Origin of the sequence: Curtobacterium sp. MCSS17_016, from assembly GCF_003234255.2 — a bacterium.
Lineage (GTDB): Bacteria > Actinomycetota > Actinomycetes > Actinomycetales > Microbacteriaceae > Curtobacterium > Curtobacterium flaccumfaciens.
Genome location: NZ_CP126254.1, coordinates 114,369 through 169,760 on the forward strand (window position 1 = coordinate 114,369; position 55,392 = coordinate 169,760).

The 55,392-nt window shown below is 71.2% G+C and carries 58 protein-coding genes (1 of these 58 cut by a window edge); 31 read left to right on the top strand and 27 right to left on the bottom strand.

The window, feature by feature from the left end; genetic code table 11:
* Nucleotides 1-338: 338 nt before the first annotated feature.
* Genes DEJ19_RS00545 through DEJ19_RS21980 form a run of 3 tightly spaced genes read left to right on the top strand, consistent with a single transcriptional unit; the run spans nt 339 to nt 3,364 of the window.
* On the top strand, nt 339-1,952 hold the full coding sequence (locus DEJ19_RS00545; RefSeq protein ID WP_111232491.1) for an ATP-dependent nuclease: 1,614 nt from the start codon (nt 339-341) through the stop codon (nt 1,950-1,952).
* A complete protein-coding gene (locus tag DEJ19_RS00550; protein ID WP_111232490.1) occupies nt 1,942-3,081 on the top strand; it encodes a DEAD/DEAH box helicase family protein in 1,140 nt (379 codons plus the stop codon). The genes DEJ19_RS00545 and DEJ19_RS00550 overlap by 11 nt, the downstream gene beginning before the upstream one ends.
* A complete protein-coding gene (locus DEJ19_RS21980; RefSeq protein WP_502869781.1) occupies nt 3,020-3,364 on the top strand; it encodes an abortive infection family protein in 345 nt (114 codons plus the stop codon). Before DEJ19_RS00550 ends, DEJ19_RS21980 begins: the two co-directional genes overlap by 62 nt.
* A gap of 8 nt (nt 3,365-3,372) precedes the next feature.
* Here the strand turns inward: DEJ19_RS21980 and DEJ19_RS00555 are convergent, their stop codons facing one another.
* The 5 genes from DEJ19_RS00555 to DEJ19_RS00575 all read right to left on the bottom strand — a co-directional run bounded on the left by DEJ19_RS00555 (nt 3,373) and on the right by DEJ19_RS00575 (nt 9,617).
* Nucleotides 3,373-4,299: a Shedu anti-phage system protein SduA domain-containing protein gene (locus DEJ19_RS00555; RefSeq protein ID WP_111232488.1), complete on the bottom strand. Its 927-nt coding sequence runs from the start codon at nt 4,297-4,299 to the stop codon at nt 3,373-3,375.
* A 307-nt stretch (nt 4,300-4,606) separates the two neighbouring features.
* Entirely contained in the window at nt 4,607-5,794 is a 1,188-nt protein-coding gene (locus tag DEJ19_RS00560) for a lipopolysaccharide biosynthesis protein (RefSeq protein WP_111232487.1), read from the bottom strand.
* 68 nt (nt 5,795-5,862) lie between these two features.
* Nucleotides 5,863-7,173 (bottom strand): MATE family efflux transporter, encoded by a 1,311-nt coding sequence (locus DEJ19_RS00565; protein ID WP_111232486.1) that lies wholly within the window; start codon nt 7,171-7,173, stop codon nt 5,863-5,865.
* A 153-nt stretch (nt 7,174-7,326) separates the two neighbouring features.
* A complete protein-coding gene (locus tag DEJ19_RS00570; RefSeq protein WP_111232485.1) occupies nt 7,327-8,139 on the bottom strand; it encodes an isocitrate lyase/PEP mutase family protein in 813 nt (270 codons plus the stop codon).
* A 140-nt stretch (nt 8,140-8,279) separates the two neighbouring features.
* A complete protein-coding gene (locus tag DEJ19_RS00575) occupies nt 8,280-9,617 on the bottom strand; it encodes a uracil-xanthine permease family protein (RefSeq protein WP_111232484.1) in 1,338 nt (445 codons plus the stop codon).
* 81 nt (nt 9,618-9,698) lie between these two features.
* On the opposite strand from DEJ19_RS00575, the gene DEJ19_RS00580 reads away from it, so the two are divergent.
* Nucleotides 9,699-11,663 (top strand): M13 family metallopeptidase, encoded by a 1,965-nt coding sequence (locus tag DEJ19_RS00580; protein WP_111232684.1) that lies wholly within the window; start codon nt 9,699-9,701, stop codon nt 11,661-11,663.
* A complete protein-coding gene (locus DEJ19_RS00585; RefSeq protein ID WP_071404465.1) occupies nt 11,663-12,601 on the top strand; it encodes a serine hydrolase in 939 nt (312 codons plus the stop codon). The genes DEJ19_RS00580 and DEJ19_RS00585 overlap by 1 nt, the downstream gene beginning before the upstream one ends.
* A gap of 41 nt (nt 12,602-12,642) precedes the next feature.
* On the opposite strand, the gene DEJ19_RS00590 is transcribed toward DEJ19_RS00585, so the two are convergent.
* Genes DEJ19_RS00590 through DEJ19_RS00600 form a run of 3 tightly spaced genes read right to left on the bottom strand, consistent with a single transcriptional unit; the run spans nt 12,643 to nt 15,162 of the window.
* Entirely contained in the window at nt 12,643-13,980 is a 1,338-nt protein-coding gene (locus DEJ19_RS00590) for a hypothetical protein (protein WP_146250603.1), read from the bottom strand.
* 60 nt (nt 13,981-14,040) lie between these two features.
* The gene (locus DEJ19_RS00595) at nt 14,041-14,469 is read right to left on the bottom strand and encodes a GNAT family N-acetyltransferase (protein WP_181441464.1); all 429 of its coding nucleotides are present in this window, start codon (nt 14,467-14,469) and stop codon (nt 14,041-14,043) included.
* 12 nt (nt 14,470-14,481) lie between these two features.
* Entirely contained in the window at nt 14,482-15,162 is a 681-nt protein-coding gene (locus tag DEJ19_RS00600; RefSeq protein WP_111232482.1) for a DUF4232 domain-containing protein, read from the bottom strand.
* 99 nt (nt 15,163-15,261) lie between these two features.
* Here DEJ19_RS00600 and DEJ19_RS00605 point away from each other — a divergent pair, with 99 nt between their 5' ends.
* On the top strand, nt 15,262-15,537 hold the full coding sequence (locus DEJ19_RS00605) for a hypothetical protein (protein ID WP_111232481.1): 276 nt from the start codon (nt 15,262-15,264) through the stop codon (nt 15,535-15,537).
* Nucleotides 15,538-15,606: 69 nt separating this feature from the next.
* The gene (locus DEJ19_RS00610) at nt 15,607-16,875 is read left to right on the top strand and encodes a Fic family protein (RefSeq protein ID WP_220035280.1); all 1,269 of its coding nucleotides are present in this window, start codon (nt 15,607-15,609) and stop codon (nt 16,873-16,875) included.
* A gap of 3 nt (nt 16,876-16,878) precedes the next feature.
* Here the strand turns inward: DEJ19_RS00610 and DEJ19_RS00615 are convergent, their stop codons facing one another.
* Both DEJ19_RS00615 and DEJ19_RS00620 read right to left on the bottom strand, forming a co-directional pair.
* Nucleotides 16,879-17,277 carry an NUDIX hydrolase gene (locus tag DEJ19_RS00615; RefSeq protein WP_083404464.1) on the bottom strand — a complete coding sequence of 133 codons (399 nt, stop codon included), beginning with the start codon at nt 17,275-17,277 and terminating at the stop codon, nt 16,879-16,881.
* Between the two features lie 35 nt (nt 17,278-17,312).
* Nucleotides 17,313-18,635 (bottom strand): glutamyl-tRNA reductase, encoded by a 1,323-nt coding sequence (locus tag DEJ19_RS00620; protein WP_111105126.1) that lies wholly within the window; start codon nt 18,633-18,635, stop codon nt 17,313-17,315.
* 38 nt (nt 18,636-18,673) lie between these two features.
* Between DEJ19_RS00620 and hemE the strand changes: the two genes are divergently transcribed.
* From hemE to hemL, 11 genes are all read left to right on the top strand, one after another.
* The gene (gene hemE, locus DEJ19_RS00625; protein WP_111099761.1) at nt 18,674-19,810 is read left to right on the top strand and encodes a uroporphyrinogen decarboxylase; all 1,137 of its coding nucleotides are present in this window, start codon (nt 18,674-18,676) and stop codon (nt 19,808-19,810) included.
* Nucleotides 19,807-21,123: a protoporphyrinogen/coproporphyrinogen oxidase gene (locus tag DEJ19_RS00630; RefSeq protein ID WP_111232480.1), complete on the top strand. Its 1,317-nt coding sequence runs from the start codon at nt 19,807-19,809 to the stop codon at nt 21,121-21,123. The genes hemE and DEJ19_RS00630 overlap by 4 nt, the downstream gene beginning before the upstream one ends.
* A 100-nt stretch (nt 21,124-21,223) precedes the next feature.
* Nucleotides 21,224-21,478, top strand: coding sequence for a hypothetical protein (locus tag DEJ19_RS00635; RefSeq protein WP_017887727.1), 255 nt, complete (start codon nt 21,224-21,226; stop codon nt 21,476-21,478).
* On the top strand, nt 21,475-21,933 hold the full coding sequence (locus DEJ19_RS00640) for a phage holin family protein (RefSeq protein WP_110863601.1): 459 nt from the start codon (nt 21,475-21,477) through the stop codon (nt 21,931-21,933). Before DEJ19_RS00635 ends, DEJ19_RS00640 begins: the two co-directional genes overlap by 4 nt.
* Before the next feature lie 41 nt (nt 21,934-21,974).
* Nucleotides 21,975-22,205: a DUF3618 domain-containing protein gene (locus tag DEJ19_RS00645; RefSeq protein WP_071404475.1), complete on the top strand. Its 231-nt coding sequence runs from the start codon at nt 21,975-21,977 to the stop codon at nt 22,203-22,205.
* A 68-nt stretch (nt 22,206-22,273) separates the two neighbouring features.
* The gene (gene hemQ, locus DEJ19_RS00650; protein WP_111232479.1) at nt 22,274-23,041 is read left to right on the top strand and encodes a hydrogen peroxide-dependent heme synthase; all 768 of its coding nucleotides are present in this window, start codon (nt 22,274-22,276) and stop codon (nt 23,039-23,041) included.
* Nucleotides 23,038-24,270, top strand: coding sequence for a ferrochelatase (locus DEJ19_RS00655; protein WP_110863600.1), 1,233 nt, complete (start codon nt 23,038-23,040; stop codon nt 24,268-24,270). Before hemQ ends, DEJ19_RS00655 begins: the two co-directional genes overlap by 4 nt.
* A complete protein-coding gene (gene hemC / locus DEJ19_RS00660; protein ID WP_258367228.1) occupies nt 24,267-25,319 on the top strand; it encodes a hydroxymethylbilane synthase in 1,053 nt (350 codons plus the stop codon). The genes DEJ19_RS00655 and hemC overlap by 4 nt, the downstream gene beginning before the upstream one ends.
* 258 nt (nt 25,320-25,577) lie before the next feature.
* Entirely contained in the window at nt 25,578-26,159 is a 582-nt protein-coding gene (locus tag DEJ19_RS00665) for a uroporphyrinogen-III synthase (protein ID WP_258370482.1), read from the top strand.
* Nucleotides 26,156-27,211: a porphobilinogen synthase gene (hemB, locus tag DEJ19_RS00670; RefSeq protein WP_258371260.1), complete on the top strand. Its 1,056-nt coding sequence runs from the start codon at nt 26,156-26,158 to the stop codon at nt 27,209-27,211. Before DEJ19_RS00665 ends, hemB begins: the two co-directional genes overlap by 4 nt.
* Entirely contained in the window at nt 27,208-28,539 is a 1,332-nt protein-coding gene (hemL, locus tag DEJ19_RS00675; protein ID WP_111089266.1) for a glutamate-1-semialdehyde 2,1-aminomutase, read from the top strand. Before hemB ends, hemL begins: the two co-directional genes overlap by 4 nt.
* 13 nt (nt 28,540-28,552) lie before the next feature.
* Here the strand turns inward: hemL and DEJ19_RS00680 are convergent, their stop codons facing one another.
* From DEJ19_RS00680 to DEJ19_RS00705, 6 genes are all read right to left on the bottom strand, one after another.
* Nucleotides 28,553-29,218 carry a hypothetical protein gene (locus tag DEJ19_RS00680; protein WP_111095576.1) on the bottom strand — a complete coding sequence of 222 codons (666 nt, stop codon included), beginning with the start codon at nt 29,216-29,218 and terminating at the stop codon, nt 28,553-28,555.
* A gap of 99 nt (nt 29,219-29,317) precedes the next feature.
* The gene (locus DEJ19_RS00685; RefSeq protein ID WP_110863595.1) at nt 29,318-30,115 is read right to left on the bottom strand and encodes an ABC transporter ATP-binding protein; all 798 of its coding nucleotides are present in this window, start codon (nt 30,113-30,115) and stop codon (nt 29,318-29,320) included.
* On the bottom strand, nt 30,112-31,434 hold the full coding sequence (locus DEJ19_RS00690) for a GntR family transcriptional regulator (RefSeq protein WP_111232477.1): 1,323 nt from the start codon (nt 31,432-31,434) through the stop codon (nt 30,112-30,114). The genes DEJ19_RS00685 and DEJ19_RS00690 overlap by 4 nt, the downstream gene beginning before the upstream one ends.
* A 3-nt stretch (nt 31,435-31,437) precedes the next feature.
* Nucleotides 31,438-32,106 carry a GntR family transcriptional regulator gene (locus tag DEJ19_RS00695; protein WP_111095578.1) on the bottom strand — a complete coding sequence of 223 codons (669 nt, stop codon included), beginning with the start codon at nt 32,104-32,106 and terminating at the stop codon, nt 31,438-31,440.
* A gap of 90 nt (nt 32,107-32,196) precedes the next feature.
* On the bottom strand, nt 32,197-33,174 hold the full coding sequence (locus DEJ19_RS00700) for an MDR family oxidoreductase (protein ID WP_111232476.1): 978 nt from the start codon (nt 33,172-33,174) through the stop codon (nt 32,197-32,199).
* Nucleotides 33,175-33,620: 446 nt separating this feature from the next.
* On the bottom strand, nt 33,621-34,649 hold the full coding sequence (locus DEJ19_RS00705) for a 6-phosphofructokinase (RefSeq protein ID WP_071404484.1): 1,029 nt from the start codon (nt 34,647-34,649) through the stop codon (nt 33,621-33,623).
* Nucleotides 34,650-34,722: 73 nt separating this feature from the next.
* Between DEJ19_RS00705 and DEJ19_RS00710 the strand changes: the two genes are divergently transcribed.
* Together DEJ19_RS00710 and DEJ19_RS00715 are read left to right on the top strand one after the other, a co-directional pair.
* A complete protein-coding gene (locus tag DEJ19_RS00710) occupies nt 34,723-35,688 on the top strand; it encodes a DNA-3-methyladenine glycosylase family protein (protein ID WP_111232475.1) in 966 nt (321 codons plus the stop codon).
* An 89-nt stretch (nt 35,689-35,777) separates the two neighbouring features.
* Nucleotides 35,778-37,265, top strand: coding sequence for a sugar porter family MFS transporter (locus DEJ19_RS00715; protein WP_111232474.1), 1,488 nt, complete (start codon nt 35,778-35,780; stop codon nt 37,263-37,265).
* Nucleotides 37,266-37,333: 68 nt separating this feature from the next.
* Here the strand turns inward: DEJ19_RS00715 and DEJ19_RS00720 are convergent, their stop codons facing one another.
* Nucleotides 37,334-38,191: an NAD-dependent epimerase/dehydratase family protein gene (locus DEJ19_RS00720; RefSeq protein ID WP_111232473.1), complete on the bottom strand. Its 858-nt coding sequence runs from the start codon at nt 38,189-38,191 to the stop codon at nt 37,334-37,336.
* A 72-nt stretch (nt 38,192-38,263) separates the two neighbouring features.
* Between DEJ19_RS00720 and DEJ19_RS00725 the strand changes: the two genes are divergently transcribed.
* The 3 genes from DEJ19_RS00725 to DEJ19_RS00735 all read left to right on the top strand — a co-directional run bounded on the left by DEJ19_RS00725 (nt 38,264) and on the right by DEJ19_RS00735 (nt 40,628).
* Nucleotides 38,264-38,596, top strand: a complete 333-nt coding sequence (locus tag DEJ19_RS00725; RefSeq protein WP_146250602.1) for a hypothetical protein — start codon at nt 38,264-38,266, stop codon at nt 38,594-38,596.
* Nucleotides 38,597-38,648: 52 nt separating this feature from the next.
* On the top strand, nt 38,649-40,013 hold the full coding sequence (locus DEJ19_RS00730; RefSeq protein WP_111232471.1) for a hypothetical protein: 1,365 nt from the start codon (nt 38,649-38,651) through the stop codon (nt 40,011-40,013).
* Nucleotides 40,014-40,100: 87 nt separating this feature from the next.
* Nucleotides 40,101-40,628, top strand: a complete 528-nt coding sequence (locus DEJ19_RS00735; RefSeq protein WP_111232470.1) for an ATP-binding protein — start codon at nt 40,101-40,103, stop codon at nt 40,626-40,628.
* Here DEJ19_RS00735 and DEJ19_RS00740 read toward each other — a convergent pair.
* Nucleotides 40,617-41,288: an HAD family hydrolase gene (locus DEJ19_RS00740; protein WP_111232469.1), complete on the bottom strand. Its 672-nt coding sequence runs from the start codon at nt 41,286-41,288 to the stop codon at nt 40,617-40,619. The genes DEJ19_RS00735 and DEJ19_RS00740 overlap by 12 nt on opposite strands.
* A 163-nt stretch (nt 41,289-41,451) precedes the next feature.
* Between DEJ19_RS00740 and DEJ19_RS00745 the strand changes: the two genes are divergently transcribed.
* From DEJ19_RS00745 to DEJ19_RS00760, 4 genes are read left to right on the top strand one after another with little or no spacing between them, the layout of a single operon-like run.
* Nucleotides 41,452-42,513: a TerC family protein gene (locus DEJ19_RS00745; protein WP_110863587.1), complete on the top strand. Its 1,062-nt coding sequence runs from the start codon at nt 41,452-41,454 to the stop codon at nt 42,511-42,513.
* 43 nt (nt 42,514-42,556) lie between these two features.
* Nucleotides 42,557-43,246, top strand: a complete 690-nt coding sequence (locus tag DEJ19_RS00750) for a YceI family protein (protein WP_071404490.1) — start codon at nt 42,557-42,559, stop codon at nt 43,244-43,246.
* The gene (locus DEJ19_RS00755; protein ID WP_071404491.1) at nt 43,243-43,758 is read left to right on the top strand and encodes a sigma-70 family RNA polymerase sigma factor; all 516 of its coding nucleotides are present in this window, start codon (nt 43,243-43,245) and stop codon (nt 43,756-43,758) included. The genes DEJ19_RS00750 and DEJ19_RS00755 overlap by 4 nt, the downstream gene beginning before the upstream one ends.
* Nucleotides 43,755-44,462, top strand: coding sequence for an anti-sigma factor family protein (locus tag DEJ19_RS00760; RefSeq protein WP_111234281.1), 708 nt, complete (start codon nt 43,755-43,757; stop codon nt 44,460-44,462). Before DEJ19_RS00755 ends, DEJ19_RS00760 begins: the two co-directional genes overlap by 4 nt.
* On the opposite strand, the gene DEJ19_RS00765 is transcribed toward DEJ19_RS00760, so the two are convergent.
* The gene (locus DEJ19_RS00765) at nt 44,459-44,938 is read right to left on the bottom strand and encodes a MarR family winged helix-turn-helix transcriptional regulator (protein ID WP_146250734.1); all 480 of its coding nucleotides are present in this window, start codon (nt 44,936-44,938) and stop codon (nt 44,459-44,461) included. The two genes, DEJ19_RS00760 and DEJ19_RS00765, sit on opposite strands and share 4 nt — an antisense overlap.
* Before the next feature lie 128 nt (nt 44,939-45,066).
* Between DEJ19_RS00765 and DEJ19_RS00770 the strand changes: the two genes are divergently transcribed.
* A complete protein-coding gene (locus DEJ19_RS00770) occupies nt 45,067-48,636 on the top strand; it encodes a bifunctional proline dehydrogenase/L-glutamate gamma-semialdehyde dehydrogenase (protein WP_111234283.1) in 3,570 nt (1,189 codons plus the stop codon).
* A 110-nt stretch (nt 48,637-48,746) separates the two neighbouring features.
* On the opposite strand, the gene DEJ19_RS00775 is transcribed toward DEJ19_RS00770, so the two are convergent.
* From DEJ19_RS00775 to DEJ19_RS00790, 4 genes are read right to left on the bottom strand one after another with little or no spacing between them, the layout of a single operon-like run.
* Nucleotides 48,747-48,944, bottom strand: coding sequence for a hypothetical protein (locus tag DEJ19_RS00775; RefSeq protein ID WP_035809337.1), 198 nt, complete (start codon nt 48,942-48,944; stop codon nt 48,747-48,749).
* Between the two features lie 10 nt (nt 48,945-48,954).
* Nucleotides 48,955-49,497, bottom strand: a complete 543-nt coding sequence (locus tag DEJ19_RS00780; protein ID WP_111234285.1) for a dihydrofolate reductase family protein — start codon at nt 49,495-49,497, stop codon at nt 48,955-48,957.
* Between the two features lie 33 nt (nt 49,498-49,530).
* Nucleotides 49,531-49,875 (bottom strand): hypothetical protein, encoded by a 345-nt coding sequence (locus DEJ19_RS00785; protein ID WP_111234286.1) that lies wholly within the window; start codon nt 49,873-49,875, stop codon nt 49,531-49,533.
* On the bottom strand, nt 49,872-50,867 hold the full coding sequence (locus DEJ19_RS00790; protein ID WP_031260052.1) for an SDR family oxidoreductase: 996 nt from the start codon (nt 50,865-50,867) through the stop codon (nt 49,872-49,874). Before DEJ19_RS00790 ends, DEJ19_RS00785 begins: the two co-directional genes overlap by 4 nt.
* A gap of 92 nt (nt 50,868-50,959) precedes the next feature.
* Here DEJ19_RS00790 and DEJ19_RS00795 point away from each other — a divergent pair, with 92 nt between their 5' ends.
* The gene (locus DEJ19_RS00795; protein ID WP_111234287.1) at nt 50,960-51,664 is read left to right on the top strand and encodes a hypothetical protein; all 705 of its coding nucleotides are present in this window, start codon (nt 50,960-50,962) and stop codon (nt 51,662-51,664) included.
* Here the strand turns inward: DEJ19_RS00795 and DEJ19_RS00800 are convergent.
* The 4 genes from DEJ19_RS00800 to DEJ19_RS00815 are packed head-to-tail and all read right to left on the bottom strand — an operon-like array spanning nt 51,636 to nt 54,059.
* A complete protein-coding gene (locus tag DEJ19_RS00800; protein ID WP_220035351.1) occupies nt 51,636-52,397 on the bottom strand; it encodes a YqjF family protein in 762 nt (253 codons plus the stop codon). The genes DEJ19_RS00795 and DEJ19_RS00800 overlap by 29 nt on opposite strands.
* Nucleotides 52,394-53,227, bottom strand: a complete 834-nt coding sequence (locus DEJ19_RS00805; RefSeq protein WP_071404500.1) for a nitroreductase family protein — start codon at nt 53,225-53,227, stop codon at nt 52,394-52,396. The genes DEJ19_RS00800 and DEJ19_RS00805 overlap by 4 nt, the downstream gene beginning before the upstream one ends.
* 3 nt (nt 53,228-53,230) lie before the next feature.
* Entirely contained in the window at nt 53,231-53,611 is a 381-nt protein-coding gene (locus DEJ19_RS00810) for a hypothetical protein (RefSeq protein ID WP_111234288.1), read from the bottom strand.
* A gap of 10 nt (nt 53,612-53,621) precedes the next feature.
* Nucleotides 53,622-54,059, bottom strand: coding sequence for an Lrp/AsnC family transcriptional regulator (locus DEJ19_RS00815; protein WP_017887694.1), 438 nt, complete (start codon nt 54,057-54,059; stop codon nt 53,622-53,624).
* A 246-nt stretch (nt 54,060-54,305) separates the two neighbouring features.
* Between DEJ19_RS00815 and ddaH the strand changes: the two genes are divergently transcribed.
* The gene (gene ddaH / locus DEJ19_RS00820; protein ID WP_071245287.1) at nt 54,306-55,214 is read left to right on the top strand and encodes a dimethylargininase; all 909 of its coding nucleotides are present in this window, start codon (nt 54,306-54,308) and stop codon (nt 55,212-55,214) included.
* Nucleotides 55,214-55,392, top strand: partial view of an ornithine--oxo-acid transaminase gene (rocD, locus tag DEJ19_RS00825; protein ID WP_111234289.1) — the beginning only. The gene runs 1,051 nt beyond the window's last position; 179 of the gene's 1,230 nt are visible here — the first part of the coding sequence; the start codon lies at nt 55,214-55,216; the stop codon falls past the right edge of the window. The genes ddaH and rocD overlap by 1 nt, the downstream gene beginning before the upstream one ends.

Sequence of the window (55,392 nt, forward strand, 5' to 3'; positions counted from 1 at the left end):
GTTCCGGAGATGAGACCCGGGTCGTAGCCGTACAGCAGCGCGCCGCGACGAGCGCGACCCGGATGACGTTCCCCTGGGTCGTCCTGGCCAGTTCGAGCGGCAGCGGATGGCGTGGGGTGTTGCAGTCATGTCACTCCAGGCGGTCTGGTCGTAGCGTTCGGCGCCGTTGTTCCGCTGGGTGCGACGGGTGGACGCTACTCGAGGGCGCATCCCGAGGGTGAGTGAAGTTGTCCCGTGGTCGCCGCCGCGCCGTTACCGAGTGGTGCCGGGTGTTCATGCAAGGCTGCTGGTGACTCGTCACACACCCGATGGGGCGACGCCGACCTGGGGGAACCAGCATGATCGAACGCGTACGAATCCGCGGCTACCGGAAGTTCCGCGACTTGGACTTCCGGCCGCACCCGGAATTCAACGTGTTGGTGGGGAACAACCAATCCGGGAAGTCGACCCTCCTGGAATCGATCAACCTGGCGGTTACCGGCAGGATGAACGGCCGCCCGGCGAGCGAGGAGCTTCACCCGTACTGGTTCAACCGTGACGATGTTGCCGCGTTCTTCGCCGCGCGGGCTGCGGGAGCGAACCCTGCGCCACCGACAATCAGCATCGAAGTGACGTTGCAGTCCCGGCCGGAGTTCGCGGAACTGGTCGGAGCGGACGACCTGCTCCAGCCCACCGGGCACGCGCCGGGTGTGCGACTCATTGTCCGACTCAACCTCGAGTATCAGGAGGAGTTCGACGCATACGTCGAGCACCCGAAGACGGCACTGCTGCCGACGGACTACTACGTGGTGGAGTGGAGTTCCTTTCAAAACGTCACACTGACGCAGCGCCCCCGTGCGCTGCGGCTGGCGATGATCGATTCCCGGACAGTTCGCTCCGGCGCAGGTATGGACTACCACCTGCGGCAGGTCATCGGCGAGCACCTCACCCCAGACGAGCGGACCACCATCTCCGCAGCTTTCCGGCAGGTTAAGGAGACGCTCGCCACGGAACACCTCACCGGCGTCAACACGAAGCTCGCCAGTGGCGATGAGCTCCTCGACGGCGGCAAGGTGTCGTTGGCGATGGACCACTCCTCGCGGACGTCCTGGGATAACAGCGTCATCCCCCACGTGGACGAGGTGCCGTTCGCGCTGGCCGGGCAGGGACAGCAGGCCGTGGCGAAGATCGTCCTCGCAATGCGTCGGCACGCGGAGGCTGCCGGCGCGGTGATGGTCGAGGAACCCGAGAATCACCTGTCGCACTCGAACCTGAACGTGCTGCTGGACCGCATCGAAGCGCTCGCCCATCCCGAGCAGCAGGTGTTCATAACCACCCACAGCTCGTTCGTTCTGAACCGGTTGGGCATCGATAGGCTCCGGCTGGTGTCGGACGGCACCGTGCAGCCATTCGACGCGTTGCCAGCGGACACGGTCGGCTACTTTCGGAAACTGCCCGGCTTCGACACGCTCCGACTCGTTCTGGCGGACCGGCTTGTCCTCGTCGAGGGCCCCTCCGACGAGCTGCTGTTTGAACGGTTCTACTGCGACAAGTACGGTCACCGGCCCCTCGACGACGGCATCGACGTGTTCTCGATGCGGGGTTTGTCGCAGAAGCGCTTCCTGCAGTTGGCCAAGCTGGCCGGGAAACGGTGCGTGATCCTCAGCGACAACGACGGCCATCAGCAGCCGGACCTGGACGCCGTAGGCGCAGAATTGGGCGACCTCATCAGCGACGACCGAAAGTTGCTGTACGGCACCGTCGGACACGGCACCACGCTGGAACCGCAGATCCTGCACGCGAACTCCGTCGACATCCTTCGGGCGGTTCTGGATCGTGCAGCACATGTCGACATCCGCACTTGGATGGGGAACAACAAGACCGAAGCGGCGTTGCGGATCGCGGACTCCACAACGACGTTGACTGCGCCGTCGTACTTCATCGAAGCGATGGAGTTCATCCATGAGCGGTGAGCTCGTCCTCGCCGTCGCCGGATCACGAAAGACGCAAAGCATCATCGACGACTGCGTCGACGCGCCTGCCAGTGCCCGCATCCTCGTCATCACCTACACAGTGAACAATCAGTTGGAGCTGCGACGGCGGCTCGCTGCGGCTCGTCCCGCTGCGACCGTGGACGTCGTTGGGTGGTTCACGTTCCTACTGCACAACATCGTCCGCCCGTACCTGCCGTTCATGTTCCCCGGGCAACGCGTCACCGGAATGGACAACGAAAGCCTCTACCAGCAGTACATCGGTGTGCAGGAGCGTCGCCGGTACTTCACGTCTACCGGTCTAGTCCGCCGTGTGCACCTGGCGAACCTGGCGACACTCCTGGTACAACGTGCCGATGGCCTGCCGCTGCGACGAGTGGAACAGCTCTACGACCACATCTACATCGACGAGGTGCAAGACCTCGGCGGGTACGACCTGGAAGTGCTCGACTTGTTCCTCGAATGCGAGGTGCCGCTGACGATGGTTGGCGACGTCCGTCAGGCGGTGGTCTCCACCAGCCCCGATGAGCGCAAGCACAAGCAGTTTAAGAACATGGGCATGTTGCGCTGGTTCCAAGAGCAGGAACGCAATTGCAGGTTGACCATCGTCCAGCGCCACGAAACATGGCGGTGCCATTCAGATATCGCAGCGTTCGCCGACAACCTCTTCCCGGACACGTGGGGCTTCCAGCCGACCGTGTCTCGGAACACTCGGCGAACCGATCACGACGGCATGTTCCTCATCCGCACCGAGCACGTCGACGCTTACATGCAGCAGTTCGCGCCGCAACCGCTGCGCTGGGACGCAAGGGCAGCGAAGTCACACGGCCACCTCGAGTTCCTCACGTTTGGAACGTCGAAGGGCTTGACCCGTCAGCGAGTGCTGATCTTCCCGACGGAGAAGATGCGACGGCTGCTGCAGAAGGGCGAACAGCTCGAGGATGTCGCAGCCGCGAAGCTCTATGTCGGGGTCACCCGCGCGGAGCAGAGTGTCGCATTCGTCCTTGACAAGCCCGGGGCGTGCGTTCACCCGTACTGGGCGCCACCGAGTGTTCCGCACGTCCAGGGCCGGCCTGGTTCGGCCGCTGCGACCGTCGACGCTGCCGGATGAACATGTCCACAACAGGCCGGTAGTCCGAGGGCAGATTCGCAGCATCTATGCCAACGCCGTACCGGACGATAGCCGCGCGTCTGAGGCGTTGAAGGGGATGCTCCGCAACCTTCGGTCGGTGGTGCTGAATATGTCGGAGTTGCGGAACGCGATGGGAACCGGTCGTGGTCGTGCGGACGCGACTCCTGCTGAACGTCGTCACGCTCGACTAGTCTTCAACGCCACGGTCGCCATCACCGAATTCCTTACCGACACGTTGGCGTCGTCCCCGCCCACGCGGTGACGGCGCGTCTACTCGCGTCCCATCTGCTGCACCCATCGCCGGCCAGACTTCGCTTCCCGGGCGGACATGTCGGTCCAATGCTGCCAACGATCCGCCAGGTACCGACGGCGTTCTTCCGACATCATGGCCGACCGGCTCAACGCATCGTCGACACCGGCGAGGTGTTGCAGCTCGCCGAGGAGGTGCGGTCCCGTGCGGTAGAGCGGTGAGAATGTGAACGCTTCGGGGCCGGTGGCCTTCATCGTTGCGGTGATGGAGGAGCTCTGCTCGAACCGTGGGAGGAGTGTGTCGAAAGTCATCAAGGTCTCGTCCGGTCCTCGCAGTTGGGCGCGCTTCCGGTTCAATGCCGCGGGGTCGCTGTGGCCACCGCCGACCTCGAATTCAGACTTCCGCCCGTAGATGAGGACGTATTGCGGTGAAAGTGTCCGGTCTCGCCAGGAATCGCCGAGGAACGCGTACTGATCCTGGAACGTCTGCGCATTAGACCCGGTTGCAAACCAGGTCCGCCAGTCACGCAACTGGTCGTGCGCGTCGACGAAGTGGCGTGTCGGACGTCCCGCGGCGGTGAACCACCGCTTCGACGGCTTCTCGATTTCGATCAGAATCGGTGTGATGAGGCTCGATGAGCGGGTGACCCACATGAAATCAGGCGCGAAGTCCCGTCCGGCGCCTTTCAACCGCGGCTGCCGGAACACCACCTGGAGGTCAGAACCGTGGTTTCCACCCGGGCCGATGTCGCCGGTACCACCAGGGATCAGCGCGGGATGCAGTTCGAGGAACTCCTGCACCCTTTCTTCTTCTGGATCCCGGTCGAGCAGCGCGAACCACTCGCTCTGTAGCGCATCCGAGTACTCCTGCCAGCCCAGCGGCATCGGTCGGGTCGGGTCTTGGTCCGGGAGAACCGGATCGCCCAGCCTGCCCGTCGTCTCGGTCATGTCATCAACTTAGACGATGCCCCTTCGCCAGTTCCACGCCGGCACCGTTATCCCCTCCCGCTGACCGCTCGTCGAACATGGCTAAAAGCTGCGCAATGCCTCCAGTCGAGACCGCTTGCGGCGGGAGTTCCCACGCGCCTGCGTCCCGAAAGCCGGTCGTCCGCCGCGACCTCTCCTCGGGTGGTTTAGTTCCCCTGTCGTCCCGTGCCTTCTGACCATGGGATTCTCGAATAGCTCGTCGGCATTGATTCTCATTGGGGGGACGCCAAACGTTGCAACGCGCGATCGCAACCCATGTGCGCAGCGGTCAGCGCCGCCGCACCCCGAGCCCCACCACCGCGACCAGGTTCACCGCACTCCCCACCAAGAACCCCGTCGTCCCACCAGCAACTCCGGCGACGGGCCCGAGCACCGCCATGAGCCCAGCCCCGACGACGAACCCGGCGACCGAGGCCAGCGCGACCTGGCGTGAACGTCCGGCGGCGAGCAGCAACGCGGCAGGCACGAGCCCGACGGTGAACACCCACACCGCGACCATCAGGTACCGCAGGTCCGCGACGGCAGCGGCGCCCTCGGCGGGGTAGACGATCGGTAGGAACCACCCGGCGAGCAGGGCGACCAGGCCGAAGACGACGGCGGACGCAGCAGCGAACCCGACGACGAGCAGCAGCGCCCCGCGTGAGCGCAGCGACCCACCATCGGACCGGTGCGCGAACGCCGGCACGAGCACCTGCCCCAACGCCTGCCCGAGCATCGACGCCGGCGTCGCCAGGGTGAACGCGGCCGCGTAGACACCGGCATCGTGCGCCGACGACGTCACCTGCGCCGAGATCATCGTCAACTGCAGCAACCCGTTCGAGGTCACCACCGCCAGCACGTTCCACGCCGCGAACCCGAGCACCCCGGCGGCGGATTCGTGTGAAGCCGGCGCGAAGCCATTGCCCCGCGGCCAGCACGCGATCGCGAACACCGTGTACCCGATGGCCAGGGGCAGCAGCACGAAGGGCTCGAGCCGCGCGACGCAGGCCACCACGAGCAACCCGAGCGCCAGCACGCTCGTCACGGAGTCCCAGAGCGCGACCCGGGGTGCCCGGTCGTAGCCGAGCTGCGCGCCGCGGGCGTAGCAGTAGAGGCCATAGCCGACGACGACCGCGGCACCACCGAGCACCATCCCGGGACCGTTGCCCCAGGCCAGCGCGATCGGCACGGTGACCGCCGCGAGCACCACGCTCGACACCAGCATCGACGCCCCGAGCAGCCGGTTCACCGCGGCGTCCGAGCGGCGACCCCGCAGCGCGATGGCCAGGAACCGCGACGCGGTGTTGCCCGCGGCGTTCGGCCAGAGCAGGGCGACGAACACCGAGAGCGACAGCAGCGCGGTGGTCTGCCCGAGGGTCTCGGTGCCGAACACCCGCCCGACGACGACGGTCACGAGCAGCTTCGCGACGCCCTGCACCCCGATGCCGACCGTGGCGAGCACGGCCGACGAAGCCACCGACGACGACGGCGCCGCAGGAGAATCAGGCCCGGCAGAAGAAGCAGGCCCAGCCGGAGACGACCCGCTCATCGCGCCAACGCCTGTTCCACCCAGCCGCGCCGGTGCGCCCGCACTCCGAGCGTCACCGCCCGGACCCCGATGTACCCGAGGGCGAAGGCCGCCCACAGCCCCGCGAGCGTCCCGCCGGCCCACCAGAGCAGCGGCAGGTACACGACGAGGTTCGCGCCTCCGGCGATGGCCAGGTACCGCGCGTCCCCGGCACCGATCAGCACGCCGTCGAGCACGAACACGTACCCGGCGACGGGCATCCCGACGGCGATGAGCACCAGCACGACGGGCAGCGCGTCCCGCACCGCCCGCGAGTCCGAGAACACCGGCCCGAGCACCCCGCTCACGGCCAGCGTCAGCACCCCGAGCAGCACGCCACCGGCGATCCCGAGCAGCACGAGTCGTCGTGTCACCAGTCGCACCCGCTCCGGGTCACGTCCGCCGAGTCCGTGCCCGACGAGCGCCTGCCCGGCGATCGCCAGGGCGTCGAGCGCGAACGCCAGCGTCGAGAACACCGTCAGCCCGACCTGCGTCGTCGCCAGCCCGGTGGTCCCCAGCCCGGCGGCGGCCCCGACGGTGGCGAGCATCGCGATCCGCAGCGACGCGGTCCGCAGGAACAGCCAGGCGCCCGACCGCAGCGCCCGTGCGACGCCCGAGGCGCCGGGTCGCAGCGGCGCCCCCGACGACCGCGCGGCCCGCACCGCGATGCGCACGTAGACGACGGCCATCGCCCACTGCACGATGACGGTGCCGGCGGCGGATCCCTCGACGCCCCAGCCGGCGCCGTAGATCAGGACGGCGTTCAGCAGCCCGTTCGCGACGAACCCGATGGTCGCGACGACGAGCGGGGTCTTCGTGTCCTGCAGCCCACGCAGCAGTCCGGTCGAGGCCGTCACCACCAGGATGCCGGGCAGCCCGATCAGCGAGATGGTCAGGTACGCGGTCGCGGCGGCCGACACCTCGGCTGAGGCACCGAACAGGTCGACGAGCGGCCCGGCGAGCGGCCACCCGACCAGCGCCAGCACCACCCCCAGCACGAGCGCGAGCCACATCCCGTCGATGCCCGCGTGCACGGCTCCGCGACGGTCGCCACCACCGAGCGCCCGTGCCACGGCCGGGGTCGTCGAGTACGCCAGGAACACCAGCAGCCCGGTCACCGTCGACAGCACGGCACTCGCGAGCCCGACGGCCGCCAGCGGCGTCGCCCCGAGGTGCCCGACGAGCGCGGTGTCGGTCAGCAGGAACAGCGGCTCGACCACGAGCGCTCCGAGCGCGGGCACCGCCAGCCGCACGATGTCGCGGTCGACCGCGCGCCGCTCAGCGGTCACAGCGGGTCGCGTCGGTCGGTGCACCGACCCATTCTGTCGGCGATGCCGACCCGTCGTGGTCACCAGGCGGGGTGGGCGCGACCCGTGACGGACTGGAGGCCCGTGGCGGCGCCGCCACGGGCCTCCAGTCCGGTGGTCCGACGTTTCGCGGCTTCAGTCGCGGATGACACCGTTGAGCGCGGCCCAGCCGAGCGTCGGCGGTGCCGAGACGACAGCACCCGGCGTGCCGAACATCTGTGCAGCCCAGTCGCCGGCGACGCTGTACGCGGCTTCGGCGATGGCCGAGCCAGCGCTGACCCGGCTCGCCCCCGCCCGTGCAAGGTCACCGACCGACAGGGTCCCAGGCCCGAACGCGACGTTGAGGGGCAGCTCGATCGCGTCCACGAGCGTCGAGATCGCGGCGGCCGACAGCGCTCCGAGCACGAAGACGCCACTGGCGCCGGCCCTGGCGTAGGCGTTCGCACGGGAGAGCGACTCCTCCATCCAGACGTCGCTCCCGGGCACGCCCAGCAGGTGCGTGTCGATCCGAGCGTTGACGAAGAGTGGGATGCCGGCGTCATCCGCAGCCTGGCGGGCTGCGCGGATGCGGTCCTCCTGTTCCGCCACCGGACGGAGAGAATCCTCGATGTTCACGCCGGAGACGCCGAGCCCGAGGAACGCGGACACGGTCGAGGCGACGTCGCCCGGTGTCTCGCCGTACCCGCGCTCGATGTCGGCGGTCAACGGGACGTCGACTGCCGCCGCGATCGGCCGCACGGCGTCCAGCGCGCCGTCCCGGGTCAGATCGTTGCCGTCCCGGTGACCGCGTGACCAGGCGACGCCGGCGCTCGTCGTCGCGATCGCACGCGCTCCGGCCGAGAGGACGATGCGTGCGGACGCGACATCCCACACGTTCGGCAGGACGACCGGTGCGCCGGGGACGTGCATCGCGGTGAAGGTGCGCGTGCGCTCGAGGTGCGTGCTCATCGTGCAATCTTCGCGCACCGGCCCACGTCGTCGACGTGCGTCATGACGGACTGGAGGCCCGTGGCCGTGTCCGCCACGGGCCTCCAGTCCGGTGGTCCCACGTCGTCAGGCCGGACGCGCGTTCCGGCCGGACACTCGCGTCAGTCGGCGCGCGGTTCCGCGGGGACGGCGCCGGTGGCGGCGTGCGCGGGTTCGGCGACCTCGGTGGAGGGCTCGTCGGTGCCGCGGGCCCGGCCGATGACGTCCATCAGGTGGTAGACGACGATCGCGGCGATGGTGCCGACGATGATGCCGCCGAAGCTCGCCTGGCCGAAGCGGAACGTGAAGTCCGCGATGCCGATGATCAGGGCGATGCCGGCGGTCAGCTGGTTCTTCGGCTTCGAGAAGTCGACGCGGTTCTCGACCCAGATCCGGATGCCGATGACGCCGATCAGGCCGTAGAGCGCGGTGGTGGCGCCGCCGAGCACGCCGGCCGGCACCGAGGAGATGACCACGCCGATCTTCGGCGACAGGCCGAGCAGGACGGCCGCGATGGCGGCGACCCAGTAGGCGGCGGTGGAGAAGACGCGGGTGGCGGCCATCACGCCGATGTTCTCGCCGTAGGTGGTGGTGGCGGAGCCGCCACCGACGCCCGCGAGGACGGTCGAGACGCCGTCGGCGAAGAGCGCGCGACCGGTGAGCGGCGTGAGGTCACGGCCGGTCAGCTGTCCGACGCCCTTGACGTGCCCGACGTTCTCGGCGACCAGCGCCAGGACGACCGGCACGAACGCCAGGTAGATCGCGAGCTGCGACGGGTCGAAGGCGGGAGCGGTGAAGTCCGGCAGGCCGATCCACTTCGCCTCACCGACCTTCGAGAAGTCGACCTGCCCGCCGATGAGCGCCGCGACGTACCCGACGAGCACACCGATGACGATCGACAGCCGGCCGATCAGGCCCTTGAACAGGACGGTGACCAGGATGATCGCCGCCAGGGTGATGAGTGCGATGACCGGGGACGCCGTGAAGTTGTCGCGGGCGGCCGGTGCCAGGTTGAAGCCGATCAGCGCGACGATCGCGCCGGAGACCACCGGGGGCATCAGGCGGTCGATCCAGCCGGCTCCGGCCAGGTGCACGACGAGGCCGACGATCGCGAGCAGCGCGCCGACGACGATGATGCCGGACAGGGCGAGCGGGATCCCGCCGATCTTCGTGGCAGCACCGATCGGGGCGATGAACGCGAACGACGAACCGAGGTAGCTCGGCAGGCGGTTGCCGGTGATGAGCAGGAACAGGATCGTGCCGATGCCGCTGAACAGCAGCGTCGTCGACGGCGGGAACCCGGTGATCAGCGGCACCAGGAACGTGGCGCCGAACATCGCGACGACGTGCTGCACGCCCAGGCCGATCGTCCGGGGCCAGGTGAGTCGTTCGTCCGGCGTCACGATCGTCGTCGCGGAGACGGTCTTGCCGTCCCCGTGCAGCTTCCACGGAAGTCCCATGCGATGACCGTACCGGCAGCCGTGTGCCGGTGACGACCCGGATCGACCTGCCCCATGGGGTCGGTGGCTATCGTGGACCGCATGACCGACGTCGCACGTGCCTCCGGCATCCACACTGACGAACTCGACCCCGCGGTGCGCCCCCAGGACGACCTGTACCGCCACGTGAACGGGACCTGGATCGAGGCGACGCCGATCCCCGACGACAAGGCCCGGTACGGCTCCTTCACGGTGCTGGCCGAAGCCGCCGAGATCGCCGTGCGCGACATCATCGAGCGCTCGCAGCAGGCCGCCCCCGGCACCGAGGAGCGCAAGGTCGGTGACCTCTTCACCTCGTTCACCGACGAAGCGCGGCTCGAGGAGCTCGGCACCGCACCGATCGAGCACCTGCTCGCCGAGATCACCGAGATCCAGTCCGTGCCCGAGGTCATCGCCGCCGTCGGCCGCTTCGAGCGCATCGGCCTGCCGAGCTTCCTGCAGCTCTTCGTCGACAACGACCCGGGCGACCCCGAGTCCTACGTCGTGTTCCTGGAGCAGTCCGGCCTCGGGCTGCCCGACGAGTCCTACTACCGCGAAGAGCGCTTCGCCGACATCCGCGAGAAGTACCGCGAGTTCGTCGCGGCGATGTTCCCGCTCGCCGGCCTCGACGACGGCGGTGCCCGCACCGAGCACGTCATCGCGCTCGAGACGGCACTTGCCGCCCAGCACTGGGACAACGTCACGACCCGCGACAGCCAGAAGACCTACAACAAGCTGCCCTGGGCCGAGGTCGCCGCGCTCGCGAAGGGCGTCGACCTGCAGACCTGGTGGCAGGCCATCGACGCCCCGGCCGGCGCCTTCGAGACCGTCGTGGTGCGCGAGCCCTCGTTCATCACCGGCCTGGCCGACCTGCTGAACGACCAGCCGCTCGAGGTCTGGAAGGACTGGCTGCACTGGCAGGTCATCCGTGGCTCCGCCGCGTACCTGACGAGCGCGTTCTCGGCCACGAACTTCTCGTTCTACGGCACCGCACTCACCGGTGCGCCCAAGCAGCGCGAGCGCTGGAAGCGTGGCGTCTCACTGGTCGAGGGTGCGATGGGCGAGGCCGTCGGCCGCATCTACGTGCAGGAGCACTTCGACGAGACCTCGAAGGCCAAGATGGACGACCTCGTCGCCAACCTGGTCGAGGCGTACCGGCAGAGCATCACGGCGCTCGACTGGATGACCGACGAGACCCGTGCCCGTGCGCTCGACAAGCTCGACAAGTTCACGCCGAAGATCGGCTACCCCGTGAAGTGGCGCGACTACTCGGCGCTGCCCGTCCTCTCCGACGACCTGGTCGCGAACGTCCGCGCCGTCGCCTCGTTCCAGGTCGACCGCGAGCTCGGCAAGATCGGCAAGCCGATCGACCGCGACGAGTGGTTCATGACCCCGCAGACGATCAACGCGTACTACAACCCCGGCTTCAACGAGATCGTGTTCCCGGCCGCGATCCTGCAGTTCCCGTTCTTCGACGCAGACCGCGACGCCGCCGCGAACTACGGCGCGATCGGTGCCGTCATCGGGCACGAGATCGGCCACGGCTTCGACGACCAGGGGTCGCAGTACGACGGCGACGGCAAGCTCGAGAACTGGTGGACCGAGGCCGACCGCGCGGCGTTCGAGGAGCGCACGAAGGCGCTCATCGCCCAGTACGACGCCCTGGTGCCGACCGAGGTGCCCGAAAGCCACGTGAACGGTGCCCTGACGATCGGCGAGAACATCGGTGACCTCGGTGGCCTGTCGATCGCGTGGAAGGCGTACCTGCTGTCGCTCGACGGCCAGGAGCCCCCGGTCGTCGACGGCCTCACCGGTGCCGAGCGCTTCTTCCTGAGCTGGGCCCAGGCCTGGCGCATGGCGATCCGCCCGGAAGAGGCGGCTCGACTGCTGAGCATCGACCCGCACTCGCCCAACGAGTTCCGCTGCAACCAGGTCGTGCGGAACATCGACGTCTGGTACGACACCTTCGGCGTGACCGAGCAGGACGCGATGTACCTCGACCCCGCCGAGCGCGTCGCGATCTGGTGATGACGGAGCCGGACGCGGCCCGGTCGTCGCGCCGCCGGCGACCGGACGACCGCCCAGCAGGTGGCGGCCGCGGTCGTGGGCGGCACAGCGGCCGGGCCGACGACCGCTTCACCGCCACCACCGAGGCGCTCGGTGCCCTCGCGCTCGAGGGCGCCGGGGTCAGCGCCTCGGTGATCGACACCTCCAGTGGCAAGGCCCTGCTCGCGATCGACGACACCCTGGTGCAGCCGGTCGCGAGCCTGGGCCGCGTCCTGCTGCTCATCGAGGTCGCCGCCCAGCTCGAGGACGGCCGCCTGCACGGTGACCGCCTGCAGCGCATGGCCCGCGACACCGCGACCGGTGCCGGCCTGTGGCAGTTCCTGCAGGAGCCGACCATGCAGGTGCCCGACCTGGCGACACTGGTCGGAGCAACCGCCGACGCCTGGGCCATGAACGCGCTGCTGTCGACCGTGGGCATCGACGCCGTCCGGGAGCGCGCGGAGTCCCTGGGCATCGAGCGCACGGCGTTGATCGACCGGGTGCGGGACCGCCGCGGGCCGGATGACGCCCCCGACGCCTCCGTCGCACCCACCGGTGAGCTGTCGTGGGTGATGCGCGGACTGGCGCTCGGCGAGGTCGTCGACGAAGCGGTGTCGAACCGGGTGCTCGGCTGGTTGTCCCTGGCGAGTGACCTGAACCTGGTCGCCGGGTCCTTCGGGCTCGACCCCCTGGCGCACCGTGCACTCGACCACGGGTTGCAGGTCGTCGCGGTCACCGGGTCGAGCACCGGTGTGCGGGCCGAGGCGGGGATCCTGCGGGGGCCCGGGTCGTCGGTCAGCTACGCCGTGACCGTCACGTTCGACGACGCTTCGTTGCAGCGGCGGTTGGCCGTGGTCGAGGCGCTGCGGACCATGGGGACCGAGGTGCTCGAGGCGGTGCACGCGCCTGCGCGGCGCTGACGGCGCTTGGTGCTGTTCGTCGCGGGTGCGGCGTCACCGTGTCAGGACCGGGGGACGCAGACCGACTCGGCGCTCAGACTCAGCCCGTCGACGGTGCCGCGGATGCTCGCCGTGGCGGGGTCCGCCCCCGTCGACGACGACCAGTAGTCCCGCCCCATCGCCCGGCCGCTGACCCGGAAGCCCTCCGACGTCCACAGCGCGGTCACGGCGTCGAACGGCCCCTGCGCGTCGTCGACGATCTGGAACACGGGCACGATGCTGAACGCCGTCGCGCGGGTGCCGGTCGCATCGGGTGACCAGGTCGATCCGGGCGGCGCGCACTGTTCGGTGCCCGTGGTCACGGTCGCCGGGACTCCGGCGGCCTCGGCCGAGCGCTCGAGGAACGCCCGGAGCGTCGCAGCGTGGTCGCTGACGTCGGCGGGCACCCACGGGGTCGGCGACGGGCCCGACGTCGGGGTGCCCGGGGCAGTGGCGTCCTGCGGCTTCTCGGCGTCGAGGGGGAGTCCGAGCCAGCCGCTCGTCCCGTCGAGGCCGACGGAGAACGCGGTGCGCGGAGCGCGGTGTGCATCGGCGGCTTCGTCCTTCGTCCGGACGAGGACGTCGGCGACGGCGCCGAGTCGTTCGCCGTCGATCGACAGGTACGGGCGTTCGGCCTCGGCGGCCGTGTCGGTGGCAGCCTGCGCCGCGTCGGCCGAGGCTTGCGCAGCGTCGGCGTAGGTCGTGCCCGGTGAGTAGTACAGGCCCTCGACGTCGTTGTCACCGTCGCGGTCGAACCCGTCGATCGTGCGCAGGAGTGCTCGCCCGGGGTGCGTCGCCGTGATGCCCAGGGACACGTCACCACGGATCAGGGAGGCCGGGTGGTCACCGACGATCGGACGGGCCTGCGCGACGGCGTCGGTGAAGCTGACGGCCGGCACGAGCCAGATCGTGGAACGTGACGGGGTCGCCCACAGCCGGTGCACGAAGGGCTCCGCGCGCAGCCGTCCGGCCAGGTCGACGACGTCGGCGTCCATCGGGTCGACTGCGACCGGCGCCGACGCCCGGCCGCGGGGCACGTCCACGGTCACCGACAGCGTCGTGCCGGTGACACCCCGCGCTGCCGTGTTCCGGATCCGTTCGGCGACCGCGAGGTCCGTCGTGTCGGCCTGCACCTCGAGCGAGGTGATCCAGTTCTGCGGGTCGTCCTTCGCGTCGACCTGACGGATCTCGCCCTCGGCCGTGTCGACCCCGGGCAACCGCTCGACCCGGGTGATGAGCTTCGCGAGCACCGATTCCGACCCAGCCGGCGGTGGTGGCGACGCGCACGCGGCGAGGGCGAGCACGACGCCGAGCGCGGTTGCGAGGGCTGCCGCTGAACGTGTCCGTGCGCGAGCCCCCATGCGCCCGAGTCTAGGAAGGGCATCACGCCGCACGGAATCGGTCGCGAGACCCATCCGTGCTCAGCGAAGGAGCACGAAGGAGCGCAGCGGCTGTGGGTCGACGTCATGGGCCTCCACGAAGCCACGTGACTCGTAGAACGCTCGCTGCCCCGGCTCGTCGTCGGTGAGCAGGACCGTCTGGCGAACGCCGGCGTACCGCTGCAAAACGGCGTCGAGCAGTGCACCACCGATGCCGGACCGGTGCGCGGACGGCAGGACGAGGACGTCCTGCACGTACACGATCGTCACCCCGTCGGAGACCGTGCGGACCAGGCCGAGCAGGTGCCCGCCGTCGTCGCGGGCCGTCAGCACGGTGTGGGAGCCGGCGATCGCCGCGGTCAGGGCTGCGGGGTCCCGCGTGTACGCGGTCCACCCGACGGCGTCGTACAGCGCCACCAGCTCGTCCATGCCCGGTCGTTCGTCGCTGATCGTGGTGGTCACGGTGCTCATCGTGCCCGACTCCTACGAGGTCGCCTGCCCCTCCGGTACGAACGCCTGCACGGACAGCAGTGAGGCATCGGCCGACGCACACGCCTGGTAGTCGGTGTCCTTCACGAACAGGGACTGCTTCGACCCGGGCGGGTACACCCGGAAGCCGTCGGGGGTCTCGGGCGAGCAGTCGCCCGCCGAGTAGTTCTCGGCACGGACGATCTTGAGCGGCGCCACGGCGGTCTTCCCGGGCGCCAGCGTCACGGTGGGGTGCGGCGAGCTCTTCTCCGCGACGGCCGCCGCTCCGATCTGCTTGCCGTTCCCGCCCCCGACGAACGAGACGCCGGGCCACCCCTGCACGGTGCAGGTCGTCGACCCGGTGTTCTCGAGCACCAGGTGCACGATGACGCTGCCGGCGGCACCACCGCTGCCGGCCTCGATGCGTCCGGCCAGCGACGACGCCGCGCACCGGTCGCCGGAAGCCTCGCCGGTGGCACCGGATCCGGCGGATGAGCCGGACCCGGACGACGGTGCCGCCGAGGCGGACTCCTCAGACGACTGCGGCGTGGACGCCGACACGGACGGCGACGGCGCGGGCGCCGTGACGGTCTCGGTGGCTGCGGGCTGCCCGTCCGAGGCGCACCCCGCCAGTGTCCCGACGGCGACGAGCCCGGTCACGACGAGCAGGAACTTCGATCGGCTGCTGCGTTGCATGGTGCACAGGCAACCACCGAACGCCGCATCCGGTTCGGTCGGCGTCCAGGGACCACGGGCACACTCCGAGGCAAGCAACCCGAGCAGCGGAGGTCGGACATGACGGGCAAGCACGAACAGGCACGAGGCGACGAGGGTCGCGCGGACGGGGTCGAACCCCGCGCCGGAGCCTTCACGGACAGCGAGATCCCGGGCGAGGAGCACGTCGAGTCGACGGAGCCCGTCGGCGAGTTCGTCTCGAGCGACATCCCCGGCGAGACGCGACCGACCGGAACCGGACCCGACGGCGACTACGTCGACTCGGACATCCCCGGCGAGGCCGAGCCGGCCCAGAACGGCGAGGTCGGGGAGTACACCGACACCGACAAGGCCTGACGAACCCGAGTGGAACGCATCCCATGATCAAGGATAGGCAGTCATCCTTGATCATGGGATGATCCATGTATGGCTTCGTACGAGACGATCCGCCGCACGGGCGACCCGGCGGCCGCGACACGCGCCTTCCGGATGCCGATGGTCTTCGAGGCCTACGTGCCGGATCCGCTGCAGGGCCGAACGGTCGATCTCGGACCGACCGAACAAGCGGCCGTGCTCGAGGCCACCGCTGCGGTGACGGAAGCCGAGACGAGATCCACGCTGCTCGGCAGCGGAGACGCACTGGGCCGGATGCTCCTCCGAGCCGAAGCGGTCGGGTCGTCGATGATCGAGGGCCTCGAGGTCTCCCCGCGGAAGCTGCTCGAAGAAGAGGCGCGCGGACGGAGCCCGCTCGGGCAGTGGAGCACCGCAACCGAGGTCCTCGGCAACATCGACGCCATGACCTTCCTCACCGAGTCGGTCGGTCCGGGTTCCCCGGTGACCCTCGACCTGCTCCTCGAGGCGCACCGGCGGCTGATGGAGGCCTCGGCGACCCCCGAGGTCGGGGGCACGGTCCGAGCGGTGCAGAACTGGATCGGCGGACCGACGCCTGCCGCAGCGGCGTTCGTTCCGCCCGTGCCGGAGCGGGTGCCAGGGCTCCTCGACGACCTGCTGGAGTTCGTGAACTCGAGCACGCTGCCGACGATCGCCATCGCCGCCGTCGCACACGCGCAGTTCGAGACGATCCACCCGTTCGCCGACGGCAACGGTCGCATCGGACGCGCACTGATCCACGCTGTCCTGCGGTCACGGGGGCTGACCATCGAGTCGTCTCCACCGGTGTCCCTGGTCCTGGCGACCCGTGCTGTCGACTACGAAGCGGGGCTCCAGCGGTTCCGGTCCACCGATCCGCCGGCATCGGAGCCAGCGCAGCGGGCCGTCGGGCAGTTCGTCCGGCTCTTCGCCGAGGCGATGGCCGAGGTCGTGGACCGGATGGCGCAGTTCGAGCACGAGCTCGTCCGGATCAAGGAGTCCTGGCGATCTGCGCTCGTCGGAGTCCGCTCTGACTCCGCTGCGTGGTCGGCGCTCGAACTCGCGCCCAGCATGCCCGTGCTCACCGCGCAGACGTTCGCCGCCGCGACGGGCCGGAGCGAGCAGGCCGCGAACACGGCCTTGGGGGTCCTCGTCGAGCGTGGCGTCCTGACACAACGATCGGCGGGACGGCGGAACCGTGTCTTCGAGGCAGACGCCGTGATCGGCGCGCTGGCACTGCTGGAACGCCGTCTCGCCTCTCCTGCCGGTGACACCGGCGTCGTGCCGCCGACCAGGCACGTGCCGGCAGCTCCACCCAGGGCGTGACGGTCAGTCGATGAGCTCCGCCGCCACCAGGCGGCGGAGCGTCTCCACGCCAGCAGGCGGGCAGCGGTCCGCGTCGGCGGAGGTGACCCACTCGACCTCGTCCACCTCGGCCGAGGCGACGGGCGTGGCGGAGTCCAGCGGGCCTCCCGGCCGGACCAGGAACAGCGTCATCGCGACCATGGTCCCCGGAGCCTGCCCGTGGGCGGGCTCGAGCACGACGCCGAACGGGTCGACGTCGTCGGCGGTGAGCCGCAGGCCGGTCTCCTCGTACGCCTCGCGCACGGCGGCCTCGACGTCGGTCTCGTGCGGCTCCGCCTTGCCGCCGGGCAGGTAGAGCACGTCGCGCGCGCGGGCGCGCACCATCAGGACGCGTCGGTCACGCACCAGCAGCAGCGCACTCACGCGCAGCGTGGGTGGTTGCGAGCCTGTCTGGAGGCTCAGCTCGCGTCCGCCTGGTCGTCGCGATCCGAGGCGGTCGGGTCCAGTGCCGTGCGGTCGGCCAGCGGGACGACGGGCGACGGCAGCTCCGGCTCGGCCTCCGGCCGGACGCCGTACAGGGAGTCGATCGCCCCGACGAACTCCTCGCCGCGACCGGCGCGACCGAGCTCACGAGCGCGGACCGAGGGACGGTGCAGCAGGACGCCGACCAGGTGCCGGAGCGCCCGCTCGGTGTGCTCGACGGACTCGCCGTCGGCGTCCGCGCGGCGCTTGGCCCGCTCGATCTCGTCGTCGAGGATGTCGAACACGTGCTTGCGGAACGCCACGAGCGCCGGGGTCGTCGACTGCTCCATCGCCTGCGCGCGGAACCGGGACACGGCGTCGTCGACCATCGCACGGGCCTCGGACTCGGCGTTCAGCTCGGAGATCGGGGCGTGGATGCTGATCGTCTCGAGGTCGAGCAGTTCGACGCCGTCGACACCGGCGGCCGCGGGGTCGACGTTGCGGGGGAGCCCGAGGTCGATGACGATGCGCCGGACCCCGTCGTCGAGGTCAGCCGGTGCGACGACCGGGACCTCGCTCGAGGTGCAGGTGATCAGGACGTCGCTCTCGCCGATGGCCTGGCGCAGGTCGCGGGCGGCGACGAGGTCGTGCTTGGCGGCGAACCAGGGCGCCCGGCCCGAGGGCGAGAACACCTGGATGTTCGTGGCACCGCGGTCACGCAGTGCGGCGATGGTGGTGGCCGCGTAGCTGCCGGTGCCGACGAGCAGCACGCGGGTGCGGGCCCAGTCGGTGACCCGCGACGAGGCGAGTTCGAGGCCGAGGCGCACGAGCGACCGGCCGGCGGCACCGATGCGGGTCCGGGTCTTGACGCCGCGCGAGGTGTGCGCCGCCTCTTGGAACAGGCGCTCGAGGTCCGAGGTGGTGGTGCCGTTCGACCGGGCGTCCTCGAGCGAGCGCCGGACCTGGCCGGAGATCTCGGTCTCGCCGACGACGACGGACTCGAGACCGCTCGACACGGCGAACAGGTGCTGCACGACGTCCTTGCCGTCCAGCACGTTGACGGAGTCCAGCACCTCGGTGGCGTCCAGGTCGCTCGCGGCGGCCACGGCCTGCACGGTGGCGGAGACGGCGGACTCGCTCTCGTCGCCCGCGATGTCGAGGTACGCCTCGAAACGGTTGCAGGTCGCGAGGACCACTGCACCGTCCAGGACGCCGGCATCCGTGACGAGTCGGCTGGCTGCCGCGGGTGCACCGATGCTCAGTCGCTCCAGGAGATCGAAGCTGGCGTTGCGATGCGACGCCGTGAGACAGATGAGCACGTAGTCAATGGTAACGCGCTCGATGGGAGAATCATCCGGTGACCGAAGCGACGACCACATCCCTCCCCGACTCCCACCCCCTGGCATCAGGGCGGACGAGTGGTTCCCGCCTGGTGCGGGCCCTGCGGGGTGACCGTCCGGAGACGCTCCCGGTGTGGTTCATGCGGCAGGCCGGACGGTCCCTTCCGGAGTACCGGGAGCTTCGGATCGGCACAGCCATGCTCGACGCGTGCCTCGACCCGGAGATGGCGTCGGAGATCACCCTGCAGCCGGTCCGCAGGCACGGGGTCGACGCGGGCATCTTCTTCAGCGACATCGTCGTGCCGATCAAGCTCGCCGGTGTGGACGTCGAGATCGTCCCCGGTCGTGGCCCGGTGCTCTCGTCGCCGATCCGGACCCCCGCCGACGTCGACGCCCTCGAGCAGCTCGACCCCGTGGCCCTCGCCCCGATCGAGCAGGCCGTCCGACGCACGGTCGACCAGCTCGGCGACACCCCGCTGATCGGCTTCGCGGGGGCGCCGTTCACCCTCGCCGCCTACCTGGTCGAGGGTGGCCCGTCCAAGGACCACATCCGCGCCCGCACGCTCATGCACGCCGACCCCGAGACCTGGTCGCGGCTGCTCGCCTGGGCCGCCGAGGTGTCCGGGATGTTCCTCCGGGCGCAGGTGCTCGCCGGGGCCTCGGCCGCGCAGCTCTTCGACTCGTGGGTCGGGTCGCTCTCCCGCGCCGACTACGTCCGGTCCGTCGCGCCGCACTCCGCCCAGGCGATGTCGCACGTCGCCGAGCTCGGGGTGCCGCGCATCCACTTCGGCGTCGGCAGCGGCGAGGTCCTGGCCGACATGACGACCTTCGGCACGGACACCGTCGGCGTCGACGCGGTCGGGGTCGACTGGCGCCTGCCGCTCGACCAGGCGGTCCAGCGCGTCGGCACCGGGGTCAGCGTGCAGGGCAACATCGACCCGGCGATGCTCTCGGCGCCGTGGGACGTCCTCGAAGCGCACGTCCGCGACGTCGTCCGCCGGGGCGGTGCTGCACGGGCCCACGTCGTGAACCTCGGCCACGGGGTCCCGCCCGAGACCGACCCGGACGTCCTGACCCGCGTGGTCGAGCTGGTCCACTCGCTCGGCGACGGCCGCGCGGACGACGGTGCAGCGCAGGACGGAGCCGGCGCGTGACCGACGTCGTCGTGGTCGGCGGCGGGATCGCCGGGCTCGTCACCGCCCGTGACCTCGCCAAGGGCGGCGCCCACGTGGTGCTCGTCGAGTCCTCGGGAGAGCTCGGCGGCATGATCCGTCGGCACACCGTCGGCGGGATCGACCTCGACATGGCGGCGGACTCCTTCGCCACCCGCACGGACGCCGTCGGCCGCCTGGCGATCGAGCTCGGACTCGGCAACGACGTCGTCGCCCCCGACCCCCGCGGCGCCTGGCTGATGACCCGCGACGGCCGGACCTCCCCGATCCCGGCGACCGGGCTCCTCGGCATCCCGAGCACCCCGATGGCCGCCGACGTGCTGGCCGTGGTCGGGCAGAAGGGTGGCCTGCGCGCCCAGATGGACTCGCTGCTGCCGGCACCGGTGGGCGCCAAGGCCTCCTCGCTCGGCGAACTCGTCCGCCGGCGCATGGGGGAGCGGGTGCTCGACGACCTCGTGGTACCGATCGCCGGTGGGGTGCACTCCACACACCCCGACCAGCTCGACCCCGACCGGGTGGCCCCGGGCCTGCGCGCCGCGCTGCTGCGCGAGGGCTCACTCGCCCGGGCCGTCCTGTCACTGCGGGCACGCGCGGCCGCCGGCACCCCGGTGCAGGGGATCCGCGGTGGGACGGTGCGCCTGGTGGACGAGCTCGTCGCCGACATGGCGACCTACGGGGTGGACGTCCGGCTGCACACCCGGGCGACCCGCATCGAGGCGCACGCGGTCGAGATCGTCGGCGTCGACGGCACGACCGAACGGTTGCCGGCCCAGCACACCCTGTCCTCCGTCGCCGACCCGGAGCGCACCGCCGCCCCCGACCGGACGGGCATCCAGCTCGTCACGCTCGTCGTCGACCAGCCGGAGCTCGACGCCGCCCCGCGTGGCACCGGGATGCTCGTGCACCCGGACGCGCAGGCCGTGTCGGCGAAGGCCCTCACGCACGCGACGGTGAAGTGGCCGTGGCTGGCCGACGTGGCGGACGGACGCCACGTCCTGCGGCTCAGCTACGCGACCACCGCGACGGACCCTGCGGGCGTCGCCACGAGCCTCCCGGTCGACCCGACCGACCCCGTCGGCAGCCGTGCCCTGCAGGACGCGTCCACGCTGCTCGGTGTGGCGATCACGGCCGACCGCGTCAGCGGCGCCGCACGCGTCGGTTGGTACGGACCGGACCTCACCGCGGCCGGGCTGGCCGAGGGCGTCGTCGGGATCGGCGAGGCCTCGACCGGACGCGGCCTGGCGGGGATCATCGCCGCCGCTCGGAAGGCAGCCGACGAGATCCTCGGTTCCTGAGCGGACCGCGCAGCCCCTGAGGGCTACTGTTGGTGAGACCGCCGGACGTATTCCGTTCGGTGCATGACCACCGCACAACCAATGCACGGAGGAATCGCACATGCGCGGAAAGCTCCTGTTCGTCGCCGGCGCCGCACTCGGGTACGTCCTGGGATCGCGAGCCGGACGGGCGCGGTACGAGCAGATCAAGACCGTCAGCGGCAAGGTCTGGAACAGCAACGGCGTCCAGAAGGGCGTGCACGTCGCCGAGGACTTCATCGCCGACAAGACCCCGGACGTCGCCGAGTTCATCGGTGAGACGACCAAGAAGGCCGTCCGCAAGGTCGGCCAGAAGAAGGACACCACCACCTCATGACCGACACCCGCGATCGCAAGTCGCGTTCGCTGTTCGGCCTGGTCGGCGACGTCCCGAAGCTCGTCAAGGGCCTGGTCAAGGGCGAGATCGACCTGCTCAAGGCCGAGATGCTCGCGAAGGCGAAGATCTTCGGTCTCGCAGCCGGCCTGCTGGTCGGTGCGCTCGTCGTCGTGCTCTACGCGATCGGCGTCCTGCTGACCGCAGCCGTGATGGGTCTCGCGACCGTGATGCCGGCGTGGCTGGCAGCACTGGTGGTGGCCGTGGTGATGCTGATCATCGCCGCGATCCTCGGCCTGATCGGCTGGAAGCGCCTGAAGAAGGGCCTGCCGATCACGCCGAAGCGCACGATCGCCAGCGTCAAGGACGACATCAACGCGGTCAAGGGCCTCGGCAAGAAGCCGACCCCGCCGACGCAGTACGGCAGCCGCACGCCGGACGTCGACGGCCGCTCCTGAGCGCCGACAGCCCCGACAGCCGCACCACCGACGGAGGAACCGTGACCGACCCGCACGACGATCTCGCTGCTCGCGTCGCCGCGACCCGCGCCCAGCTGTTCGACACCCTCGACGCGATCGAGGACAAGCTCAACGTCCCGAAGCAGATCGGGATCGCGGCGTCGAAGTTCAAGCGCGGCCTCGACGAGAAGCCGGTGCCCTACCTGGCCGGTCTCGCAGCCGGCGTAGCGGTGGTCGGGGGTATCGTCGTGCTGGTGCTCCGACGGCGGTAGACCGCCCGAGCGCGGTCCACCGGATGCGGGGCGGCCAACACCCTGGCAACCGATAGGACAATGGATCCATGAGCTCCGACGCGCCCACGAACACCGGGCCCGTGCCCGCGCACGACCACCCCCACACGGAACCCGCCGAGCCCGGTCAGCCGGATTCCGGGATCGACCCGAACCTGCTGACGGCCTACGCCCTCTGGGCAGTGTTCCGCCGGCCCCTCGGCCCGGTCCACCGCGTCGGCGACGACGCCGTGGCCGAACTCGACACCGTGATCGCCAGCGCCGCCGAGCGCGGGGTCACGATCCGTGGCTTCTACGACGTCTCGGCCTTCCGTGCCGACGCCGACGTCATGGTCTGGCTGCACGGCGACGACGCGCAGGCCATCCAGGCCGTGCTGCGCGAGATCCGTCGCACCGGCCTGTTCCAGGACGCCGAGCCCGTCTGGCACGTCATGGCCATGCACCGTGAGGCCGAGTTCAACAAGCGGCACACCCCCGCGTTCCTGCGCGGCAAGGACCCCGAGGCGTGGATCACGGTGTACCCGTTCGTCCGCTCCTACGAGTGGTACCTGCTGCCGGAGGACGAGCGCTCGAAGATGCTCCGCGACCACGGCATCGCCGGCGCGAAGTACCGCCGCGTGCTCACGAACACCATCGCGACCTTCGCCCTGAGCGACTACGAGTGGATCCTGCCGCTCGAGAGCCCGGACCTCGTCGACCTGGTCGACCTGATGCGCGATCTCCGCTACACCGAAGCGCGCATGCACGTGCGCGAAGAGGTCCCCTTCTTCACGGGTCGTCGCGTGACGACCGCCGAACTCCCGGAGGTGCTGTCATGACCGACACCAGCATGATCACGAACGGCCAGGTCCTCGCCGCCACCCCCGCGGCGGCGTCCGGTCCCGAGCACGTCGAGACCCCGACCGCGTACGACGCGATCCTGCTCGCCGGCTTCGGTGGCCCCGAGGGACAGGACGACGTCATCCCCTTCCTGCGCAACGTCACCCGCGGCCGCGGGATCCCGGACGAGCGTCTCGAAGAAGTGGCGCACCACTACCGCCACTTCGGCGGCGTGAGCCCGATCAACGCGCAGAACCGTGCGCTCAAGGCCGCGCTCGAGGCCGAGCTGGCGTCGCGCGGCATCGACATGCCGGTCCTCTGGGGCAACCGCAACTGGGAGCCCTACCTGGAGCAGGCGTTCACCGAGGCGGCGGACAAGGGCTACACGAAGCTCGTCGCCATCGCCACGAGCGCGTACTCGTCGTTCTCGAGCTGCCGGCAGTACCGCGAGGACTACGCCCGCGTGCTCAACGAGACCGGTCTGATCGACACCATCCAGATCGACAAGGTCCGCCAGTTCTTCGACCACCCGGGCTTCGTCCGCCCGTTCATCGACGGTGTCCGCGACGGCATGGCCCGCGCGATCGCCGAGAACGAGGGCCTCGACGTCGCGACCGAGCTGCAGGTGCTCTTCTCGACGCACTCCATCCCCTCGACCGACGCCGCCCGTTCGGGTCCCGACTACCGCGGGTTCGACGAGCACGGCGCGTACGAGGCGCAGCACCTGGCCGTCGGCGAGGTCGTCCTCGACCAGGCCTGGGCCGAGCTCCTCGAGCAGCCCGAGCACGCCCACCTGCAGGGCACGTCGAAGCCCGCCTGGAAGCTCGTCTACCAGTCGCGCTCCGGCCCCCCGACGCAGCCGTGGCTCGAGCCCGACATCAACGACTACATGAACGAGGACCTCAAGGGCGGCCCGACGCGTGCCGTGCTGATCGTCCCGCTCGGCTTCGTCAGCGACCACATGGAGGTCATGTGGGACCTCGACGAGGAAGCCACCGAGACCGCCGGTGAGCTCGGCTTCTGGTCGCTCCGCACGCAGACCCCCGGCATCGACCCGGCCTACGTGTCCGGTCTCGTCGACCTGGTGCTCGAGCGGGTCAACGGCACGCCGAAGGCCGAGCGTCCGCACATGACCGACATCGGCCCCTGGTACGACGTGTGCCGTCCGGGGTGCTGCGAGAACGTGCGAGCGGGGTTCAAGCCCGCCGCCGCGGGCGTCGCTCCGTGACCGACACGACCGTGAACGACCCCAGCGCCACAGCGCCCGACGGCCCGACCCCGATCCGGCTCGGCACCCGTGCCAGCCGGCTCGCGGTCGCGCAGTCGCAGGACGTCGCCGACCGCCTGGCGAAGGCGGCCGGTCGGCCCGTCGAACTCGTCACCGTCACGAGCGAGGGCGACACGAACCGTGCCTCCCTGGCGTCGCTCGGCGGCACCGGTGTCTTCGCCAGCGCCCTGCGTGAAGCCCTGGTCGCCGGTGAGGTCGACGTCCTCGTGCACTCGCTCAAGGACCTGCCGACCGCGCCGTACCCGGGCCTGACGATCGGTGCCGTGCCGAAGCGTGCGGACGCCCGTGACGTCCTCGTCGCCCGGAACGGCGCCACCGTCGACACCCTGCCCGAGGGCGCGAAGGTCGGCACCGGTTCGCCCCGCCGTGCCGCGCAGCTCCGTGCGCAGCGCCCCGACCTCGACGTGGTCGACATCCGCGGCAACATCGACACCCGCCTCGGCCGGGTGGACGACGACCTCGACGCCGTGGTGCTCGCCGCTGCCGGGCTCGGCCGCATCGACCGCCTGTCGGCCGCAACGGAACTCCTCGACCTCGGCTTCTGGCCGAGTGCTCCCGGACAGGGTGCACTCGCGGTGGAGATCCGCTCGGACGAGACCGACCGTGGGCTGCTCGCCGCACTCCGCAAGATCGAGCACGCCCCCACGCGCCTGACGGTGACGGCCGAGCGCGAGGTCCTCGCCAAGCTCGAGGCCGGCTGCTCCGCCCCGATCGGTGCGACGGCCGTCGTGGACGCCGAGCTCCTGCTCGTGTCCGCGACCGTCTACCGCCCCGACGGCACCGAGTACCGCACCGCGTCGCACGCGGCCGTGCTCGACGGTTCGGCGCAGGAGCGTCTCGACGAAGCGCTCGCGGTCGGTGGCCGTGTGGCGACCGAGCTGCTCGAGAACGGCGCTGCCGACCTTGCCGACCTGGCGACCACCGTCGCCGAGGACACCACGGACGGGCCGTACACCGCGGGCCCCGGCCTCGCGACGCCGGCCGAGTAGGCGGTCACCACGGAACCCTCCACCACCGCGACGGACGAGGCACGACCCCCGGTCGTCCTCGTCCCGCGTGGCGGTGCGTGGGGGGACCGGGTCGCCGCCGAGGCCAGGGCCCGAGGGCTCGCGCCCGTCGTCGTGCCCCTCATCACGGACGCTCCGCCGTCCGACCCTGCCGCGCTCGACGCTGCGGTCCGCCGCCTGGTCGCCTCCGGTGCGGCCGGGAGGAACGGATCACCCGGTCCTGTTCGTGACAGAACCCCTGTGGCTGGTTACGCATGGGTGGTGGTGACCAGTGCGACGGCCGTGACGGTCCTGTCGGAACGCGTGGCGGGCCTCCCGGCCGGGGTGCGCGTCGCCGCGGTCGGCGAGCCGACCGCCCGTGCCGCGCGCGCTGCGGGCTGGGTCGTCGACCTGGTGCCGGACGAGACGTCGGCCGCCGGCCTGGTGCAGGAGTTGCCGGACACCGACGGCACCGTGCTGTTCCCCCGCTCCGAGATCGCGGCACCGACGCTCGTCGACGGCCTCCGTGCCCGCGGCATCGACGTGGACGACGTGGTCGCGTACCGTACCGTGGGGACCGGCGACGAGCCGATCACCCTCGAGACGGCGCCCGCTGCGGTGCTCGTGACGAGCGGCAGCGTCGCCCGCGAGATCGCCCGCCGGATGACCCCGCTCGACCCCCGCACCATCGTGGCCTGCATCGGCCCCGGGACCGCGACCGACGCCCGCGCGGCCGGACTGCCCGTGCACGCCGTCGGACGCACCCGGTCCGCAGAAGCCCTGCTCGACGCCGTCGTCGAGGCACTGAACCCAACCACCCCCCACCAGGAAGGTCACCCGTGACTGGACGCTTCCCCCAGGTCCGCCCCCGTCGGCTCCGCGCCACCCCCGCGATGCGACGACTCGTGGCCGAGACCCGGCTCCACCCTGCCGAGCTCGTGCTGCCGATGTTCATCCGCGAAGGCGCGACCGACGCCGTGGACATCTCGAGCATGCCGGGGGTGCAGCAGCACTCCCTCGACTCGTTCCGCCGCGCGCTCGTCGACGCCGCGTCGGTCGGTGTGGGTGGCGTGAACCTGTTCGGCGTGCCGACCACGAAGGACGCCACCGGCTCGGGCGCGACCGACCCGGACGGGATCCTCAACGTGGCGATCCGGGTCGCTCGGCAGGAGGTGGGGGATGCCCTCGTGGTGCAGTCCGACCTGTGCCTCGACGAGTTCACCGACCACGGACACTGCGGCGTGCTCGCCGCCGACGGCTCCGTCGACAACGACGCCACCCTGCTGCGCTACCGCGACATGGCGGTCGCACAGGCCGAGGCCGGTGCCGAGCTCGTCTGCATGAGCGGCATGATGGACGGCCAGATCGCCGCCGCACGTGACGCCCTCGACGGCGCGGGACACAGCGGCACCGCGCTGCTCGCCTACGCCGCCAAGTACGCCTCGGCGTTCTACGGTCCCTTCCGCGAGGCCGTGTCGTCGTCGCTCGTCGGCGACCGCCGGACCTACCAGATCGACGCCGCGAACGGCCGACAGGGGCTCCGCGAGGTCGAGCTCGACGTCGACGAGGGCGCCGACATCGTGATGGTGAAGCCCGCGATGAGCTACCTCGACGTGCTCGCCGAGACCGCTGCGACCTCGCCGGTCCCGGTCTGGGCGTACCAGATCTCCGGCGAGTACGCGATGATCACCGCAGCAGCGCAGAACGGGTGGATCGACCGCGACGCCGCCGCGATGGAGTCGCTCGTCGGCATCAAGCGCGCCGGTGCCGACGCGATCCTGACCTACTTCGCCGTCGACATCGCGCGGAAGCTCAACGAGGAAGCGGGCCTCCGCACCTCGGGCAGCACCGCGGACGTCGCCGGCATCGCCTCGACCGGGAAGGCCCCCGAATGACCACGAACGACCAGCTCTTCGGCCGTGCCAAGAACGCGATCCCGGGTGGCGTGAACTCCCCGGTCCGCGCCTACGGGTCGGTCGGCGGCACCCCGCGCTTCCTGGTGTCGGCGAAGGGCGCCTACGTCACCGACGCCGAGGGCCGCGAGTACGTCGACCTCGTCGCGTCGTGGGGCCCCGCGATCCTCGGGCACGCCCACCCCGGCACGGTCGAGGCCGTGCAGCAGGCCGCCGCGCGCGGACTGTCGTTCGGGGCGTCGACCCCGGGTGAGACCGAGCTGGCCGAACTCGTGAAGCAGCGGGTGTCGGTGGACGGCGACGGCCCCATCGAGAAGCTCCGGATGGTGTCGACCGGCACCGAGGCCACGATGACCGCGATCCGACTGGCCCGCGGCTACACCGGTCGCGACCTGCTCGTGAAGTTCGCCGGGCACTACCACGGGCACTCGGACTCCCTGCTGGCCGAGGCCGGCTCGGGCGTCGCGACCCTGGCCATGCCGGGCAGCGCGGGCATCACCGCCGAGACCGCCGCGCAGACCCTCGTGCTGCCGTACAACGACCTCGACGCCGTCCGCCGGGCCTTCGACGAGCACTCCGAGCGCATCGCCGCGGTCATCGTCGAGTCGGCCGCCGCGAACATGGGCGTCCTGGCACCGGAGCGCGGCTTCAACCGTGCACTGGCGCAGATCACCCGGTCGCACGGGGCGCTGCTCATCGTCGACGAGGTCCTGACCGGGTTCCGCGTCGGTGCTGCCGGCTGGTGGGGACTCGAGGCGTCCAAGGTCGTGCCGGACGGTGCCGGGTGGAAGCCCGACCTCATCACGTTCGGCAAGGTCATCGGCGGTGGCATGCCCCTCGCCGCACTCGGCGGTCGACGCGAGGTCATGGACTTCCTCGCCCCGCTCGGGCCGGTGTACCAGGCGGGCACGCTGTCGGGGAACCCGTTGGCCGTCGCCGCCGGCATCGCCACGCTGCGGGCCGCGACGCCGTCCGTGTACGAGTCGCTCAACCGCACGGCTGCGGTCATCTCCGCGGCCACGTCGGAGGCCCTGTCGGCCGAGGGCGTCGCCCACACCGTGCAGCGCGCCGGCAACCTGTTCTCGTTCGCGTTCACCGAGCAGGCACCGCGGAACTACGACGACGTGCGGGCGCAGGACGTGTTCCGCTACGCGCCCTTCTTCCACGCGATGCTCGACGCCGGGGTGACCCTGCCGCCGAGCGTCTTCGAGGCGTGGTTCGTCACGGCCGCACACGACGACCGCGCCGTCGGACGGATCCTCGACGCCCTGCCCGCGGCCGCGAAGGCTGCTGCCGCCGCGACCGCGTGACGGGCGTCGGGGCTCAGGAGCAGTCGGCCTTCGTGAAGGTCGTGTCGACGGTCTTCGACGAGCCCTCGAACTTGTAGGTGTACCGCATGTCGACGTCCTCGTCGAGGAGCTTCTTCGTCTCGCTGTTCGAGCAGAGGTTCGGCCCGACGGCGTCGCGGATGGCCCCCTCGGTGATCGAGGCCGGATCGACGTTCGACGACACCGTGTAGTCGTAGTGGATCGCGGCGCCCTCGGCCTCGATCCCGGTCCACGTCGTCACGGAGTCGACCTGCTTGGGCAGGTCGCTCTGCTCGCGGATCTGCTCGACGGCCTTCGAGACCTTCTCCTCCGTGGAGTCGCTGAAGGCTGCGTTCAGGCCCTGGCGGACGAGGAACGCCACCACCACGGCGACGACGACGCCGAGCACCGAGATCAGGACGCGCTTGCCTCGGGAGGACGACGACTTGGGCGGGGGTGCGTAGGGAGCGGCACCGGCGGGGGAAGCCTGGGCGTACGGCTGGCCGGCGGGCTGCTGCTGGGCGTACGGCTGACCGGCGGGCTGCTGCGGGTACTGCTGGTTCGCGCTGGGCTGCTGCTGGGGCTGGCCGGCGGGCTGCTGCGGGTACTGCTGGCCGGCGTCGGGCTGCCCGCCGTTCGGCTGCGGTTCGGACCCCGGGTAGGGCGGCGGCGTGTTCGTCATGGTTCCCCCTGGTGACGGTCCGCGGCGTGACACCGTGGTGCGGTGCCGGGTCCCTCCCCGACACGGGCCGCGGACACTGAACAGCCATTCAAGCACGCGTCAGGCGGATCGGCGCGCGGCCCAGCGCCCCTCTGCCCGCAGGATCGCGAGCGGGAAGTCGAACGCGTGCGACACCGCCGACGACGTGATGACCTCGTCCGAGGTGCCCTGGGCCACGACGGCGCCGTCGCGGAGCAGCATGGCGTGCGACGTCGAGGCCGGCAGGTCCTCCAGGTGGTGGGTCACCATGACACTGCCCAGCTCGGGGTGCCGGTGCCGCAGCGCGTCGACGGTCTCGAGCAGGTGCTCCCGTGCGGCGACGTCGAGACCGGTCGCCGGCTCGTCGAGCAGCAGCAACTGGGGTTCGGACATCAGGGCACGGGCGATGAGGGCGCGTCCCCGCTCACCCTGCGACAGCACCGGCCAGCGTGCGTCCCGTCGTGCCGTGAGTCCGACGTCGGCGATGTGCTGCTCGGCCAGGGCGACCTGCTCGCCCGAGGGCTCCCACCGCATCATGAGGTCCGTCGTGCCGGTCAGCCCGGTGAGCACGGTCTCGAGCACCGTGAGCGGTGACAGCATCCGGTGCCGGGGGTCGACGTGGCCGATGTGCTCCCGGAGTTCGCGGACGTCGATGCGCCCGAGCCGGCGGCCGAGGACCTCGACGGTGCCCGCGGTGGGGTGTCCGGTCGCGCCGAGGACGGCCAGCAGTGTGGACTTGCCCGCACCGTTCGGTCCGAGCAAGGCCCAGTGCTCCCCGCGCCGGACGGTCAGGTCGACGTCGTGCAGCAGGTCGCGGCCGGAGCGCGTGACGCGGACCCCGGTGGCGTGGATCAGGACGTCGTCGTGCGCGTCGGTCATGACCCCATCGTGCCCCACCGCGCCGTGACGTCGTCCACGTGCGCCCGTGCGACGTCGACGAACCGGCGGGCTGCGGCCCGTGCGGCGCTGACGTCTGCGCTGCCCGCGGCCGTGTCCAGCGCGAGCCAGAGCGCCTCGGCGTCCCACTGCCGGAACGTGGGGGCCTCGGGCAGCGCGTAGGCGAGCCGGGCCATCACCAGGCGCAGGGCTTCACGGGTCCAGCGGTTGCCGGACTGCTCGGACAGGAACCGGGTGACGGCGAACGCGCTCTCGGTGTACCGGTGGTCGCGCACCTGGCCGTCCTCGCGGGCCCGTGCCACGAGCTGGCGGAGCTCCTCGAGCGCGGGCCCACGGAGCCCGGGCAGGACGTGGACGGCGCCGTGGGTGAAGACCCCGGTGAGCAGCTCCATCGTGTCGCGCCAGGTCGCCAACGACGGCTCGACGACGCGGTGGCGTCCCCGGTCGTCCTCGAGGAGACCGAGGTCGTGCAGCCAGCGCAGCGCGCCGAGGACCTGCTCGGGCGGAGCCCCGGTCCGTGCCACCAGGTCGTCGATCGTGTGGGTGGACCCGAGCGTCAGCGCGCCGGATCGGACGTCGCGGAGCAGGGCGCGGTCGACCGGACCTGCGCGGTGTTCGGTGGTGTCGTCCGCCGGGCGGCTCGTCCGCGGGACCCCGACGTTCCGCCGGTGGACCTCGAACAGCTCGTCGATGACCTCTGCCGCCGCGGCCGCGTCGGCCGGATCGCGGGTGTCCACCGCGCGGGCGGTGGTGACGAACCAGGCGTGCACGTCGTGGACCGACCAGAGTTGGGTCGGGACGCGTGCCCACCGCATCCGCTCGAACGCGCGCAGGCCGAGGCTCCGCACCAAGGGGTTCGGGGAGTGCTCGAACCAGAACTGGCAGGCGGCGGCGAACGCCGTCGGGTACTCCGGCAACCGGAGCGCCGCGGTGGTGCGGGCTCGTGCGACTCGGCGGTCGAGATCGGCACGCAGCTCGGGGGTGAGCGCCGGGATCGTGGCACGGAGGGCCGGACCGATGAGCGTGACCCAGAAGTCCAGTGCGTCGGACAGGTCGGCGTCGGAGAGCTCCTCGTACTGCCACGTGCCGTCCGGCTGGTGGACCAGGATGCCGAGGTCCTCGAGCCGGGCCGCCGCCGCACGGACGTCACCACGCGGGGTGCCCCACTCCCAGCTCAGTGCGTCGAGGTCGACGGACACCGGTCCGCGGGGGCCGGTCCGGACGTGCGCGAGCAGGGACGCGTAGGCGTCGTCGTGCACGGCCGCCCAGGGATCGGCGTCACCCCACTCGCCGGCGACCACGGGTCAGCCGCGGTCGGCGCGGACCGCCTCGATGTGCTGTTCGAAGTTGCGGGTGAGGGCTCGTCCGGCCTCGGCGGCGCCTTCACCGTCGCGCTCGGTGAGCGCTTCGCGCAGGATCGAGAAGAAGGCCTCGGACCCGTACTGCTCGAACGGGGGCGTGGGGTTGAGCGTGAAGCGGACCCGCTCCATGGCGCCCACGGCCGCGTTCTGCACCAGGGGGTTGCCGGAGTGCTCGACGGCGAACTCGATGATCTCGGTGAGCGCGCCGCTGAATCCGTAGTCGCGCACCTTGCGCATGCGGTCGGCCTTGTCGAGCAGCGCGGTGAGGGCATCGACGTCCTCGTCGCTGTACTCGGGGACGCCCCAGCGCAGGCTGAGCTCGAAGAACCCGGCGGTCGCGCGGGTCGCGGTGACCCAGTCCTCGAAGGTCGGGGTGGCGACGCGGGTGTACCGGTTCGCCTCCATCTCGACCAGACCGATGTCGACGAGCTTCGCGATGGCCTCGCGGATCGGGGTGCGACTCACACCCAGCCACTGGACCAGCTCGTCGTCGTTCAGGCGCTCGCCGTGCTGCAGGGTTCCGTCACGCAGGGCCGCGAGCATCTTGTCGTAGACGACGTCGCGCAGGAGCTTCCGGGGAGAGCTCTCCACGGTGGACTTGGGGACCGGCATGTCATCTCCTCGAGGACGAAATCGACACTCGAAATCCTAGCGTGCCAATATGCAAACGTTTGCTAAATCAACCGCTGGGAGACAGCCGGATCAGCCCGCCACGGCGACGACCGTCCGGCCGTGCACCCGGCCCGCGACGACCTCGGCTCCCACCGCGATGGCCTGCTCGGGCGTGACCGTGCGGGTGACGTCGGCCAGGAGCGCCGCGTCGAGGTCGGTCGCGAGCCGGTCCCATGCTCGACGTCGGAGCTCGAGCGGGGCGTCGACCGAGTTGATCCCGAGCAGCGAGACCGACCGCAGGATGAACGGCAGCACGGTCGTCGGCAGTGCTGAGTCCTGCGCCAGCCCGCACGCCGTCACGGCACCACCCCACCGGGTCGAGGCCAGGACGTTCGCCAGCGTGGCCCCGCCGACGCTGTCCACCGCTCCGGCCCAGGTGGCGCGCTGCATCGGCTTGCCCGGCTCGGACAGGGTGCCGCGGTCGACCACCTCGGTCGCCCCGAGCCGGCGGAGGGAGTCCGTGTTCGCCGCGCGACCGGTCGACGCCGTGACCCGGTACCCGCGGGCCGCCAGCAGTGCGATCGCCACGGTGCCGACCCCGCCGGATGCCCCGGTCACGAGCACGGGGCCGTCCTCCGGCGCGACGAAGCGCTCCAATGCCAGCACACTGAGCATCGCCGTGAACCCCGCGGTGCCGATCGCGGCCGCGAACGAGTCGTCGATCGCCCCCGGCAGCACGACGAGCGACCCGGACGGCACCACCGCCTGCGTCGCCCAGCCACCGTGCCGGGATTCGCCCAGCCCGGCCCCGTTCAGCACCACCCGGTCGCCGATCGCGACCTCGTGGACGCCGGGGCCGAGCCCTGACACGGTGCCGACGACGTCGATCCCGGGCACGAGCGGGTCGAGCCGGGCGACGCCGGGGTTCCGCGCGAGGGCCAGGCCGTCCTTGTAGTTGACGCTCGAGTACGTGACGTCGACCAGGGCCTCGCCCTCGGCCGGATCCGGCAGGTCGACGTCGGTGACGGTGGGCGGGGCTGCACTGGACACGAGAACGGCGCGGGTCATGCGCCGGACGCTACCCCGGGCCTCCCGGCCTTCGGTCCGTTCTTTCCCAGAACGTGCGCGATGCCTGGTGGATTCGGGCGTACCGGGGCAGAACTACCGACCAGGTACGCCCGATTCGACCAGGTACGCCCGATCTGACCCGGCGCAGAGTCGGCGGGCGCCTCGGCATGCCCGTTCTTTCCCAGAACGTGCGCGATGCCTGGTGGATTCGGGCGTACCGGGGCAGAACTACCGACCAGGTATGCCCGATTCGACGAGGTACGCCCGATCTGACCCGGCGCAGAGTCGGCGGGCCCGTCGCTGTGCCCGTTCTTTCCCAGAACGTGCGCGATGCCTGGTGGGTTCGGGCATACCGGGCCAGAACAACCGACCAGGTACGCCCGATTCGACCAGGTACGCCCGAAACAGCCCCGCCGCCCCAGCCCGCGCAGCCCAGCCAGCCCCGCTCAGCCGAACATGATGGCGGCCTCGTCGAAGCGCGCCTGCGGCACCGTCTTGAGCTCGCCGAGCGCCTCCTCGAACGAGACGTGCTCGATCTCGGTGCCCCGGAGCGCCACCATCCGGCCCCAGCGCTCCTCGACGACCGAGTCGATCGCTGCCAGCCCGAGCCGGGTCGACAGCACCCGGTCGTACGCGGTCGGCGTACCACCGCGCTGGATGTGCCCCAGGGTCGTGGCCCGCGTCTCGATGCCCGTCATCTCCTCGATGAGCGGCGCGAGGCGCTCGCCGATGCCACCGAGTCGCGGCCGCCCGAAGGCGTCGAGCCCGCGCTCGGTGTGCGCCGTGTCCTCGTGGTCGGGGACGAAGCCCTCGGCCACCACCACGAGCGGTGCGCGACCGCGGTCGTAGGCGGCCCGCACCCACTTCGCGATCTGTTCCATGCTCGTCTTCTGCTCGGGGATGAGGATCGCGTGCGCGCCCGCGGCCATGCCGGAGTGCAGCGCGATCCAGCCCACGTGCCGGCCCATCACCTCGGCGACCATGCAGCGCGAGTGCGACTCGCCCGTGGTGCGCAGGCGGTCCATGGCCTCGGTCGCGATGGCGACGGCGGTGTCGAAGCCGAACGTGTAGTCGGTCGCGCCCAGGTCGTTGTCGACCGTCTTCGGCACGCCCACGATCTGCAGGCCGGCGTCGGTCAGGCGCTTCGCGGCGGCCAGGGTGCCCTCGCCGCCGATCGCCACGATCGCGTCGATCCCGTGCCGCTGCAGGGTCGCGGAGATGTTCTCGAACCCGCCGTTGGGGCCTTCGAACGGGTTCGTGCGGCTGGTGCCGAGGATCGTGCCGCCCTGCTTCGCGATGCCCTGGATGTCCTTGCGGCCGAGCGGGACGATGTCGCCGTCGACCACCCCGCGCCACCCGTCGCGGAAGCCGACGAAGTCGTGTCCGTAGATGGCGATGCCCTTCAGGACGATCGCGCGGATGACCGCGTTCAGGCCGGGGCAGTCGCCTCCGGAGGTGAGGATGCCGATGCGCATGGGAACTCCGTCGTCGGGTGGTGGGGATCAGTGCCCATCATGACTGACGGTGGTTCCGCATTACCATCCCCGTGTGTCCCTGCTCGCTTCCGCCGCCGTCGACGCCGCTGGTGCGTCCGGTGACGCGTCTCGCGTCGACACGGTGTACCGGCCTGGAGGCGCGGTGGACGTCGCGTCGACCCTGCGGCCCCTGCAGCGCGGCTCCGGCGACCCGGCCTTCCAGGTGGTCGGCGGCGTCGTGTGGCTCGCGCTGCGCACCCCATCCGGTCCCGCTTCCGTGGCGATCCGGCGGGCCGGCGACACCATCGCGGTGTCGGCGTGGGGAAGCGGAGCCCCGTGGGCGGTCGAGCACGCCCCCGATCTGCTCGGACGCGGCGACGACTGGTCGTCGTTCGACGTCTCCGGCAACGAGTTCCTCGCCGCGGCACGACACCGGCAGCCCGGGCTCCGGCTGCTCCGCACGAACACCGTCGTCGCGATGCTCGTCCCCGCGATCATGGAGCAGAAGGTGACCTCGCGCCAGGCGTGGGGCGCGTGGCGGTACCTGCTCCGTCGGCACGGCACCCCGGCGCCCGGTCCGGCACCCGCGGGCATGATGGTGCCGCCGGACGCTCGGACGTGGGCGCGGATCCCGAGCTGGGAGTGGCACCGGGCGGGCATCGAACCCGGGCGCTCGGCCACCGTCATGCGCGTCGTGAAGCTCGCGCCGGCACTCGAACGGACCCTGGCGCACGGGCGCGGTGGCGAGGTCGTCTCCACGAAGCTGCAGTCGATCCCCGGGGTCGGTCGGTGGACCGCCGCCGAGACCGCCCAACGCTCCCACGGCGACCCGGACTCGCCGAGCGTGGGGGACTTCCACGTGCCGGCGCTCGTCGGGTGGGCGCTCACCGGGGCCCCGGTCGACGACGACGGGATGCTCGAGCTGCTCGAACCCTGGCGCGGGCACCGGGAGCGTGTCGTGCGGTTGATCGGTGGTTCCGGGTTCCGGAAGCCGTCGTTCGGGCCGCGGATCACGATCCAGGACCACCGCGGCCACTGAGCGCGAGCGACGCTTCCTCAACGTCCGTTCGTGCTGGTCCGCCTACCGTGACCGCCGGTCCGGGGCGCGCCCGGCACGGAGAGGACGCGATGACGACCACCACCGACGAGGACGAGCACGACAAGGTGCCCGGCGTCCCCCCGGAGATCCCCGAGGACACCGGGTCGGCCGAGACGGCTCGCGTCACGAAGCGGCACGTCACCCGGGTCGCGTTCGTCGCGGCACTCGGCGGACTGCTCTACGGCTACGACACCGGTGTCATCTCCGGCACGCTCATCGAGATCGGCAAGGAGTTCTCGATCGGTTCCGCCGTCAAGGAGTTCATCACGGCGTCGATCCTGGTCGGCGCGATCCTCGGCGCACTCGTCACCGGCCCCATCTCGGCGAAGATCGGCCGGCGGCGCACCATCCTGCTCATCGCGGGCGTCTTCGGCCTGGGCGTGCTCTTCGCCGCGGTGTCGCCGAGTCCGGTGTTCCTGATCCTCAGCCGGCTGTTCCTCGGTCTGGCGGTGGGTGGTTCGACGCAGACGATCCCGACCTACATCGCCGAGATCGCCCCGGGCCCGCGCCGCGGCAGCCTGGTCACGGTGTTCAACTGCGCGATCGGCGTCGGCATCCTGTCCGCCGCCATCGTCGGGGTTGCCCTGAACGGCGTCGTGTCCTGGCGCTTCATGATCGGGGTCGCTGCCGCACCCGCCATCGTGCTGCTGCTCGGGATGCTCCGCCTGCCCGAGAGCCCGCGCTGGTTCGTGTCGCAGGACCGCATCGGTCCGGCTCGACGGGTGCTGCGCTGGCTGCGCCCGGACCACGATGCCGCCGAGGACGAGCTCGACGACATCCGCAAGCTCGACGATGCCGAACCGAGCGCCGGTTCCGGGCAGTGGGCCCAGCTGCGCAAGCCGTGGGTCCGGCCGGCCCTGATCGCGGGGCTCATCGTCGCCGCGTTCACGCAGCTGACCGGCCTCGAGATGATGATCTACTACACGCCGACGATCCTCACCGATGCCGGGTTCCCGCACGTCTACTCCCTGTGGGCGAACGTCGGCGTGGGCGTCGTCTACCTCGTGATGACGTTCGTCGGGTCGCGGTTGGTGGACCGGATCGGGCGTCGACGGCTGACCCTCGTGATGCTGCCGGGTGCCGCGGTGAGCATCGGCCTGTTCGGTGTGCTCTTCTACGCGCAGGACGGCAAGCCCTCACCGGTGCTCACGCTCGTGCTGATCCTGGCGTTCATGTTCTTCCAGGCCGGCGGCATCCAGGTCGTCGGGTGGCTCGTCGGTTCCGAGATGTACCCGCTGCGGATCCGGGCCGCCGCGACGAGCCTGCACGCGATGGTGCTCTGGGGCGCCAACCTGCTGGTGACCTCGACCGCGCTGACGCTGACCGGCTGGATCAGCCTGGGCGGCACGATGCTCGTCTACGCCGCGCTCAACGTGCTCGGGTGGGTCCTGGTGTTCCTGCGGGTGCCGGAGACGAAGGGCAAGTCCCTGGAACAGATCGAGCAGTCCCTGCGGGACGAGACGTTCCTGCCGCACCGAGGTGGACGCGAGCGTCACGCGGTGGACCGGACCGCCTGACGGACTGGAGGCCCGCGGTCGCGTCCGCCACGGGCCTCCCGGCCGTCAGGTGGCGGCTCCCGTGCGCGTCACGGGTGGCGGGTGCCCGCACCCGCCAGCACGGCGCGGTAGCCCTCGCGGAACGTCGGGTACCGGGGTGTCCATCCCGTCGACCGCAGGAGCGCGTTCGACAGGCGCTTGTCGCCGCCGGCCTGCCGCGCATCACCGTCGCCCGTCGACGGCTCGGCGACATGGAGTTCTTCGGCCAGGAACCGCAGCACGTCGTCCAGCCGGCTCGGCTCGTCGTCCGTCCCCAGGTAGAGCGGCGCCGGATCGGGCAGGGCCGCCAGGTGCACGAGCGCTGCGGCGGCGTCGTCGCGGTGGATGCGGTTCGTGTGCGGTGAGGTCCCCGGCGCCAGCCGTGCGGCACCGGACCGGACCTGGTCGATGAGCCGCTCGCGGCCCGGACCGTAGACGCCCGACAGCCGGACCAGCACGGCGCCGGGAGCGCGCTCGCGCAGCAGGACCTCGGCCTCGACCAGGACCTCGGCGGTCGGGGTCGCACCGCGCGCCGGGGTCTCCTCGGTGACCTCGCTGCCGTCCGAGACGTCGTACACGGCGGTCGAGGACACGACGAGCACCCGTGGGTCGGCGTCCGAGGCGTCGATGCCGTCGAGCACGTTGCGCAGGCCGTCGACGTAGGTGGCGCGGTACTCGTCGACGTCGCGGCTGCCCGCGGCGAAGGCCACGACGACGACGCTCGTGTCGGCGGGGATCTCGGGGACCTCGTGTCGCAGGTCGACGCTCCGGCCGGTGATCGGCGCGGGGACCAGCTCGGCGCGGCGGCGGAGTCCGATCACGTGGTGGCCCTGGTCGGCGAAGCGCAGGCCGGCTTCGGTCCCGAGGTCGCCGCATCCGGCGATGACGACTGTCGTGGAGTTCTGCACGGCTCGACCTTGGCACGGCCGGTTGGTGGTAGGCGGGGAAGCACGCACATCGCAGATCACTAGGGTCGGCGCATGGGGCGGCAGCGGCGACGGGTGGTGCGTGACGTGGCGATCGCCCTGCCCCCGGTCGTCGAGATCGTGCTCGTCGTCGCCGGCTCGATCGTCTCCGTCGGAGCCGTGGGGGAGAGCGCTGCGTCGTGGGCGCCGTTGTCGTGGCCGATGTACGCCGTCCTCGTGACGTTCCCGTTCGCGGTCGGCGCGCTCGTCGCGGCGGTGCGGCTCCGCGGACTCGAGGCCAGGACGCCGGCGATCTGCTTCGCTGCCCTGTCGGTGGCCGTGGGTGCCATCCCCTTCGTCGGGATGCTGAGCGTCTTCGTACAGTTCTGGAGCGTCTCGTCTAGATGAGAACGGTTATCGTCTAGACGACCGTCATCCGACACTGCACCCCAGGAGCCCCATGTCCGCTCGACCTCCACGTCTCCTCCCCGCCCTCGTCCTCGCGGGGCTCGTCCCCCTCGTCGCCACCGCGATCGCCGTCCCCGCCTCGGCCGCACCCGCCGTGACCCGGACCGCCCACCACAGCTGGCTCGTCACGGCCGACCCGACCGCGAAGCGCGTGTACGTCAACGACGCGGTGACCGGCAGGCGGACCGCCACCCTGAGCGGGATCGAGTTCGGAACCCACGCGGGCTCGGTGCAGCTCGGCCACGGGCAGATCGCGTTCATGGACGAGTCGAAGCCGCAGCTCGACGTCCTGGCCATCGGCCCCCGCGGCACGGCCCGCATCGCGCAGCACTACGCGATCCCGAACGGCGACGGCCGCTGGGAGCGCGCCGGCTGGCTGTCCACCGACACTGCACGGCGTCACCTGGCGGTCGGTTCCGACTTCGACGGCTCAGAGCGCCAGCGGGTCACGGTGATCGACCTGCGGCGGAAGACGGAGCGCACCGCCCGGATCGACACCTCGGCCGTGCAGCTCGCCACGACGGGCAAGCGCGGCACCGAAGAGGTCGAGACGTTCCTTGTCGGCAGCCCCCTGCGCCTGGTCGTCACCGCGGGCGGACGCCTCGACGCCTACTCCGTGTCCGCGATCATGCGCGGGGCGACGCACCCGCGCCCCGTCGCGACCACGCCCCTCGGCGCGTACCCGCACGGCCCGATCGTGAACGCCACCGGGACCGTGATCGGTTCCGACCTGGCCGCCGGCGTGCAGACCGTCCGGGTGACACGCACCGGCTTCACGGGCTCCCGGTCCGTCGCCTACCCGAAGCCGAGCGTGCAGAGCTACCGGCCCCGCATGGCACCGGACGGCACGACCGTGGTCGGTACCCAGGCCGGCAGCACGGCCGCGGGGACCCCGTGGAACGCCGTCCCCGCCTACTTGACCACCTCGTCGACCTCGTCGAGCAGGATCAGCAGCGTCGACCTCGGCACCGGTTCCTTCACCCGGGTCGCCGTCACCGCCCGGTTCGCCGCCGTCGCGCTGACGTCGGGTACCGGGGACTCGCTCGTCCTGGTGCGGAAGCAGGCCGACGGTGTCTACTCCGGCCGGACGACCTCGGTCGCGCTCACGCCGCTGCGCAAGGGCCCCGTTGCCGGACAGCCGGCCACCGGGGCGTCGGTGCGGTTCACCGCGGCGACGGACGACGGCCGCAGTGTGTTCGTGACGCGGGGCGACGAGGGGAAGATCACCCAGATCGACACCACCGGTACGAAGCCATCCGTGCTCCGCACCATCACGCTGCCCACGGCGCTCGCCGGAGGCGGATACCTGACGACGGTCGACTCCACCGTGCGTCCGTACGACCTCAGCGGTCGCTGACAAGCGGACCGGCCGGCCGGATCGCTGACCGCCCGGCAGACCAGCCGCCGACCGCCCCTCGGGGTGGTCGGCGGCTAGGGTCCTGGTGTGATCGTCTGGTTGAACGGAACACACGGGGCGGGCAAGACGACGACGAGCCGACTGCTCCAGCCGCTGCTGCCCGGGTCGCGGGTCCTGGACGCCGAGAAGGTCGGCGAGGTGCTGATGGACGTCACGCCGGGGCTGCCGGAGAGCGACAACTTCCAGCACTGGGACCCGTGGCGGCCGCTCGTGGTCGAGACCGCTCGCCGGGTGCACGACTACGTGGGCGGGCCGCTCATCATGCCGATGACGGTCCTGGTCGAGGCGTACTGGCGTGAGATCGCCGCGGGGCTCGCCTCTCACGGCATCCCGGTCCGGCACTTCGTGCTGCACGTCGACGAGTCGACGCTCCGCGACCGGATCCAGAACGACCCGATCGTGGGGCCGTCCACGTTCCGGTTCGCGTACGTCGACGCCTACGCCGAGGCGGCTCGCGGCTGGCTGCACGCCGAGGCAGAGGTCATCGACGCGACCGAGGTCCCCGCCACCGAGGTCGCCCGGGCCGTCGCGGACGCGGTGACGTCAGCGCGCTGACCGCACGAGTGCGCGGAGACCACGGGTCTTCGGCTGCGCGTGGTCGACCAGCACCGCCCGCATCCCGGCTGCCCGGGCACCGGCCACGTCGCGCTCGGGGTCGTCACCGACGAACAGACAGTCCGCCGGGTCGACGCCGAGCTGCCCAGCGAGGGCGTGGAACGCGCGGACGTCCGGCTTCTGGAACCCGATGCGTTCCGAGACGCAGACGCCGTCGAACGCGTCGGCCAGGCCGGTCCGAGCGAGCTTGTCGAGCTGCTGGCTCTCCGTGCCGTTCGTCAAGAGACCGAGGCGGTGTCCGCTTGCGCGCAGCTCGTGCAGCAGCGGCAGGCTCTCGGGGAAGAGCCGCCAGGCCTCGCGGTACGCGAGCAGGTAGTCGTCGAACACCGCGTCCAGGCCGGCCTCGTCGCCGGGCGCCTCGATGCCCAGGTGCGGCAGGACCGTGCGGAGCCGTGCGCGTCGCTGTTCCCGGAAGCTGATCGCCCCGGACCGCCAGCGCTCGAACTGCTCGTCCTCCGCCGTGAACCAGGCGCCGATCGCTTCCTCGGTGGGCTCGACGCCGAAGCCCTGCAGGAACCGGGTCACGCCCACCCGAGCGGACCCGTGGTGGTCGAACAGCGTCCCGTCCAGGTCGAAGCAGATCGCTCGCGGAGTCGCCACGCGCCCAGGCTACGGCGCGTCCGGACGGTGCGACGGCCGCCGAGCGGCACGGCTCTGTCCGCCGCACGCAGCCCCGGGGTTCGCCACCGCCCGGATCATGCCGGAGACTGGTGCGGGTCGCTCACGAAGCTGCCCGCCCCACCACCAGCAAGGAAGGCTCCGCATGCCCGAGCTCCCCGTCGTGTTCGAAGTCGGCTCGATGATCGCCCTGGTCGCGATCCTGCTCGCCGACCTGCTCATCGTCGCGCGTCGCCCGCACGTGCCGACGCTGCGCGAATCCGGCATCTGGGTGGGCATCTACGTCGGGCTGGCGCTGGTCTTCGCGGTGCTCATGCTGGTCTTCGCCGGTGGCGACTCCGCGGGGCAGTTCCTGGCGGGCTGGCTGACCGAGTACAGCCTGAGCATCGACAACCTGTTCGTGTTCGTCATCATCATGGCGCGCTTCTCGGTCCCGAAGAAGATCCAGCAGGAGGTGCTGCTGCTCGGCATCATCATCGCGCTCGTGCTCCGCGGCATCTTCATCCTGGTCGGCGCGCAGCTCATCGAGAACTTCTCGTGGATCTTCTACATCTTCGGCGCCTGGTTGATCTGGACGGCGATCCAGCAGCTCCGCGGCGAGGACGAGGACGACCAGAAGGACACCTTCATCGTCCGGCTGCTGCGCCGCCGGGTCCGTCTCACCGACACGTACGACGGCATGAAGTTCCGCACCCACCACGACGGTGTCCGGCACTTCACGCCGCTGCTCATCGTGCTCATCGCGATCGGCACCACGGACCTGTTGTTCGCGCTCGACTCGATCCCGGCGATCTTCGGCATCACCGAGAGCCCCTTCATCGTGTTCACCGCGAACGTCTTCGCGCTGATGGGTCTGCGCCAGCTCTACTTCCTGTTGGGCGGCCTGCTCGAGCGTCTGGTCTACCTGAAGTACGGCATCGCCGTGATCCTGGCCTTCATCGGCGTGAAGCTCGTCCTGCACGCGCTGCACGACAACGAGCTGCCGTTCCTGAACGGCGGCCACCACATCGAGTGGGCGCCGGAGATCAACACGTGGGTGTCCCTGCTGGTGATCGTCGCCGCGATGGCCGTGTCGACGCTGGCGAGCCTCGTCCGGATGCGCGGGGAGACCCCCGCCGACGCCGTCACCGCGGACGACACAGCGGCGGACGACGACCGATCCGACCAGGACCGCGCCGACCAGGACCGCGCCCGCACCTCCGACTGAAACCCGTTTGAACGATCCGCCCGGCTGCCTCGTCGTTGAGGGTATGGCACTCCGCAAACGAACCAAGGTCATCATCGGGATCTCCGCCGGCGTCGTCGTCGTGGCGGCAGCAGCCGTCATCGCCGGCCCGGTCATCTACGCGAACACCGTCAACGGCCAGGCCGCCGCAGCACCCTCGCTGTCGGCGTCCTCGTCCGGCACCCTCGACGCGAAGGACGCCGACGGCACCTGGACCAGCAAGAGCAGCTCGTACGCCGGGTACCGGGTGCACGAGGTCCTGCAGGGGAATGATGTGAACGTGGTCGGTCGCACGAAGGACGTCAAGGGCACCGCCGTCGTCGACGGCGGGTCCCTCACCAAGGCGTCCGTCACCGTGCAGGTCGGCAAGATCAGCACCCCGGAAGCCGCCCGCGACGAGTACTTCCGTTCCACCGCGCTGCAGACCGACAAGTACCCCACGGCGACGTTCGAGCTGACGAAGCCCGTCGACGTCACGAAGGCGCTCGACGGCTCCACGCAGGACGTCACCCTGACCGGCACGATGGACCTGCACGGCGTCGAGAAGCCGGTCACGGCCGACGCCCAGGTCGCGGTCGGCAAGGGCGGGACCGTCCAGGTCGCCGGCACCGTGCCGATCACCTTCGCCGACTACGGCGTGAAGGCCCCGTCGCTCGGCTTCGTCACCGTGGACGGGAAGGGCTCCGTCGAGTTCTCCCTCGACCTCGGGAAGTGACCGTGACGAGTCGTTCCGCGGACGAGCTGCTCGCGACGCTGTACCGCGAGCACGGTGACGCGCTCACGCGGTACGTCCGGCACCTCACGCGGGACGGCTCGACGGTCGAGGACGTCGTACAGGAGACGATGGTCCGCGCCTGGCAGCGCCCGGCCGTGCTCGAACGGGCACCCGACAGCGCACGGGCGTGGCTCTTCACGGTGGCGCGCAACCTGGTGGTCGACGACGCACGGTCGGCCCGCAACCGCCGTGAGCACGGCACCGAGCACCAGGTCGAACGGATCGAGTCGGACAGCACGGACGCCGTGCTGGACCGGATCGTGGTCGCCGACGCACTCGCGTCGCTGAGTCCGGACCACCGTCGCGTGGTGGTGGACGCGTACTGGCTCGGGCACACGGTGCCGGAGATCGCACGACGACACGACATCCCGGAGGGCACCGCCAAGTCGCGGTTGCACTACGGGCTGCGAGCCCTGCGGCTCGCACTGCAGGAACGAGGAGTGACCCGATGAGCGACGACAAGTACGCGGAGTGGGATGCGGCGTACGTCCTGGGGTCGCTCCCGGCCGGTGAGCGGCTGGAGTACGAGCGGCACCTCGAGACGTGCGACCGCTGTGCGGCCGCCGTCGCGGAGCTGGTCGGTCTGCCGGGACTGCTCGGCAAGCTGCCGGCCGACCAGGCGATCGAGATCTCAGAACCGGACGGGAGGCCCGACACCCGTTCCGAGAGCGACCTCGCCTCCGTCGCGCACCGCGTCCGACACCGTCGCCGCCGTCGCCGGGTCTGGGTCGCCGCAACCGCGGGGCTCGCGGTGGTCGCCGCCGTCCTGGGCGGGCTCGCGGTCGGTGCCGCGGGCGAGCGCACCACGGTGCAGGCCGGTGCCGCTCCGACGGCGGCTGCCACCGCCGACCGCTACGACATGACCGGCGTGCAGGGACTCGACGTCCAGCTCGCCATCAGCGGCGAGCAGTGGGGCACCCGCTTCGACTGGGGGTGCTCGTACGGCGGCAAGGAGTGGTCGCCGGACGGGTCGATCCTCTACGACCTGGTGGTCGTCCGGACCGACGGCTCGACGCAGACCGTGGGCTCGTGGACGGCTGCCGGTGCCGATGCGCGCGGATTGTCGGCGTCGACGGACATCCCGCGGGACGAGATCAAGAGCGTGCAGGTCCGGCTGCGTGGTGAGCGCGGCGCGCTCGCCGTCGTCACGCTCTAGCCGACGTCGGCCTCGTCGGAGGCGTCGTCGGGGCCGATGGCGTCCTGGACGCGCGCACTGACGGACCGCAGCGTCGCGGCGTCGGTCCCCACGGGCCTCCAGAACAGGTCCTCGAGCGCACCGGTGTGCGCGCGGATGCCGGCGAGCACCGCGCGACGGCCCTCCGCGGTCATCACCACCCAGCTGCCACGGGCGTCGCTCGGGCAGTCCGCCCGCTCGACCAGACCGCGGGAGACCATCCGCGTGACCTGGTGGCTGACCCGCGACTTCTCCCACCCGATCCCCGCGGCGATGTCCCGGACGCGCAGACGGTGGTCGGGGTCGCGGTGCAGGCCGATCAGGATCTCGAACTCGGGGACGGAGATGCCGGCGCCCGCCTGGACGGCCCGGTCGAGCGCCCGGTCGAGTCGTCGCCAGGCGTCGTGGTACGCGTCCCAGGTGGCCCAGTCGTGGCCACCGTTGCCCTCCGTCGACATGCCGACCAGCGTATCCACCGGGCGGACGATCGGACCGCGCCGCGAGCCCTTTCATCCGCTCGGATGACTCCTGGCCGACGTACGGCGTGCTCCGAGGTCGCGTCGGACGTGCGGCATACGATCGGGGGATGCCGAGCGCTCGCCTCCAGGACACCACCGATGACGCCGTCGCGCTCGTGCGCCGGTGGCTGGCGGCGTCCGCCGGGGTGAAGCCCGACCCGGGTGCGGTCCGTCTGGCCGAGGTCCTGCGCGACGAGCAGGGCCTCGACTTCACCCGTGGGTTCGTCGACAAGGTCATCCGCCCCGAAGACCCCCGGGTGGCGGCACGCAACCTCGAGCAGCTGAGCCGTGACGTCCCCGACTTCCTCGCCTGGTACCTACGCGGGGCGGTGACGCTCGGCGGCGGGTTCGCCACCATGGCGCCCTGGGCCGTGATCCCGACCGCGCGCCGGATCCTGCGCCGGATGACCGGGCACCTGGTCATCGACGCGAGCACGAGCAAGCTCGGCCCGGCCCTCGCCAAGGTCCGCGGTCCGGGGACGCGACTGAACGTGAACCTGCTCGGCGAAGCCGTCCTCGGCAGCGCCGAGAGCGACCGACGCCTGCAGGGCACCATGGACCTGCTCGCCCGCGACGACGTCGACCACGTGTCGATCAAGGTGAGCGCCGTCGTGCCGCAGACCTCGCCGTGGGCCTTCGACCAGACCGTCGAGCGCGTCGTCGACCGGCTCGTCCCGCTCTACCGCCTGGCCGCGGCACCGACGGCCTCCGGGCACCCCGCCAAGTTCATCAACCTCGACATCGAGGAGTACCGCGACCTCGACGTCACCCTCGCCGTGTTCCGGGCGCTGCTCGACCGTGACGAGTTCGCCGACCTGCCGGCCGGCATCGTGCTGCAGGCCTACCTGCCCGACGCAGCGGGAGCACTCGACGCGCTGACCGCGTGGGCGCAGGAACGCCGGGCGCGCGGCGGTGCCTCGATCACGGTGCGGCTCGTCAAGGGCGCGAACCTCGCCATGGAGCACGTCGACGCGATCCTGCACGGGTGGCCCCTCGCCACTTGGGGCAGCAAGCGCGAGACCGACACCGCGTACCTGCGGCTGCTCGACGCCGCACTGACGCCCGAGCGCACCGACGCTGTGCGGATCGGGGTCGCCGGGCACAACCTGTTCGACCTCGCCACCGCGTGGGTGCTCGCCCAGCGCCGTGGGGTCACCGACGCCGTCGACGTCGAGATGCTGCTCGGCATGGCGTCCACCCACGCCCAGGCCGTCCGGGCCGACGTCGGCCAGATCCTGCTCTACACGCCCGTCGTGCAGCCGGACGAGTTCGACTCGGCCATCGCGTACCTGGCCCGTCGCCTGCAGGAGAGCGCGAGCCCCGAGAACTTCATCGCCGCAGCATCCGACATCGACCACGACGCCAGCGTGTTCGAGCGGGAGCACAGCCGGTTCCTGGCGTCCGTCGCCGCACTCGACGAGCCCGTCCCCGCCACCCACCGCACGCAGGACCGCCACCGCGCGCTCGGCGAGCCGGTCCTGCGCGACGCGTTCCGCAACGCCCCCGACACCGACCCGTCCATCGCCGCGAACCGGGCCTGGGCGCTCGACGTCCTGCGCCGGGTGCCGCGCTCGCAGCTCGGCGCGCAGACGATCCGCGGGGCGAAGGTCGCCGACCGCTCCAAGCTCGAGCGGATCATGGCGCGCACCGCCCAGGCCGGTGTGAACTGGGGGCGGCAGGACCCGTCCGACCGTGCCGAGCTCCTCGACCTCATCGGGCACGAACTCGAGACCCGCCGCGCCGACCTGATCGAGGTGATGGCCGCCGAGACGGGGACGACCTTCGCCCAGGCCGACGCCGAGGTGACCGAGGCCGTCGACGCCGCGCACTACTACGCCGAGAGCGCCCGCCGCCTCGGGGACATCGAGGGCGCGCAGTACGTGCCGCCGCGGCTGACCGTCGTCGTGCCGCCGTGGAGCTCCCCCGTCGCCATCCCCGCCGGTGGTGTGCTGGCGGCGCTCGCCGCGGGCAGCGGTGTCGTGCTCAAGCCAGCGCCCGAGGCCAAGCGGTCCGGTGCCGTGCTCGCCGACGTGCTCTGGGACGCCGGGGTGCCGCACTCGCTGCTGCAGCTCGTCGACCTGGCCGAGGACGAACTCGGCCGCGACCTCATCGGCCACCCCACGGTCGACCGCATCATCCTGACCGGCTCGTCCGACACCGCCCGTTCGTTCCGCTGGTGGCGTGCCGGACTGCCGCTCACCGCCGGGACGAGCGGCAAGAACGCCATCGTCGTCACGCCGAGCGCCGACCTCGACCTGGCGGTGCAGGACATCGTGCAGTCCGCCTTCGGGCACGCCGGACAGCAGTGCTCGGCGGCGTCCCTCGTGATCCTGGTCGGGTCGGTGGGCGAGAGCGAGCGCTTCCAGCGGCAGCTCGTCGATGCCACCCGCACACTCCGGGTCGCGTGGCCGGACGACCCCACGGCGCAGGTCGGCCCGCTCATCGCCGAACCGCAGGGCAGGCTCCGCCAGGGGCTGACCGAGCTCGGGCCGGGGGAGTCCTGGCTCGTGCAGCCCGAGGCGGTCGACGACTCCGGCCGGCTCTGGTCGCCGGGCATCCGCGACGGCGTCCGACCCGGCAGCGACTTCCACCAGACCGAGTACCCCGGCCCGGTGCTCGGCATCATGCGCGCCGAGACCCTCGAGCAGGCGATCGCCGTCCAGAACGGCACCGACTTCGGGCTGACGGCGGGCATCCACTCGCTCGACGTCGACGAGGTGTCCGAGTGGCTGGCTCGCGTCCGCGCCGGCAACCTCTCCGTCAACCGCGGCATCACCGGTGCCGTCGTGGGACGCCAGCCGTTCGGCGGCTGGAAGGGCTCCTCGGTCGGCACCGGCACCAAGGCCGGCGGGCCCATGTACGTCGCGACGCTCGGCCGCTGGCTGCCCACGCCCCGGACCGTGCACAAGAGCATCCAGCTGCACGGCCTGCCCCCGCGCGTCACCGCGGTGATCGAGGCCGCACGCAGCGGGCTGTCCTTCGAGGAGTTCGACCGCGTCCGCGCCGGGGCCCTGAGCGACGTGCACGCACGAGAGACCCTCTTCCGGTCGCGGGACCTGTCCGGGCTCGTGGTGCAGCGGAACGTGCTGCGCCACCGACCCCAGTCGGTCATCGTGCGCCAGGCCGAGGACGCCTCGACCGTGGACCTCGTCCGGACGCTCGTCGCCGCGACCTCGGCACGTGCGCACGTCCTGCTCAGCACGGCTCGGCCGCTGCCCGGCCCGCTCACGCAGCTGCTCGCGGGGAACCGGTCGCCGCTCGACGTCGTCGACCACCTGGTGGAGTCCGACCAGGAGTTCCACGCCCGCGCGTCGTCGGGGGCCGTGTTCCAGGCGGACTGGTCCACCGACCAGGACGACCAGCCGGTCGACGCGCTCGAGGCCGTGTTGTCGCAGGGGCAGGACCGCCCGGCCCACACGGCATTCGGTGGTCCCGGCGCCCGGATCCGGTTGCTCGGCGGTGACCCGCTCGCCCTCGAGGAAGCCCTGGGTGCGAGCATCGACGTCGCGATCCACGACGCCCCCGTGGTCGAGGCCGGCGTGATCGAGATGCTGCCCTACCTGCGCGAGCAGTCGGTGTCGATCACCGCGCACCGGTTCGGCGACGTCGACAGCGACTTCTCCGAGTTGCGCGTGTAGGCGCGTCGCGCTTCGCGCGCGTTGCGCTTCGTACGTTCCGCTTGGTGAGCAGAAGAGGTCGGGTCCCGTGTGGGGACCCGACCTCTTCTGCTCACGAAGTGACCCGAGGATCAGTCCTCGGCGTCACCCGCGTCTTCGTCCTCGACGCCGGTCTCGTCCATGCGGTCCCGCAGGTGGTCCGCCATCGCGCCAGCGCCCTCACCGGCGTGGTCGTGGTCGACCTGCTCGATCAGACCCTGCAGCTTCTCGTGGTTCGTGGCATCGGTGGCACCGTCCATGACGGGCTCGGTCTGCTCGTTGTCGCTCATGCTCCGGACGCTACGCCGCGGTTGCTGCGGAACGGTAGTGGAGCTCGACCGCGCCGCCGTCGAACTGCGTGGTGCCGACGAGTTCGTACACCGGCGTCGGTGCGGCGACCGGCAGCAGGGGTGCCCCGGCGCCGAGCGCGACCGGCATCACCGTGACTCGCAGCTCGTCGAGGATGCCCGCCTGCTGGTACTGCGCCGCGAGCAGTCCGCCGCCGACGACCCAGACATCGCGGCCGTCGGCCACGCGCTCGAGGTCGGCCTGGTGGTCGCCGACCTCGCCCGAGACGAAGCGCACGTCGGCGCCGTCGGGCACCGGCAGGTCTCGGGTGGTGAACACCCACGTCGCCAGGTCCGGGTACGCCCACGTGTCGTCGTGCTCGAGCAGCCACTCGTACGTCGTCGACCCCATCGCGATCGCCCCGACGCCCGCGAAGAACCGGTCGTGGTGCTCCTGGAACGGTTCGAAGCCGAACCGCAGCAGCCAGTCGAGGTCGTCGTCGGGCGCGGCGACGAAGCCGTCCAGCGAGGACGCGACGGAGTAGATCGTGCTCATGCCGGGGACGCTACCGAGCACCCCCGACAGGAGTCAGCCGCGGCCTCGGCGACCGACGACCGCTGCCTCGGCGATCGCCAGGACGTCGGCGATCCAGAGCTGGTCGAGCGCGAACCGGCGGCGACGGGGATCGGCGACGACCAGCGGCACCATCGTCGCACCGTGCAGGGCGTCCACGACGGCGCTCAGGGTGTGCGCGTTGCCGGAACCAGCCCGCGCGACGAGCGCAGCCTGTGCGATCTGACGGACCCCGAGCACGCCGTGCAGCACGGCCTGGTCCGACCCTCGGACCGCACGGTTCAGGTGCCACAGGCCGAGCCCGGCCCGGGCCAGCTCGACGACGGCTGCTCCGGGCACGGTCGACGACCGGCGGCTCATCGTCGGCGTCCCGCGACGAGTGCGACGGCCCCGGCGGCACCGAGCACGGCACCGATGATGCCGTTGCCGACCCGGCGGTGCTCCACCCACCAGGTCTGCGGCGACCAGGCGTGGGCGGACTCGTCGAAGACCCCGTGCGCACCGTGGTCGCCCGGCACCGGCTCGTACAGGTTGTCCCGCATCTCGAGGCCGTCCTTGTCCGGCGCCTGCTGCCCGTCGACCAGGGTCTTGGCGGCGTACCAGTCGGCGAAGCGTCCGCTGATCCGGTTGCCGAGGATCGTGTAGACCGTGGACTCGCCCACCCAGGTGCGGCTGCGCGGTCGTTCGGCGACGGCGGCGATGGCGCGGGCGCCGACCTCGGGCTGGTAGATCGGGGCGACCGGCTGCGGGTGGTGCGGCAGCTTCGACTTCACCCACTGGAACTGGATCGTGTTGAGGGCCGGCATGTCCACGCGGGACACCTTGACCTTGCTGCCCTGTTCGCGCAGCTCGGAGACGACGGACTCGGTGAACCCGACGATGGCGTGCTTCGCGCCGCAGTACGCGGCTTGCAGGGGGATCCCGCGGAACCCGAGCGCCGAGCCGACCTGGATCACGTGCCCGCGACCGCGGGGGACCATCCGCGACAGCGCCGACCGGGTGCCGTTCACGAAGCCGAGGTAGGTCACGTGCAGTGCCCGCTCGAAGTCCTCCGGGGCGGTGTCGAGGAACTTCCCGAACACCCCGACCATCACGCCGTTCACCCACAGGTCGATCGGTCCGAGCTCCTGCTCGACCCGGTCAGCCGCGGCCTCGACGGCGTCGCGGTCGGAGACGTCGGCGACCAGGGCCAGGCCGCGGCGCCCGGCGGCCTCGACCTCGGCGACGGCGGCGTCGACGCCCTCCTGCCCGCGGGCCAGGACGGCCACGTCCCACCCCCGTGCGGCGAGCTCCCGGACGGTCGCTCGTCCCAGTCCTGCGGATCCACCGGTCACCACTGCCACTCGAGTCATGGCTCCCTTGTACCTGCGGTCGACCGTGCACCACTCAGCCGCTGTCCCCCGACGACCCGTGCCTCAGGGCGGTGGCCGAGCATGATGGTGGTGTGGACACGCGAGACGACCCCGTGGAACCCGAGCCGGACGCGGAGCCGCAGCCGCGCTGGATCCGCCGGACGCCGATCGTCCCCGAGCAGTGGTGGGGTCCGCCGACGGCTCTGGCAGTCGGGGTGATGGCGATCGGCATCTGGTTGCAGCGTCCCGCCCTGCCCGTCGTGATCCCGGTCGGCGCCGTGGTGCTGGCCGCTGCGTTCGTGCTCGCGGTCGCCGGGCGGCGTGCGTACTGGTATCCGAGTCGGGCGGAGGCTTGGCGCTTGCATCGCACACGGGTCCTCGTGTGGAACGCGGTGGGCGTCGCGTTGTCGGTGTTCGCCTTCGCGGTGGGAGCACGGACGCTCCTGATCGGGTACCTGGTCGCCGCCACCGGCCTGTACACGATGCGACGCGACGACCCGACGCGGTTCGAGCGGCGCGGTCGTGCGGTGGCGTCGGCGGCCGTCGCGGTGGTGGCGGCCGTGTTCGCGGTCGTGGCGTTGACGGTCCCGGTCGTCGACGAAGCGCACGCATCGCTGTGGATCGGGTGGAGCGTCCTGGTCATCCCGGTCGCTGGCGTCGTCGCGGTGCTGAACTGGCGAGCCGCGTCGAGGACGGCCGAGCCCGACCTCGACGGGGCGGAGGCAGTCGAGGGTCAGCGACCGGGACCGGAGCCGGGCACCGATCCGCTCAGCGCCCCCGACCGAACCGCGTCGTGACCCCCGGCGAGTAGAGCACCGAGTCCGGCTCGAGCTCCGTCAGCCCGAAGGGCAGCCCGGCAGCCCCGACCAGGTCGTCCCGCAGCGACACCACCGAGGCCAGGTGCAACGGCCACGACTCGTGCTCGTTCGGCCAGAACCGCGTCCGTCCGGCCCGGTGCACGTGCATGCCCCACCGAGCCGTCAGGAACGTCTCGAGGGGCCCCGGCTCGTCGAGCGCCTCGCCGATCCGGACGTCGAGCATCGACCGCAGGTGGGTGCCGTGCCGCCGCATCGCGTACCCCACGCGGCCGTCACCGCTGCGCGACTCCGCGACCGCCCACCGGTACGGCAGTCCGGTCGCGACGCGTGCGCCGATGGTCGGCAGGAGCTTCCCGGCGTCGAGCGACAGGAACACGACCCCGCGCTGCCCCTGTTCGTCGACCGTGTAGACGCGGACGTTCAGCTCGACGAAGTCGCCGATGCTCCCGGTCGAGAACGGCGGGAACCGCGTGTCCTCGAACCGGAACGCGATGAGGCCCACCCAGGTGGTCACCCCGTCGTCGGTGCCGTCGAGCGCCATCGTGTCGGGCCGCGTGCCGGCCGGCAGCAGCGGTGCCACCGCCGACACGTCGACGCGCCAGTGCACGAAGACGACGTCGAGCCAGTCCTGCGAGATCCAGGGGCGGCCCGGCAGGCCGGGGGCGACGGCCTGGAGGCTCGGAGCGGTCTGGGTGGGTCGGGTGTCGGTCACGATGTGGTCGCCTCCGGTTCGATGTGGGCTGCGACGGGTGCGTCGTCCCACCCGCGCTGCGGGGTGTCGCAGGTGCCGCGGAACACGTACTGCGAGGGTCGCTTCCGCTCGCTCGACGTCCAGTCGATGGCCGGCCGTCGTCGTTCCGGGGGCAGGTACCCGATCCGGTAGACGGCCATCAGCTCGAGCGACTCGGGGACGCGGAGCAGTCCCTCGATCTCCTCCCACGCGCCGGGGGTCTCCATCGGGAAGGACACGAACTGGATCCCCAGGCCGAGCTCGGTCGTCGCGAGCCAGATGTTCTCCATCGCCGCGCCCATGCTGAACACCGAGTAGAAGCCGGACAGCTCCTCCTTCCGGTACTCGTGGCGGTCGAGCAGCACGCCGAGCAGCAGCGGTGACCCGGCGACGAGCTTCCGGTTCTCCTCACCCAGGGTCTGCGGCACCCGGAGCGTGTTCATGAGCAGCTGCCCGCGCTTCGTGAACACCTGCTTCGTGAACGGCCGCAGCGGCCCGGGGAGCTTGTCGAACAGCATGCCGTCGCGCCGCTCGTCCATCTCGGCCTTCGAGAACCGGAAGTACGGCTTGTACCGCTCGAAGAACGTGCCCTCGGCCATGGTGCGGGTCATCGAGCTGCCGCTGATCTCGGCGACGCGGTCGATCGTCTGGCGTTCCTCGATCAGCACGAAGCGCCACGGCTGGCTGTTGAGCTGCGACGGCGCCCGGCCGGCGAGCTCCATGAGCAGTCGCTGGTGCTCGTCCGACACCGGATCGGGCAGGAACGGCCCGTTCGTCGTACGTCGTCGTCGGATGGCCTCGAACAGCTCCACTGCTCACCTCTCTGATCGCCTGCGTGCGAGCACGGCCCCCAGGTAGGACGGTGCGGCGGCGACCGCGACCCTCCAGTGTGCTCCGGAGCGCGGGTTCGTGCGTGGAGCGACCGCCAGCGGCACGAGTGCCGGCAGCAGGAACAGTGCGGTGCGGTCGCGCGTCCACGCGGGGGTCGTCGCGGCGACGCCGGTCAGGGTCGCGGTCACGACGAACAGGCCGTGGTGCACGACGCGGAGCTTCTTCGTGCGGATCAGCCGCACGGCGACCGCGGTGCCCCACAGGCAGTTCGCGACGTAGGCGACGCTCGCAGCGGTGACCAGCTGCCGGGCCGGGCGCGATCCCGTGGGTGCCGAGTCGCGCCTCCAGACCGTCTTCCGTCCCATGCGTGGGACGTTACGCGGTCTCTCGACTGACGAGCTTGGAGAGCACGATCGCGGAGCGGGTGTGGTCGACCTGGGGTGCGAGGCGGACCTTGTCGAGCGCCTCCTCGAGCGCGGACAGGTCCTTCGAGCGCATGTGCACGACGGCGTCGGCGCTGCCGGTGACCGTGCCGGCGTCGATGACCTCGGGGACGGTGTCGAGCAGGGCACGCAGCTCGTCGGGCGAGACGGTGCCGCGGCAGTAGAGCTCGACCCAGGCCTCGGTGCCGCGGTCCTCGACGGCGGGGTCGACCTTGATCGTGAAGCCCTGGATGACGCCGTCACCGACCAGCCGGTCGACACGGCGCTTGACGGCCGAGGCCGAGAGTCCGACCACCGACCCGATGTCGCCGTAGCCGGCGCGGGCGTTGTCCCGGAGCTGATCCAGGATGCGGTGGTCGAGCGTATCCATTTGTCCCCATCGTACGCGGACTTGTTGCGAGGCTGGTGGGTCTGGCGCACGAAACGTGCGTCACCCGAACGGGTGTCACGGTCCCGCAGGCGGGGGACTGCACTCGTCGGACGGTTCATGCCAGACTTCTGAGTGGCGTCGACCTGGTCCGCTGCGGTGAGTGAGCCTGCATCTCACCGGAGCTCTTCTCCTCGTTCCGTTTCGGTTCCTGGCAGGCTCGGGCCCCGGTCCCTTCCAGGAGGACTGATGTCGAACACCGCACCCGCCCCCGAGTCCGTCGCCACCCCGGCCCGTGTCGCCACCAAGCGCACGATCCTGATGTGCAAGCCGGACTTCTACACCGTGAGCTACCGGATCAACCCGTGGATGCACCCGGAGGAGCCGACCGACACGTCGAAGGCCGTCGAGCAGTGGGAGTCGCTCGTCGCCGTCTACGAGCAGCTCGGCTTCGACATCTCGTACATCGATCCCATCGACGGCCTGCCGGACATGGTCTACGCGGCCAACGGCGGGTTCGTCCTCGACGGCATCGCGTACGGCGCGAAGTTCCAGTACCCCGAGCGCCAGCCCGAGGGCCCCGCGTACATGGACTGGTTCCGCCAGGCCGGTCTGACCGTCGCCGAGCCGGAGCAGACCAACGAGGGCGAGGGTGACTTCCTGCTCATCGGGGACACCATCTTCGCCGGCACCGGCTTCCGGTCGGACAGCACCTCGCACGACGAGCTCGCGAAGATCTACGGCCGCGAGGTCGTCACGCTCAAGCTCATCAACCCGAGCTTCTACCACCTCGACACCGCCATCGCCGTGCTCGACCCCGAGCCCGCCGTCGACGGGACGAGCAACATCGCCTACCTGGAGAGCGCCTTCGACGAGCCGTCGCTGGCGATCCTGCGCGAGCGCTTCCCCGACGCGATCATCGCCACCGAGGAAGACGCCGCGATCCTCGGTTTGAACTCGTACTCCGACGGGTACAACGTCGTGATCGCCGCCCGGGCTGTTCGGTTCGCCGAGCAGCTGCGTGAGAAGGGCTACAACCCGATCGGCGTCGACCTGTCCGAGCTGCTGCTCGGCGGTGGCGGCGTGAAGTGCTGCACCCTCGACCTGCACCCGGTCGGCACCGGCACCTCGGTCGCGCGTTCGCTCGGGGTCAGCTGATGTCGGCGGCAGCGTCGCTCGGGGTCAACACCGCGGCGGCGCTCGCCGTCGAGGACCGCGCCCTCGCGCACAACTACAGCCCGCTGCCCGTCGTCATCGCGTCGGGTGCCGGAGCGACCGTCACCGACGTCGACGGCAAGCAGTACCTGGACGGCCTCGCCGCGTACTCGGCGGTGAA

What these genes read in the sequence shown, in the direction of transcription:
- DEJ19_RS00545 (WP_111232491.1), top strand. Translation starts at nt 339, where the DNA reads ATGATCGAACGCGTACGAATCCGCGGCTACCGGAAGTTCCGCGACTTG.
- DEJ19_RS00550 (WP_111232490.1), top strand. Translation starts at nt 1,942, where the DNA reads ATGAGCGGTGAGCTCGTCCTCGCCGTCGCCGGATCACGAAAGACGCAA.
- DEJ19_RS00555 (WP_111232488.1), bottom strand. Translation starts at nt 4,299, where the DNA reads ATGACCGAGACGACGGGCAGGCTGGGCGATCCGGTTCTCCCGGACCAA.
- DEJ19_RS00570 (WP_111232485.1), bottom strand. Translation starts at nt 8,139, where the DNA reads ATGAGCACGCACCTCGAGCGCACGCGCACCTTCACCGCGATGCACGTC.
- DEJ19_RS00575 (WP_111232484.1), bottom strand. Translation starts at nt 9,617, where the DNA reads ATGGGACTTCCGTGGAAGCTGCACGGGGACGGCAAGACCGTCTCCGCG.
- DEJ19_RS00580 (WP_111232684.1), top strand. Translation starts at nt 9,699, where the DNA reads ATGACCGACGTCGCACGTGCCTCCGGCATCCACACTGACGAACTCGAC.
- DEJ19_RS00585 (WP_071404465.1), top strand. Translation starts at nt 11,663, where the DNA reads ATGACGGAGCCGGACGCGGCCCGGTCGTCGCGCCGCCGGCGACCGGAC.
- DEJ19_RS00590 (WP_146250603.1), bottom strand. Translation starts at nt 13,980, where the DNA reads ATGGGGGCTCGCGCACGGACACGTTCAGCGGCAGCCCTCGCAACCGCG.
- DEJ19_RS00595 (WP_181441464.1), bottom strand. Translation starts at nt 14,469, where the DNA reads ATGAGCACCGTGACCACCACGATCAGCGACGAACGACCGGGCATGGAC.
- DEJ19_RS00600 (WP_111232482.1), bottom strand. Translation starts at nt 15,162, where the DNA reads ATGCAACGCAGCAGCCGATCGAAGTTCCTGCTCGTCGTGACCGGGCTC.
- DEJ19_RS00605 (WP_111232481.1), top strand. Translation starts at nt 15,262, where the DNA reads ATGACGGGCAAGCACGAACAGGCACGAGGCGACGAGGGTCGCGCGGAC.
- DEJ19_RS00610 (WP_220035280.1), top strand. Translation starts at nt 15,607, where the DNA reads ATGGCTTCGTACGAGACGATCCGCCGCACGGGCGACCCGGCGGCCGCG.
- DEJ19_RS00635 (WP_017887727.1), top strand. Translation starts at nt 21,224, where the DNA reads ATGCGCGGAAAGCTCCTGTTCGTCGCCGGCGCCGCACTCGGGTACGTC.
- DEJ19_RS00640 (WP_110863601.1), top strand. Translation starts at nt 21,475, where the DNA reads ATGACCGACACCCGCGATCGCAAGTCGCGTTCGCTGTTCGGCCTGGTC.
- hemQ (WP_111232479.1), top strand. Translation starts at nt 22,274, where the DNA reads ATGAGCTCCGACGCGCCCACGAACACCGGGCCCGTGCCCGCGCACGAC.
- DEJ19_RS00655 (WP_110863600.1), top strand. Translation starts at nt 23,038, where the DNA reads ATGACCGACACCAGCATGATCACGAACGGCCAGGTCCTCGCCGCCACC.
- hemL (WP_111089266.1), top strand. Translation starts at nt 27,208, where the DNA reads ATGACCACGAACGACCAGCTCTTCGGCCGTGCCAAGAACGCGATCCCG.
- DEJ19_RS00680 (WP_111095576.1), bottom strand. Translation starts at nt 29,218, where the DNA reads ATGACGAACACGCCGCCGCCCTACCCGGGGTCCGAACCGCAGCCGAAC.
- DEJ19_RS00685 (WP_110863595.1), bottom strand. Translation starts at nt 30,115, where the DNA reads ATGACCGACGCGCACGACGACGTCCTGATCCACGCCACCGGGGTCCGC.
- DEJ19_RS00695 (WP_111095578.1), bottom strand. Translation starts at nt 32,106, where the DNA reads ATGCCGGTCCCCAAGTCCACCGTGGAGAGCTCTCCCCGGAAGCTCCTG.
- DEJ19_RS00700 (WP_111232476.1), bottom strand. Translation starts at nt 33,174, where the DNA reads ATGACCCGCGCCGTTCTCGTGTCCAGTGCAGCCCCGCCCACCGTCACC.
- DEJ19_RS00705 (WP_071404484.1), bottom strand. Translation starts at nt 34,649, where the DNA reads ATGCGCATCGGCATCCTCACCTCCGGAGGCGACTGCCCCGGCCTGAAC.
- DEJ19_RS00715 (WP_111232474.1), top strand. Translation starts at nt 35,778, where the DNA reads ATGACGACCACCACCGACGAGGACGAGCACGACAAGGTGCCCGGCGTC.
- DEJ19_RS00725 (WP_146250602.1), top strand. Translation starts at nt 38,264, where the DNA reads ATGGGGCGGCAGCGGCGACGGGTGGTGCGTGACGTGGCGATCGCCCTG.
- DEJ19_RS00730 (WP_111232471.1), top strand. Translation starts at nt 38,649, where the DNA reads ATGTCCGCTCGACCTCCACGTCTCCTCCCCGCCCTCGTCCTCGCGGGG.
- DEJ19_RS00745 (WP_110863587.1), top strand. Translation starts at nt 41,452, where the DNA reads ATGCCCGAGCTCCCCGTCGTGTTCGAAGTCGGCTCGATGATCGCCCTG.
- DEJ19_RS00750 (WP_071404490.1), top strand. Translation starts at nt 42,557, where the DNA reads ATGGCACTCCGCAAACGAACCAAGGTCATCATCGGGATCTCCGCCGGC.
- DEJ19_RS00760 (WP_111234281.1), top strand. Translation starts at nt 43,755, where the DNA reads ATGAGCGACGACAAGTACGCGGAGTGGGATGCGGCGTACGTCCTGGGG.
- DEJ19_RS00765 (WP_146250734.1), bottom strand. Translation starts at nt 44,938, where the DNA reads ATGTCGACGGAGGGCAACGGTGGCCACGACTGGGCCACCTGGGACGCG.
- DEJ19_RS00770 (WP_111234283.1), top strand. Translation starts at nt 45,067, where the DNA reads ATGCCGAGCGCTCGCCTCCAGGACACCACCGATGACGCCGTCGCGCTC.
- DEJ19_RS00775 (WP_035809337.1), bottom strand. Translation starts at nt 48,944, where the DNA reads ATGAGCGACAACGAGCAGACCGAGCCCGTCATGGACGGTGCCACCGAT.
- DEJ19_RS00780 (WP_111234285.1), bottom strand. Translation starts at nt 49,497, where the DNA reads ATGAGCACGATCTACTCCGTCGCGTCCTCGCTGGACGGCTTCGTCGCC.
- DEJ19_RS00785 (WP_111234286.1), bottom strand. Translation starts at nt 49,875, where the DNA reads ATGAGCCGCCGGTCGTCGACCGTGCCCGGAGCAGCCGTCGTCGAGCTG.
- DEJ19_RS00790 (WP_031260052.1), bottom strand. Translation starts at nt 50,867, where the DNA reads ATGACTCGAGTGGCAGTGGTGACCGGTGGATCCGCAGGACTGGGACGA.
- DEJ19_RS00810 (WP_111234288.1), bottom strand. Translation starts at nt 53,611, where the DNA reads ATGGGACGGAAGACGGTCTGGAGGCGCGACTCGGCACCCACGGGATCG.
- DEJ19_RS00815 (WP_017887694.1), bottom strand. Translation starts at nt 54,059, where the DNA reads ATGGATACGCTCGACCACCGCATCCTGGATCAGCTCCGGGACAACGCC.
- ddaH (WP_071245287.1), top strand. Translation starts at nt 54,306, where the DNA reads ATGTCGAACACCGCACCCGCCCCCGAGTCCGTCGCCACCCCGGCCCGT.